We start from the raw sequence: 57,671 nt of genomic DNA, 5'->3' as shown, positions 1-57,671 counted from the left end.
GTATCGGGATCAAACCTCCAAAAGATATTTGGATTCATATTACAGGAACAGACTTGGTGCGTGATGGTGCGGGCGCCTTTCATGTGTTAGAAGATAATTTACGTTGTCCATCTGGAGTTTCTTATGTATTGGAAAATCGGGAAGTAATGAAACGAACCTTTCCCGAACTTTTTGAAAAATTAAACATTCGCCAAGTTTATGATTACCCTTACCACCTAAGATCTATGTTAGAAAACCTAACAGATGTTGTTGATCCAGTGATTGCTGTTTGGACTCCCGGTGTTTTTAACTCAGCGTATTACGAACATAGTTTTTTAGCACAAAAGATGGGTGTGTATCTAGTTGAAGGATCTGATCTCATTGTTGAAAATCACAAAGTATATATGAAAACAACCAAAGGTCTTCGAAAGGTAGATGTGATTTACCGTAGAATTGACGATACCTTTATGGACCAATCCACTTTCAGACCAGACTCTTTACTTGGTGTGAAAGGAATTTTTGAAGCATTCAAAAGAGGGAACGTAGCTCTCGCTAATGCTCCAGGAACGGGTGTTGCTGATGATAAAGTAATTTATTCTTACGTGCCTAAGATCATTAAATACTACTTAGGTGAAGAGCCGATCATTCCTAATGTTCCTACTTACCTTTGTTCTGAAGCAGCCGACTTAAAATTTGTTTTGGATAACATTCATAACTTAGTAGTAAAAGCGGCCAACGGAGCTGGTGGTTACGGAATGATCATCGGTCCAAAGGCAAGCAAACAAGAACAAGAAGATTTTAAGGAACTGATCAAAGCGGATCCAAGAAATTACATTGCTCAACCTGTTTTAAATCTTTCTACAGTGCCTACACTCATTGCAGATAAAATCGAATCAAGGCACGTTGATTTAAGACCGTTCATTTTGTACGGAAAAGATATTTATGTAATGCCAGGTGGGCTCACTCGCGTGGCACTCCGTAAAGGATCACTTGTGGTCAATTCATCCCAGGGAGGCGGTTCAAAAGACACCTGGGTTTTAGGATAGGGTGTTATATGTTAAGCCGAGTTGCCGAATCAGTTTTTTGGATGAATCGATACATCGAGAGGGCAGAAAATTACTCGAGGTTTATTGATGTCAATCACCAGTTATCTTTAGATTTGCACGAAGAGGTTCCCAACCAATGGTTGCCTCTCGTACATACAACAGGTGACATTGAGTTATTTGAAAAAAGATACTCTAGTCCTAGTCCGGTCAATGTCATACGGTTTATGACCTTTGATGAAGAGAATCCGAATTCCATTTTTCAATGTTTGTCTAGAGCAAGAGAGAATGCACGAACCATTCGTGAGAATATTTCTACTTCTATGTGGGAAGTGTTAAATGAGTTTTATCTCTTTGTAAAAGACTATCGTAAAGTGTATATGGAAAGTTCTGAAATTCATGGAGATACACTTTCCATGGGACTTTCCGACTTTCTCAGCACAGTACGAAAAAGTTGCCAAAGTTTTTATGGATGTTCTGACGCTACCATTTCTCATGATGAGGTTTGGAACTTTTCCTTGCTTGGAAGGTTCTTGGAACGCGCAGACAAAACCACAAGAATTCTAGATATGAAGTATTTCATTTTACTTCCGTCCGTTCATGATGTGGGTTCAACATTAGATTTGTTACAGTGGTTATCCCTTTTGAAATCGGCTTCTGCACATGAGATGTACAATCAAAAGTATAAACGTGTCGATCCAACGGATATTGCTGAGTTTTTGATTTTGAATGAAACTTTTCCTAGATCGATTTTTTTCTGCATCCAAGAGATGCAAGAGGCTCTAGATAAAATTTCTGGAATTAAAGAAGGTTTGCCAAGGAACTTAGCGCAAGATGCGACGACAGTTTATTTGAATCGTTTGAGATCAGAAAATATCAAATCCATTTTTGATAAAGGTCTACATGAATATTTAGATGATATTCAGATAGAACTCAATCATATAGGTTCCAAAATTGTGGAACGATTTTTTACAAACTAACTATGAGTATAAGAGTTGCCCTTTCCCATATCACAACCTACCAGTATGATAAGTCGATTAAACTGTCTCCTCATGTGATTCGGCTGAGACCGGCACCGCATACTAAAAATCATATAGTTTCATATTCACTCAATATACTACCGGAACAAAAATTTCTCAACTGGCAACAAGATCCATTTGGAAATTATCTAGCAAGGTTAGTATTTCCTGAAAAAACAAATATTTTGCAGGTAGCTGTTGATTTAGTCACCGATTTAAAGGTAATCAATCCCTTTGATTTTTTTGTAGAAGAGTATGCGGAGAACTTTCCTTTTACATATGATAAGGTACTAAAAAAGGAACTGGCTCCTTATCTTAAAGTTAAAAAACCTGGGAAGTTACTCGCACCGTACTTAAAAACAATCGATAAAACTCCAAGAAGAACGGTTGAGTTTTTAGTAGCATTAAATGCCAAAATATACTCTGACGTTGGTTATGTGATTCGAATGGAACCCGGAATCCAAACACCAGAGTTGACACTTTCTTCAAGAATGGGTTCTTGTCGTGATTCTGCTTATTTACTTGTCCAAATTTTGAGAAATATGGGTCTTGCTGCAAGATTTGTGTCTGGTTATTTGATCCAATTAAAAGCAGATGTAAAGTCACTCGATGGACCTTCTGGTGCGGAATCTGATTTTACTGATTTACATGCTTGGGCAGAAGTATATGTTCCCGGTGCGGGATGGGTAGGCCTTGATCCTACTTCGGGTTTATTTACTGGTGAAGGTCATATTCCTTTGGCAGCAACACCAGAACCGGAATCAGCAGGACCTATTTATGGTTTTGCGGAAAAAGCCAAAGCAGAGTTTTCCTTTCATATGGGCGTGGAACGAGTTTTAGAAACACCACGTGTCACCTTACCTTACCAAGGTGAAGATTGGGATCGGATCATTCGATTGGGTGATTCCATTGATAAACGAATTCGAAAAAATGATATCAGGCTTACGATTGGTGGTGAACCCACGTTTGTTTCCACTGAAAATAGGGAAGCACCAGAATGGAATTTTGATGCCTTAGGTTTTGAAAAGTACTCTAAATCAGAACAACTTATCAAACGTCTGGGAAAACATTTTGCTCCTGGTGGACTTTTGCAATATGGCCAAGGGAAATGGTATCCGGGGGAACCACTTCCTCGTTGGGCGATGATTTCATATTGGAGAAAAGATGGCGAACCTATTTGGAACCATCCCTATTTACTAGCTGACGATCGTTATACGGGATCTGCAACTACTGAAGATGCAAGAAGATTCATTAGTGTTCTTGGAAGTCGTTTAAACATTCCATCTAAATCAATTCACACAGCTTACGAAGATAATTTGTATTATCTATGGCAAGAAGCAAATTTACCAACCGAAACCGAACTTATGTTGGATGGTTTAAATACTTATGATAAAATGGAACGAGAACGAATTTTAAAAGTGATTGATTCTGGTTTACATCGAGAGGTTGGTTATACCATTCCATTGGACTATGATGTATCTTTGTCTGCTTGGATATCGGACGAATGGAGTTTTCGCAGAGGCAAACTATTTTTAATTCCTGGAGATTCTCCCATTGGACTCAGGCTACCCTTACATTCCTTAGGTGGAAAACAATATTATCCTTATCCGGAAGACCCAGCGGCACCAAAACCTTCCTTACCAAAGGCAAAAGAATTGGGTCAGTCTCCATTTTTGGCAACAAACTATAGTTATTCTATTGGAGAATTACACACTAGAACAGCTCTTTGTGTGGAACCTAGAAATGGAAACATTCGAGTTTTTTTACCACCAATCAAATCTTTGGAAGGTTGGCTCAGGCTTATTTATGCAATCGAACAAACAGCTTTAGAAACTGATATACCGATTGTTTTAGAAGGGTACGAGGCTCCTCATGATCCTAGGCTCAATCGTTTTAAAATCACACCAGATCCTGGAGTGATTGAGGTTAACTTCCATCCATCTTCTTCGTTTGGAGAAATTGTAGAAAAAACGCAAATTCTATATGAAGAAGCCACGCAACTGCGATTGACTGCAGAAAAATTTTTGATCGATGGTCGCCACTCTGGCACAGGTGGTGGAAATCATATCACACTTGGTGGTGCATCTGTTGGTGATAGTCCTTTTTTAAGAAAACCTTCACTTTTGCGAAGTTTGGTGGCCTATTGGCAAAATCATCCTGGTCTTTCTTATTTGTTTTCCGGAATGTTCATCGGTCCTACTTCTCAATCACCTAGAATTGATGAAGCGAGAAATGATTCATTACATGAATTAAAAATTGCTTTCCAACAAATTGATTCCAGTCGTCATACACCTCCTTGGATGTTGGATCGAGTGTTAAGAAATATCTTAATTGATATCACTGGAAATACTCACAGAACAGAAATTTCTATCGATAAACTTTTTGATCCCGGATCACCTACCGGACGTTTGGGGCTAATTGAAATGCGTGCTTTTGAAATGCCACCTCATTATCAAATGAGTGTCATCCAACAAGCGTTTATGATGGCTATCATTTGTAAATTTTGGGAAGATCCGTATTATGGAAATCCTATCAATTGGAATACAGAGTTACATGATCGATTTATGTTACCGTACTTTGTGTACCGTGATTTTAAAGAAGTAATTCAAGATTTACAAAATAGTGGTTTTGGATTTTTATCTAAAGACTTTGATCCTTTTTTTGAATTTAGATTCCCTCAATATGGAATTTGTTATTTGGATGGAATGGAAATTGAATTACGAATGGCACTTGAACCTTGGAACGTACTTGGTGAAGAGAACACGGCACAAGGAACTTCACGAGGTGTGGATTCCGCCACTGAACGAGTCCAAGTTAAAGTAAAAGGCTTTCATCCAGAGAGATACCGACTGAGTTGTAATGGGTACGAAGTTCCGCTACAACCTACTTCCGTTCAAAACGAATTTGTTGCGGGTGTCAGGTTTAAGGCTTGGTCTCCTGTTTTTACTTTACATCCACAAATACCTGCGCAACAATCTTTAGTGTTTGATGTTTACGATTCTTGGAATCATAGGGCACTTGGAGGTTGTACTTATCATGTTTCTCATCCTGGAGGATTGTCTTACCAAACCATCCCAATCAACGGGTATGAAGCAGAATCCAGAAGGATCTCTCGTTTTTGGACTCACGGACACAAGATTGGAAAAAGCCTTCCACCAATTCGATTGGAAAATAAAGCCTTCCCATCAACCTTGGATCTTAGGATGGTAACATTCAAGTAGATGATGACTCAAGACCCTTATCATTTAATCGGAAATTATAAAACGATACCTGGAGTTTATGATGAACTCTATGATGCAGAAGGCCAAATCCGAAATAAATATAAATTCTTAGTCAAATCATTTCAAGAGTTAGGACCTGCAGAACTTGTCAATCGCAGACGAGATACAGATCGTATTCTTAGAGAAAACGGAGTTACTTATAATTTATACCAATCGGACTCACCAGAAGCAAAGGAAAGACCTTGGGATTTGGATTTGTTTCCTTTGGTTATGGAAAGTGAAGAATGGCGTGTATTAGAAAGAGGGCTAAACCAACGCGCGGATTTACTCGATGCCCTTGTCAGAGATGTTTATTCCAAAAGACGCCTGTTATACGAGAAAAAAATTCCTTCAGAAATTCTTTTTAATGAAACATCGTTTTTGCGTGCTTGTGATGGAATGTATGATTCCAATCATTTCCTTACTAAAAACCCGGCTCTTTTATTTTTTGTTTGTGATTTAATTCGCGCTGCTGATGGCAATTTTTATGTTTTAAATGACCGAGTCCAAGCTCCTTCTGGTTCTGGATATTCATTAGAAAATCGAATTGTTTTATCTCGAATTTTTCCAAGTATGTACCGCGATGCTATGGTGCATCGTGTTGCAGTTTATTTTAGGTCTCTGCGTAAATCATTGACTCAACTAGCGGGTGTTACTGGGCGCGAGCCTGTGATTGTTCTTTTGACTCCAGGGCCTTCCAATGAAACCTATTTTGAACATGCTTACCTAGCTGGTTATTTGGGTTATACACTGGTTCAAGGTGAAGACTTAACTGTTAGAAAAAATAAAGTTTATATGAAAACCGTAGAAGGTTTACAACAGATCGATTTGATTTTGCGGCGTGTTGATGATGATTTTATGGATCCATTGGAATTAAGAGGGGATTCACTTTTGGGAGTTCCTGGACTTTTGGAATCAGTTCGTTCAGGACATGTAAAAATCGCCAATCCCATTGGAACTGGGTTTTTAGAAAATCGTGCCTTACTACCTTTTTATTCTGATTTATGCCGCTTTTATTTAGGAGAAGATTTAATCCTTCCTATGGCTCCTACCTATTGGATGGGAACAAAAGAACATTTCCAATTGGTATTACAAAATCCGGAAAAATATGTTTTTAAAACAGTGTCGCGGACAGATGAAGAAAAACCGGTTACCTTTATTGAACTGAGTGGAGATAGAAAGGATTCATTTTTACAAAAATTAAAATCTTTTCCCAATCGTTTTATTGCACAAGAAATGATTGCTTCTGCCACAGTGCCAGTGTTAGGTGAAAACGGGTTTCGACCTGGTCGAGCGATCATGAGAACCTTTGTATCTTCCTCCGGCTCTGGTTATCAAACTATGGCTGGTGGTTTAGTGAGAGTATCTCCTTCCTTGGATGATTTTTTTATTACGAGCCAAAGAGGAGCTTGGAGTAAAGACCTTTGGGTTCTCGCAACCGAAACACAAAAAGAAGAATCTTTACTTGTGCCAAAATCAGACCAAGTGATGATTTCCAGGAAAAGTTCCGGAGTCCCCAGTCGTGTGGCTGATAATTTATTCTGGTTGGCAAGGTATTTGGAACGATCAGAAAACCAAACAAGAGTCATACGAGAAGCTGTTTATAAAATTTTACAAGTAGAAGACGGTTACGAAAGAGAATCTTTAGAGAACTCATTAAAACTAGTAACACAGGTAACCAATAGTTATCCAGGATTTCTAGGAGATGACGCAGGAGAATTATTTTTAAACCCATTTCCTGAACTACAACGGTTGACTTCTGATCGTGGAGTTATTGGGAGTTTAGCATTTCATTTACGAAGTTTGGTGATGGCATCAAAATCTGTCAGGGATCGTTTGTCTGATGATATGAAAAAAATTCTCCTTCATTTAGAAGATCAGTCTCAACATGAAATTGATTCGTATGATCAGATCATCGATTTTTTACAGAAGATAGTGTTGAACTTATCATCTCTAACAGGTTTATCTTTTGAAAATATGAGTCGGGAAGCTGGTTGGTATTTCCTCAACCTGGGTCGCCGAATTGAAAGATCAATCAATATGATTTTGATGTTACAAGGTATGATTCGGTGGGATAGTTTTCGGGACAAAGCATCTTTTGAGACTTTTTTAAGAATTAACGATATTCGCTTAACGTACAATAGACGATATAGTGGGAAAATTGACCAAGAGTCTGTTTTGGATATTTTATTATTTGATACAACAAATCCAAGGTCTTTTGCTTATCAACTAGAACAAATCAATTCAGACATTAAATTTTTGCCAGGGAAAAATGAGAAGGTTGTGTATTCAGAAGATCGTGCTGCGTTACAACTTTATACTCATTTTAAAATGAAAGATATATCCATCTTCTTTGAATCGGAAAACCCGTTGGAATCTGTTTCTATTTGGTTAGAAGAATTACACAACCATTTGAAAAATTTATCTGATGCATTGGCATCAAGATACTTTAACTATACCGAAGAACAAACTAGGATCGGTGATGGCAATGGCTGATTTTAAAGTAATTCATAAAACTAAATACAGTTACGACGATACAGTTGCTTATTGCCATAATATGGCCCATATGTATCCTTTGACCTCGCCGCACCAAGATTGTTTTAGAACACATGTGACTGTAAATCCCAAACCGGTTGTTTCTTCTTTTCGCAGAGATTATTTTGGAAACCAGGTATTTCTTTTTTCAGTAGAGGATCCGCATCGTTTTTTAGAGGTTGTGGTTGAATCAACAGTGCGAACGCACCAATCCTCCGGAATCGATTTGTATAAATCGACTCCTTGGGAAAGTATCTATTCTCTCATCCATGAATCAACATTAGATGCAGATATCTTATCCATTGAATACATTCAACCTTCCTCTTTTATCGCAGCAAAACAAAGTTATTCGGAATTTGCTCGAATGTTTTTTACGGAAGGGAAACCAGTTTACGCTGCTGCATTGGAGATGACAACTTACATCTACCAAACATTTCAGTATGATCCAAAAGCTACAAGTATCAACACTCCCATTGATCAAGTTTTAAATGAAAGAAAAGGTGTGTGTCAGGATTTTTCACATTTGATGATTGCCGCCTTACGTTCCTTAAAGATTCCGACTCGTTATGTGAGTGGATACTTAGAAACTTTGCCTCCTCCTGGAACAGAAAAATTACAAGGAAGTGACGCTACACATGCATGGGTTTCTGTCTATTGTCCTACATTTGGATGGATGGATTTTGATCCTACCAATGGAAAAATCATTACCGAAGAATATATCATCACGGCAATTGGACGTGACTACGCGGACGTTTCCCCATTAAAAGGAATTTTGTTCGGTGGTGGAAAACATAAATTAAAAGTCGAAGTGGATGTAATCCGTGAATTAATTTGAATGTTCTTTTTTAATTCTCCGTATGCCTGTCTAATTTTTAAAAAATACATTTTATCAAGTTTCACTAGCCAGAAAAATCAACTTAGAGAGTCTGATATATAGTAAACTCTATGATTGAATCAATTGTTGCCTTTTCCATTCAAAATAAATTTAAAGTAATGGGGATTGCTTTAGTTTTTTGTTTGGTTGGCATTATAAATGCATTTCATTTACCTATCGATGCCGTACCTGATGTAACCAATGTTCAGGTAACTGCGGTAACATCTTCACCTGCTCTGACTCCATTTGAAGTGGAACAATTTATTACTTACCCTATTGAATTAAAGTTAAACGGAATCCCTGGTGCTACGGAAATTAGATCCATTTCTCGTGCTGGTGTCAGTTCTGTGTCTGTTATCTTTGAAGACGGAACAGATATTTGGTTCGCACGACAGATAGTCAATGAACGATTGAAGTTAGTAGATGCAGAAATTCCACCTGAGTATGGAAAACCGGAACTAGCTCCCGTTGCCACTGCGTTAGGTGATATTTATGAATTCATTTTAACTTCAGAAAATCATGACGAAACAGAATTGCGCAGTTTTATTGACTGGGATCTTTCCAAAAAAATTAAAAGTGTTCCTGGGGTCATCGAGGTAAATACTCTTGGCGGTTCTCTCAAACAATATCAAATATTAATCGACCCAAGGAGATTGCAGGTTCATAATCTTACAATTTCAGAAATCTTAGATAATTTAAAAACTGCAAACTTCAACACAGGTGGTGGTTATGTTCAAAAAGATTATGAACAACTTGTCATTCGAGGTGAAGGACAATTTGAAGGAATCGATGAAATCAAAAGAGTAGCAGTGCGAACAGCTGCTGATGGAATTCCGCTTTTGTTGGGTCAAATTGCTACTGTGAAGGAGGGGCCAGCATTACGTTTCGGAATTGCAACTAAAAATGGTAAAGAAGTGGTCGCTGCCACTGTCATTATGTTACTCGGCGAAAATTCTCGCGAAGTTGTAGGCGATGTAAAACAAAGAATCGAGGAAATTCGTGCTACACTTCCTCAAGGTATGAAAATCGAACCGTTTTATGACAGGTCTGAGTTTATCAATCGTGCCTTAAAAACAGTTTTTATTAATCTTACGGAAGGTGCTATACTAGTATTTTTTGCTTTGATATTAACTCTTGGGACTGCGAAAGGAGGGATCCTCGTAGCCCTAGCCATCCCAGTATCTATGTTAGTCGCTGTTATATTTATGAAATATATCGGAGTTGTTGGGAATTTAATGTCGTTAGGTGCATTGGATTTCGGATTACTTGTGGATGGTTCTATTGTAATGTTAGAATCAGTGTTAGCTGGTTTTTATATGGGTAGAAAGAAATTTAATCGCCCAATGAATGAAGATGAAATTAAAAGTATTACTGAAGGTATTATTTTAGAAAGATGCCAGAAGGTAGGTAAGGCAGCCGCATTCTCTGTCGCAATCATTATGTTGGTATATTTACCTCTAATGGTTTTAGAGGGAGTAGAAGGACGTATGTTTCGTCCGATGGCAATCACGGTTGCGTTAGCTCTCGCAAGTGCACTTGTATTCTCAATTACTGTATTTCCTGCAAGCCTTGCTATTTTTTACAAAAGACCTTTCATTCATAAAGCACATGCTTGGGAAAAAATTGAAGAATATTATGTTTTACTGCTAAACTGGGGAAACATAAGAAAAAAGAAAATTTTATCATTCTCATTACTTTTAGTCATCATTTCTTTTTTTCTAGGATCTTATTTGGGATCGGAATTTTTACCAAGAATTGATGAGGGGGAAATCGAAATTGATGCAAAACGTTTGCCTTCAACGGCAATTGATTATTCCAAAGATTTAAATAAAGACATAGAAAAAATTCTAAAACCTTTCCCCGAAATTTCTAGTGTTGTTTCTCGAGTGGGTCGTGGTGAATCTGCTGCAGAACCTTTAGGTACCGAAGAAACGTCTGTTATGGTGAAATTAGCACCAAAAAAATATTGGGTGAATGCAAACTCCAGAGAAGAGCTGATGGATGTTTTGAAAGCAAAATTAATTTCATCCATTCCATCCACTTATTTTAGCATGTCACAACCAATTGAGAATCGGGTGAATGCATTATTAACTGGCTCGAAAGCAGATGTCGTTCTTAAGATTTATGGGGATGACCTGCAAACATTAAAAACGCAAGCAGACAAAGTTGCAAGTGTTCTGAGTCAAATAGATGGAACTGGAGATTTACGCGTTCAACGATTGTTAGGTCTTCCGATGTTACAAATTAATACAAACTATGATAATATGGCTCGTTATGGAGTTACTGCATCGGAGATTTTGCGGACAGTAGAGATGATGAGAGTTGGGTCTACCGCAGGTAAAATATTTGAAGGTGCAAGAAGATATGATTTAGTATTAAGATTAGATTTACAAGCCAAAGATATCGATTCTGTTCGAAACATTCCTATCATGACATCTCGCGGAACAACTGTTCCACTCGCCCAAGTAGCCGATATCGATATTCTTGATTCTGCTTCTGCAATTTACCGAGAAGGATTAAAAAGAAGAATTTTTGTCGAAGTGAACATTCGGGGAAGAGACCTCGTTGGTTATATCAATGAAGCCAAAAAGAAAACGGAATCCATTCAGAATGCTTTACCTGAAGGATATGAAATTGAATGGGGAGGTCAGTTTGATAACTTTGTTCGTGCAAGAGATCGATTGGTTCTTGTTGTTCCTGTCGCACTTGCAATTATATTTTTTATGTTAATCGCAGCATTCGAAAGTGTGTATTATGCAGTTGGAGTTTTTTCCGTAGTTCCTCTCGCCGCTGCAGGTGGTATACTTGGATTATTAATTCGTGGGTTACCGTTTAGTATTCCAGCTGCCGTAGGTTTTATTGCAGTGAGTGGGATTGCTGTTTTGAATGGAGTAGTTTATGCATCGACTTTAAAAGATGAAATTAATGCAGGAGTTGATATAGATAAAGCAGTTGTTTTTGCTGGAATTTTATCCTTACGACCTGTTCTCACTACAGAGTTTATTGCAGCGATTGGATTTTTGCCTATGGCTTTATCAACAATGGCTGGAGCGGAAGTTCAGAGACCACTGGCAACAGTTGTCATCTTTGGTGTGTTAGTTGCCACTGCGCTTTCTAGGCTAGTGTTACCATTTGTTATGGAATTTCTGTTAAAAATGGATGAAAAAAGAAAATCGGTGAAGGAACAAAATCGGATCAATCGAAGTACCAAACTCATTCAGATTGATATTGGAGAGGATGATGAACCAGAGCCACCGTTAGCAAAACCAAAAAGTCAAAAGCGAAAGTAGATATTAATCGTTCCACTCGTACGAAGTATGAACTTTTGGTTTAAAAAAAATGGTTTTTGGACGGAGAGGTTGCCTTTTTAGCGAAACTGTGATAAGAGGTAACCATTGGGCGGCGGGTCTAGTTCCCCACCCAAAAATAGGGCGGGGAGATCATATTCCCACCCTTTACCCCAACTTCCCCTTCCACTCCTCTTCCTTAAACCCCAGCAAAAACCAACCATCCCCCACAACAAAGGGCCTCTTAACCAAGTTTCCATTGGCAGCTAGTTCTTTATAAATTTGTTCTTCCGAAAGAGTTCCCAATTTTTCCTTCCAATTGCCTTCACGGTAATCTTTTCCTGACGTATTAAAAAGTTTTTTAATATCACCTAAGTATTGTTTGGCTTTTTTTAATTCGCTAACGGAAGGAGCGGTTTCGCGGATGGGAATTTGTTGGAATTCCACTTTTTTTGATTTTAGAAATTTCAGGGCATTGCGGCAGGTACTACAACCAGAATATTCGTAAACTTTGGGATTGGAACGACTCATAGAACTGATTTTCTTACTTACGATTTTTGCGGAAACTTTTTATTGGAACTATGTTGGTTCAAAACAATATCCCCTTGGCTCCACTCACATCATTCCAATTGGGTGGCGAGGCAAAATACTTTATCTCTGTCAAAACTAAGGAAGATCTAACCAAGGCCCTAACATTTTGTAAAAAAGAAAACCAACCTTTTTTTGTTTTGGGTGGTGGATCCAATACTATATTTCGCGATTCTGGTTTCCCAGGTGTTGTTCTTCAAATGTTAATCCCTGGAATTCGTTGTATGGATACAAATGACGAACATACAATTTTCCAAGTAGGTGCTGGTGTTCCTTGGGATCAATTTGTTGAATATGCAGTAAAACAAGGATTAGCTGGCATTGAGTGTCTTTCTGGAATTCCAGGTTCTGTGGGTGCCTCCCCCATCCAAAATATTGGAGCTTATGGCCAGGAAGTAAAAGATTCCATTTTAAAAGTAGAATGTATGAATCCAGCGGGAGAGATAATTACACTGACTAACGAAAATTGTAAGTTTAAATATCGTAACAGTGAATTCAAATCGGGAATCTATAAAGATTGGATTGTGGTTTCAGTCACTTTCCAATTGTCCAAACTAAAATCTCCTTGTTTACGTTACCCAGAAGTAAAAAAGGTATGGGAAAACTTTCATTCGAACGACAGTATCACTTCGGAGCAAGAGACACCTAACTTGGAATTACGAGTGAGAGAAATGGAAACACTCAGGAATTTGGTGATCCAACTTCGAAAGAAAAAATCAATGGTGTTGGATGTAGCTGATCCCAATACCCGATCGGCAGGTTCTTTTTTTACAAACCCCATCTTATCGGATGGAGAAACCGATCAGTTTATAGAAACTGCTAAAAAACATGGATTTGTTAACCCACCAGTTTATCCCGAGTCGCAAGGATTCAAAAAACTTTCTGCTGCCTGGCTCATTGAAAACTCAGGAATCCAAAAAGGAACCAAATATCCTGGAGGAGTTGGGATCTCAGAGAACCATTGTTTGGGTCTAATCAATATAGGCGGAACGACTACGGCGCTTTTAGAAATGGCAGAATCAGTCAGACAAACTGTATTTGAGAAATTTTTTGTTCGATTGGAAATGGAACCGGTCGTACGGCCATAAAAAAGATTTGGTAATTGTCGATATAACAAAGAGAATGGGGATGGAATGAACTCGAAACTTAAAAAATACCTGATTCTGTCAGGACTTGGTGTTTCCTTATTATTGGTTTTAGCTCTGATTGGTTTTTTCGTTATTGATGAGATCAAAGGTGGAGCTGTTGGTGATGGTCAAAATAAATATGAACTCATCATTGATTCAGGAGAACCATCATCGAGTGTAGTGCGAGAGTTAGCTGCCGCAGGAATGATCAAATCTTCCGTATACTTTAACTATTTGATGAAGTTTACACGAGCGGGAAACAAAATCAAACAAGGTGTATACGATATCAACGATGGAATGAGTTCTCGCAAAATTCTAGACGTCATCATTTCAGGAAAAGTAAAACTGGTTAATTTTACCGTTCCTGAAGGATATAACAATCGCCAGATCGGTGATTTGTTAGTTTCCAAAAAACTTGCCATCTCACGAGAAGAGTTTCTAAAAGTAACCCAAAGTCCTGCACTTCTTACAAAATATAATATCCCTGCAAAAACGTTAGAAGGTTATTTATTTCCGGAAACATATTCTGTCCCGCTGAACTATCCTTTAGAAAGAATTACGGAAATGATGATCAAAAGATTCTATAAAAAATTAGAATCCATTCCAGAAGCAAAAGATATCAAACCAGCTGACCTTCATTTTCGTGTGGTTTTGGCTTCAATCGTAGAAAGAGAAGCTGTTAGAAAAGAAGAGAGACCGATGATGGCAGGTGTGTTCTTAACTAGGATTGAAAAAAATATCAATTTGGAATCTTGCGCTACCATCCAATACTTATTCGATAAACCTAAAAAAAGATTATTTGAATCCGATCTTAAAATAGTATCACCTTATAATACTTATATTAACGGTGGATGGCCTCCTGGACCAATTTCTAATCCAGGTTTACCTGCATTAGAAGCTTCATTTAAACCAATGAAATCTGATAAATTATTCTTTTTGTTAAAACCAGATGGTTCCCATTATTTTTCTGCCACATTCAAAGAACATTTGGATGCAAAAAAGAAATTCATCGATGTTTTGTATCAATAACAAATGCAATAGCAAAAATAGATCATTGGAAATTAAACTTTTTTAAAATCAACTATCTATGGATGAAAACATTGTCGAATTGAATATTGCAATCGGAGGAATTTCCAAAGAACTTTTGGATGTACAAAAAGCCCTAGAAGCCTACCGAGAAAAACAAAAGCGTAAAGAAGCAATCGATGAAGAAGCCATTACCTTTGTCACTAAAGCAGAACTTGTCATAGAAAAAGCCGAAAAGGGAGAACTCCAGTTGACTCCTGACCAAATCCGTAGAATAAAAAGTAACCTAGTAAAGATATTAGGCCGCTTACATAAATAACCTCTTTCACCAAACCTTCATAAAACCTTCACCAGCTTGTCATCCCTCTGTAACAAATAAAGAACATAGTTTCAATTGCTAGAGGGAGAATTTTTGCGAATCCCTTTCCGGGAAGACCCGCTAGCGAAATAAATTCGATTTTTTCGAAAGAGGATTAAAATGAAAAAAATTATCAATAAAAGCCTGGTTTTGGTTATCATCGCCATGCTGGGTTTCACTACAGTGAATTGTCCGGGCAAAAAAAATGACAACACACTTCTCTTTGCTGGTTTGGCACTTTTGTTAAACCAACCAGAATATACAGTGGTGTTGACGGGAACGTTAAAAACTTCTGGTGGGCTTCCCATTAAAGACGGAAAAGTAACTCTCGCTGATTCTAGCGGGATTCTTTCGAGTGGTCAATCAAATCTATCTGACTTTACTACTTGTCAAACAAACTCGTATGCAACTGCTGGTGCAGCAGGTGCCCTTGATGGAGAGTTCGTTCTTAGCTTTCGCCTTACTTCGTTAACGGGAACTCTAACACTTTCTGCAGTCGAAGCAGTAGGTGCAGACAATACTACTTCCTGTTCTACTGTGACTGCGTTAGCAGGTACTGCCTTCACGAACTCTTTAGGTGATGGAACTCTTTCGGTGAATATCGACTTGAATGACCGAACCAACGTTGCCGCATTCCCAATCACTGCAGCTGGTTACAGCGTAACAGTAAAGAGTGTGAACGTTTTTGTTAAGGGTGAGTATCCAATTGTTAGTCCTACTGTAGGTGAAAATGTTTGCGACGGAAAACGTCTTTCTGGTGGTCCTGTAATTAAATCTGGTTCTATTTCTGGTTCAGAAACTTGGTCAGGTGGTATTTTACTTCAAGGAACCGTTTTTGTTGAATCGGGAGCTACGATCACAGTAACTCCAGGAACAGCCATTTTTGGACAAAGAGGATCTTCGATTTTCTTCAAACAAGGAGCGAAATTGGTTTCTAATGGAACAGCTGCAGATCCAATTTGTTGGTCATCAGCAAGTGCTCTTGGATCCCGTTTTCCTGGCGATTGGGGTGGTATTGTTATGATTGGAACTAGTGGAGCTTCACGGGCATCCAACACAGAAGGAACCACACCACAAGGATACGGTGGGGCAATCGGCTCAGACGTAGAAAATTTGAATATGTCGTATAACATTATAGAATTTGCCGGAAACGAGGTGGCACCGGGAGATGAGTTGAATAACATGTCGATTTATGCTTCTAAATCTGTGCTAAGCCATGTGCAAGTTCATAGAGGTCTCGATGATGGTTTTGAAGCATGGGGTGGATCTGGAACATGGTCAAACCTATTAGCAACTGGCGGATTGGATGATGACTTCGACTTAGATGAAGCATTTACCGGAACGATGACAAATCTAATCGGCCACAAGTATCCTTCCTCCTGCGGTGGTTCCTTCTCAACAGATCCTCATGGCTTTGAGATGGATGGAACTGATGCGACAAGCGGTGCTGGTGGATCTTGTGCGTCAGGATCTTTGAATAGATGTACAAATCCTGCCATCACAAACGTTACTTTAATTGGGGCAAATATCCCTTCTGGTCAAGGGATGAGACTCCGTGAAGGATTCGCTGGAACAATCAACAGAGCAATTGTCTACGGTTTTGCTGATCCAGCTGCAGTTAGTACTTCTACAACGGGAACTTTTCCTGCAGTAACTGGTACAATTTCAAATCTAGCATATGAAACAGGAAAGACTACTGCGATCACTCCTACTGGTTCTACTACGATTAGTGCAACTCCAATAACTTCCGATGGATCAACTTCCAATTGTGGTTTCGGTGATTCAAAACCAGATTATAAAACAATCGGAACACTTTCTGGAACTTACATCGGTGGTGCAACTACTGATTGGTTTAAAGACTGGACTGTTTATAGAGCAAGATAGTTAATTTAAAACTTTACCTAGTGGCCTAAGGCAAGGTCACTAGGTTTTATTATGCGTAATCTTCTACTTATATTCTCCCTCTTAAGTTTCTCATTTTGTAGCCAAGAAGATTGGCGCGAACAAATGGAAGCCAAAAATCAAAAAGTTATCTTACAAGTTGAACAGGATCATAAACAATTTGATTCCTATCGTTTAAATCCAAAAGACTGGTCTGTTTCTTCAAAAACAAAAGAACTCGCTATTGAGAACTTTTTGAAAGAAATTTCTAAAACTAAAAAAGCAGAAACTTTCTATGTTAGTTGGGAAGAAAAATTGACCGTAATTTTTCCGAACACCAAAGGATCTGGAACTTTACTTGATACAACTCCTCTTGTCGAATACAGAAAAGTATTAGAACGCCGCGAAGAATTTGCCCTTATTGAACTTAGTAACCTTCTAGCAGAAAAAACTTTTATTATCGAAAGTATTGATTGGGAAAAACCAAGATTATATGGGAATTTAAAAGGATATAAACCTAGAAATTTAAAACTTAAGATCGCGGGGAAATCAGTAACTATCCAACAGATTAAAATGGTCTTTCAAACGAATTCAGGTTATAAAGTTGGTGTTTTAAGTCCTTAGTTTTGTAATCATTTTGTAACAACTAGTTCACGTAAACGTAACTCAATTCAAATCCCTTTTCATTTACGTATCAGTAAATTCTATAAGCTTGGCTCTGAAGGAATTTATGAACTTAATTAAGAAGATAATCATTCTCCCTGTACTGATTCTATTTACTTCTATTGAACTCTTTAGTCAAAGTAATGGATCAATCAGAGGAACTATCATTGATTCAGAAAACGGAGAACCGGTATTCGGTGCTACCATTGTTGTAAGATCGGAAAAAAAATTCGCTAAAACTGATTTTGACGGAAAGTATAATTTAGAACTTCCTCCTGGAACTTACCAAGTGGAATATCAAATGTATGGATATGGTCCACAAAATAGAACGATCGTTGTAGGTTCTGGAAAACCGAGTCAAATGAATGTAACATTTGGTGCGCAAGTGTTACAGACAGTAGAAGTTAAAGATCGAGCTATCAATGAATCGGATGCTTCCTTACTACAACTTCAGAAAAAATCGGCTACAGTTTCAGATGCGATCGGTGCTGAATCAATTAAAAAATCTCCAGACTCATCTGCTGGTGATGTAATCAAAAGGGTCACAGGGATTACTTTGATTGGTGGTAAGTATGTGTTTGTTCGTGGTTTGGGTGAAAGATATTCTTCCACTTATTTAAACGATGCATATATACCTTCTACAGAACCTGATAAAAGGGTAGTACCATTAGATTTGTTTCCTGCAAATTTAATCAAAAACATTCGTGTCATCAAAACTTTCGTTCCAGAAGAGTCGGCGGAGTTCTCCGGCGGACTTGTTAAAATTGAAACAAAAGAATATCCAGATGAATTTACGATGAAAGTTGGATTCGGTGTTGGTTATAACGGAAATACAACGAGAAAAAAATGGCAAACGTTTGATGGAGGAGATTTTTTTGGAAGACCAACTGCAAATCAAGAACTCCCTTCCGCAGTCAAAGCGGTTCCTGATTTTCTACCTTTTGAGCCAGGTAGTCGTTTTGGCGGAATCAATCCTACGCTCATCAATATTGGTGCTACTTCCTTTCCTTCACAGTGGACACCGGACACTACAAAAGCACCGTATGATAAAAACTTCAATTTAACTGTTGGAAATACTTTTAAATTAACGGAATCGGGTCAGAGGTTAGGTGTAATATTCGGAACTACACATTCTGTTGATTATCGGTTTAGACGCCAAAAAGATGTAAGGTACATTCCAGGGAACCCGGTTTCTCTATCTGTTAAAGATTTAACGACTGTTTCACCGTTGCAGACACAAGATGCGGATATCTATGTCGAAGATCGTTTGTTCGGAAACAATCTAAACTTTGCTTATGAACCAATGAGTGGCCAACAATTCTTCTTAAAGAATTTTTATTCTGTTTCATCAGAAAAATCAGTTAGAGAATCTGTTGGAACTAATAATATTGATAATTTTCAATTCTTTTCTCAAACCAATGACTTCATCAGCAGACAGTTGTTTAACTCCAGTTTTGGTGGAAAACATGCGGTCAACTTAGGTTCTTTGAGTAGACCACATACTCTTGATTGGCAAGTAAATTACGGGGAAGCTAAAAGGGATGAACCGAATTTGACGCAACAAGTTTGGCGAAGGTCTTCAACAAGTCCAGTAACAACGATTCCTACTAGATTAGGAAATAACCCTGACGGTTCTAGATTCTACTCTACTTCGAATGATACTGTTCGCAGTTTTAGCGTAGCCTATGAAGTTCCTTTTGACCAATGGAACGGACTTAAGTCTTCAGTTAAGTTTGGTGGTTCCGCCTTGGATCGTTTCAAATCATTTACCTTTAGAGAATTTGGGTCTAAGTCGAATATAGGAACAACAACTAATGATTTATATCCAGTGCCTGGAGAAATTGTTTATAATCCATTAGAATTTTTAAGAACCAATAGTACAGGTCTTGCTAATAGAACTTTTTCAGAAAGACAAGTTGAGCCGAATGCGTATGATGCTTACCAAAAGTTGCATTCATACTTCACTCAATTTGATGTTCCATTATTTCCGAAGTTTCGGTTTATCGGGGGAGCTCGTTATGAGGATTCCTACCAAAAAGTAAAAACATTCGTTCTAAAAGAACAATTCGATGTAAGACGACCAGGTTATGGATGTGATACTGGCTCAGAAGGAGAACGAATTCTATTAGTAAAGAATAATATTTGTTCTGCTGACAACAATGGTGTTGGTGAAATTAGAACAAAAGATATACTTCCTAGTGTAAATTTCGTTTATGAGTTCCTTCAAGATCAAAATTTACGATTCGGTTATACTCAAACGTTAACTCGACCGGATTTTCGTGAGATGTCTCCTTTTGCTTTCACTCCATACTTCGGTGGAGATCGAATTAGAGGAAATCCAAATCTTCAAAGAACATACATTCATAACTTTGACTTTCGATATGAATATTTTATGGGTGGAGCAAACTACATAGGTGCGGGTGTATTTCACAAAGACCTCTCCAATCCTATTGAGTTGATAGGGCAACCGGTTGCTGGTCAGATTTCTCCCTTCTTCACTTATGCTAATGCTAGCCGAGCAACCATCCGAGGAGTGGAGTTAGATTTTAGAAGAGAATTCTTTGATCGATTTAGATTTGAAACCAACGTGTTCTTTATCAAATCACTTGTAAATGTTGTATCTTGGGAACAGTATACAATTTCTAAGGCTGGATTGTTAGATCCTATCGATAGAAGTTTTTCTTACGATCCGACAAACATTCGAAGACCGTTACAAGGACAGTCTGACTTCGTAGCAAACTTGAAGTTTGATGTGTATTTGAATAAATTAAAAACTACAACAATTGGTTTATACTACAACTACTTTGGCGATAGGATCTTTGTTGTTGGGGCTAATGGAACTCCAGATGCTTATGAACGAGGCGTTGGATTAACAGACATTGTTTTCTCTCACAAAATGGATGATAAACTGGATTTTAAATTTGCGGCAAAAAACGTAACAGACCAAAGATTTAAAATTTATGTGAAGGATGAATTACTCAATGAAGAAAAACTTTTCCGTTCTTATCGTGAAGGGGTTTCCTTCTCTATGTCAATGGGTTATAAGTTCTAAAATATCACTACCCCGCAAAAGCGGGGTTTCTTTTCTTAATGAGTTGTTGCAACCCGGTTCTTCCAAATTTGGAGTATTTTCTTTCTTTTTGATTGAAAACATTCCGTAGAATAAAATCGAACTCCGTTCTTCAAAAATTTCTTTCTTGTTTTTTTAAAACCAATCATACAAAATTCTGAAATGAAAAAAAGAATGAACGTGAGTTGTATGCCCAGGAACTTCAATATACTGAAAAATATCTTTCTCCTTTTTTTATGCCTTCTATTCCCTCTTTCCTCATATCTTTCTGCAGAATCCAATATCATTTTAGATATTAATAAAATTGCCGAATCTACAGAACGGATTTCGATAAAAATTCCAACTGATCATTACCACCTAACGAAAACATCCATTTCTTATACAACTGCGATGTCTGATGGTACGCCCGCACCAAAACTAGTGTATCACAAATCTGGCGAATATTTCCTTACATACAACGATGGTGGTTCCAATGGGAGAATTGTAATTTTAGATTCTAATTTCAAAGTTCTAAAAGATTTTGTGAGTTTAAAAAACTTTCGTATTGAAGATACCATCGCCGATTCCAATGGACTAACTGTTTTATTATCTGCCTTTGAAATTGAAAAAAAAGGTAATTACGAAACTAAGAATTTTCATACGGCTTATATCAATCAATACTCTACTTCCGGAAAATTAAACTTTAGTTATAAGATTGTAGGTACCAAAGAATACAAAAATGTTGGTGACCAGGGTATCGATACGACATTTGGAACTTTAACCCTCGCCAAAACAGCTGACAATAATTATGCGACTTATTTTTCTACTTATCGCAAATCGAATGATGGAGTCACTCATCAAAGTGAATATTTGGCATTTTTTGACAATAACGGTAGACGAGTTTTGAAATCAGATGGCAAAACACCTGAAGGTTTTACATGGAATGTGAGTCATAGTTTTCGACCTAGATTTATCAATGATGGCAATCAACTCGTGTTGGTAACCGTTGGGGACGCGTATCCAAGAGGTTTAGTGGTGAATAGTTTTCCTTCTCGTAAACGTGAGTTACCGATTGTTGTGCCTAAAGCCGGACCAAATGAAATTTACCAATACGTTCCGATTTCCACTGGTGATCTATACTCAAAAGATGGCACAACTTGGATCACATTTGATTCGAATTTAGATCGTTCTTCGTATGATATTGGTTTACTAATTAAAACTGAAGCTGGGCTTTCTAAACCAATTTATTTAACCAATACAACCAAACAAAGAGAAAGAATTCCAAGGATAGTTCCCTTAGGAAAGGATTATTTGTTTGTTATGTGGATGACTGATGATGGTGCAGAAAAAGACAAATGGTTTCCCAAAATTTCAAATATGAATTTGGAAGCATGTTTGATCAAAAAAGATGGAACTATAGTCTCTAAACCACAAGTCTTTGGTTCTGGTAAAGGTTTATCTTTTCGAGCGGCTGCTCGTTTTTTTCATTTGCCGGATGGAAGGTTTGGTTGGGTCAACGATCTGACCGGATTGGCAGACCAATTAGAAATTATTTTAGTATCGCCTTTCCAAAAGGAAACGAGTGTTGTTTCAACAAATGACAGTCCAACACCACAACCTACAAAAGTAAAAATTGATCCCAGTCTTGGCAAACCAATGGTAGCTGCTATCTATGAAGGAAGGGAAGAAGAAGCGATTTCCCTTTTGAACCAAGGAGCTGATCCAAATACAATCAATGAAGGTTGGTCGGCATTGTTATATGCAGCTTACTTCGGGCGCACTGATTCTGTGAAGGCACTCATTTCTCATCAAGCAAATATAGAATTTACTGTGGATGGTTGGAATGCTCTCCGGTTATCCGAAGTTAGGGGACATACTCAGATTGTTACTTTATTGCAACCGTTAACAAAATCACTTTCTAGATCGGTATCTCTTTCGAAATCACCTAATCCAAAGAATCCATTAACGTCAATGACAAAGACTAGAAACCTTCGATCCGAAATTGAACCAACAAATGTAGATCAGAATCTAAATTTAAAAAACTTGGGAACACCAATGAATTGATCTTCCGATAAAAAATCTGTTTTCCATAGGCGAAGTTCTAATTTCAAATAAGTCTTCGCTTATGGAATATGAAAAATAGAAATCATTTCCCTTCAGGATTTACTATAATCGGCAATCCATCTTTTCCATTTGGTACAAAGATCAATTTATTATTTGGATTTTCCATAGCTTTCAATTGGATGTATTTTTGAGTTAAAGATTCTGAAATCATCCTTTGTGCTTTTGCTTGGGCTTCCGCTTCAATGAGAACCGCTTTCGCTTTACCATCAGCTGAGATTTGTTGGATCTCTGCATCACGTTTGGCGATATTGATTTCGAACTTCATTTGTTCCTGTTCTTGTTGTTTCGTAAGTTTGCTTTCAATCGCTTTCAAAATGGAAGGACTGTATTCTACATCATCAATGATCACATCATCAATTTCAACGTGTTTGTCCTTTAACTTTTCGCTCAAAGATTTTTTGATCTGGGCAGAAACGTTAGGTGTTTCTTTCGAGATAGAAACCATATTATAAGCGGACAGAATGTTCCGAATTGCTGTTCGAAATTGAGGTTTGACTACCTTTTCATAATATCCTCGGCCAATTTCCATTTCCAACTCATAAATTTCGTTTTGGATCGGTCGGATGATGATTGCCGCACTAACTGTAATTGTTAAATCATCGCGGGTGAGTACTTCTACTTTTTCTTGGTAACTGCTCCATTGGACGGAGTAGACATAAACACTGTTCCAAGGCATATACGTTTGCACTCTAGATTCTAAAGGTTTTTGGCTGAGACCCGTACTATACGGCCGCCACATCAGACCCACCTCTCCTGGACTGATGATGGAGAGGCACGATGTAAAAAAAATGCTCACACCCAAAATGGAAAGGAACTGGAAACTGGTTGGAAAAATGGATCGACGTTTCATAGTTAAACCATTAGACTAAAACCGATGTTAGAATTTTTATCCAGTCGATTTTTATTCCCAAGATTTTCCGTTGTCATTTTTTTATTAATGATTGGATCCACCTTTTTCTGTATGGAAGATGAAACAGTAATCAAAGCTCCTATGAGTAGGGAGTACCGCCTGTTCCAGGCAGTCGAAAAGGGAAACTTAGAATTAGTAAAAACAATTTTGGCGGAAGGTGTGTCCGTCAATGCCAAGGACTCCTTAGGCAATTCCTCTTTAATCAAAGCGACAGATGATGAAGAACTGGAAATGGCAAAGTTTCTAATCGAAAAAGGTGCCAACGTAAACCTCCGCAATACCACCGGCGAAACAGCTCTCTACCGCGCCGTTTACCGTGGAAACTTGGACTTGGTCAAACTTTTGGTGAAGGCTGGTGCGGAAACCAAGGTCAAAACTGTGGGTGGGGTAAGTCTTATGGAACTGGCCGAAGAACGAGGAGAAGAGGGGATATTGAAGTATCTTTCTTCGATTAAATAGGAAGTTAAAATACAATTGCGAATATCATTTGTTATGCGCAAGTCCCTAAAATTTGAAAAAAATACAAATGAAAAACAAAATATCCTTTATAGTCATTCTACTCCTCCCATTAGCTTTAAACTCGGAAAAATTAATATTCGGGGAGAACTCCATAAGTTCAAACGAAATGATCTTACAATTGGAAAATTCAAAAGCTTTATATTTTCTAAATGGTGAAGGAGATGGTTGCGATGGTTTTACAGCTAGTTTTACATATTCAGAAAATATTTATAATTTCTTTAATGTTAACTCAAATTGTAAAAACAAAAAATTAAAAGATTTCAAATGTTTTACTAAAATTGATGAAGAATCGATCAAATATCAAGAATATTTACTTTGTGATAACAAACTAGTTTTATACAATAAAAGTAAAAAGGTAAATGAAGGATTAATTAGAAACTTCAAAGGAATTCAAGTTATTACTCAAGGTCTACAAAATGCTACAGTTACTTCTAATCTAAAAATGAGAGAAAAACCTTCGAAAGATTCAAAGTCTTTTGAATGCTTTTTTAGTCACTTGGATGATGAAAGTATAAGTAATAAGGAAATTTCGTTCATACCTAAAAATTATACAATTACAGTTATTGCTAAAACAAAAAATGAAGATTATATCGGTGATAAGAAAAATTTCTGGTATTTGATTTTTCCTATCTCTGATTCTTATAATGGGTGTTTATTAAAAAATTCTGACCAAAAAGAAGGTTGGATTTTTGGAGAATACATCAAATTGGATAACTAGGGACCAGCGCATAACAGCGTCTACTCACTGCGCTTCGGCACTACGGCCTCGCTTGGGCTACGCCACATTTCCCTTCTGGCATTCGCTCGCATACGCAAGCTACATGCCAGTCCCTAACGTCCCGCTGGGACTCAGGATCGGGAAACGTCGAGTAGACTAATTCGTTAAGCGAAATACTTCAAAAATATTATTAAACCTTTAAAGAAAAATTTATGAAAGAATACACTACCACTATAAAATGCTTATACAATAATAGAACAGCAAGAGAATGGCTTACTATATTTATTCTCTTAATAAGTGTCTCAATTATCTATTCAAGTTTTGACGAAAAAAACTTCAAAGGGACTGAATTTTATATAATTCTTCTATATTCAATAGTTTGTACGATATATATAATTTACAATTTTTATAAAATTATTTATCAATTAACCTCACTAGAAGAATATAATGAAGAAATTCCATATTGGGATTTCTTTTGGACTTTTGGAAAATTCCAATCCAACCTCTCATTGATTTTACTTATACCTATTTCATTCGTTATAATTATTGAAATTCTAAATAATCCACCAAAAATAGAATTTCGAATAAGCCTTCTGAAATATCTAAGAATTCCTATTGTATTCAATTTAGCTGAATTCTTTATATTTACTTATTCAATTTTTAGCATTATATTTATTGGAACACGAAACTTCAAAAACGTTTTTTCTAAATTAGGCTCATTACTTAGTTCAAAAAAAATAATTATATTTTTGTTAATATTCTTAATACTTACAACTCTCTTCCTTTTCAGTATTTCACTTCAATTCTCTAATATTACTATTAATCTATTCATTAAATCAGTAAGCATTCTATTATGCATTCTATCATATATAACTTTCTTAGTTACAATAAGATATTGGCAAAAGAAGCTATATGAAAACAAAATCAAACTTGCTAAATGAAGCACTGCATATAACAGCGACTAACCGCTTCACTTCGGGACTTACGCCCTCGCTCGGTCCACGACAAATAGGCTTTTGTCACTCCTTTTGCTTAAGCAAGCGTCGTTCCAGTCCTTAACGTCCCGTTTCCGGGACTCAGGGCCTGCCTACGTAGGTTAGCCTGTTATACGAAAGTTCGAAAACTTTTACTCAAGACGAAGCAACGATTAATTTGTAATTTTTCGTCTTGATATTTATTAATGTAACCATTATCATGTAATTGTAACCACAATTTTGGAGCAAGATGATGATCTACGTCGGAGTGAGAGACCTAAAGGCTAAACTTAGCGAGTATCTCGATAAAGCAAGACTTGGGAACGAAGTAATCGTTACTGATCATGGAAAACCTATTGCTAGACTAATAAAAGAACCAAGCAAACAAAAGACTACTATTGAAAAAATGTATCTTTTAGCTGAGAAAGGTATAATACAACTTCCAAGTAAGGATAAGCAAAGTAAATCGCCTACTCCACTTAAGACAAAGTCAAAAATGAAAGCATCCGAAATCTTACTCAACGATCGTTAATGTTCTATTATTTAGATTCGAGCGTTCTTATAAAAAAATACTTTGATGAATATGCCTCTGACACTGTATTAAATATATGGAATGAAAATAGATATCTAGCCATATCACAAGTTGGATACTCTGAAATCCTCGGGACTATTAATAAAAAACAAAAAATTGATAAGTTCTCTGACAAAGTAAAAGAAGTCATAATAAAACAATTCAAGTCAGATTGGGATCAGCTAGTTAAAATTAATGTTGATCATTCAATAAATTCGGAACTGGACAGAATTCACTCAAAATACCTACTCCGTGGTTTCGATGCTATTCACCTCGTCTCTGCAATTCTTCTATTTAAAGAATTAGAAGAAGAAACATTCTTCCTTAGTGCGGATAATAACTTAGCAACAGCAGCAAAAAAAGATGGTTTAAATATCGGTATTTATACCTGGAAATAAGTGCGAACCTTCGTATAACATCGCGGAAACGCTGCGCTTCGGCACTCACGGCCAGCCTAAGTCGGTTTGCCTAGTTCGTTATGCGAAAGAACTAAAAATCATAGAAATTAATTATGAAAAAAAGGTTAAAATCTATAATGCTCTTTATTTATATATTAATTGTAACAAATTTATATTCTGAATCTAAACCAACAATCTATGTATACAAATCTGAAAAAATACTTAAAGTGTTACAGGATGGAAAAACCATACTTCAAATCCCAATTTCCTTAGGATTTGAACCAAAAGGTCAAAAATTGGAAGAAGGAGATGGTAAAACTCCAGAAGGAATCTACACTATCGATTATCGAATCAATGAATGGGAATATTATAAAGCATTGCATATTTCTTATCCAAATAGAAATCAAGTAGAAGCAGCTAAAAAATTAAATAAAAACCCTGGCAGCGGAATACTCATTCATGGAATGAAATACTATTGGAATTGGTTTGGACACCTGCATTCCTACTTAAATTGGACTCATGGATGTATTGCAGTCAACAATGAGGAAATGGATATGCTATTTAAAATTATTCCAAACGGATCCAAAATAATCATTGAACCTTAGTTTTATAAATAACTTTATTTATAAAAAAATTTTTAATCAGAGTATAAAAAAACTGTTTCAGGTAAGTCCATAAGTGAACCGTTAAACATTGAAAATGAAGAAGCTGGATGTTTTTTAAATTCTGAAGAAAAATATTAACGAGAAAACTCCAAACATGAAATACCATAAATATATGATTCCTATTTTATTTTTATTGATTCATTGCGGGAATAAAGAAGAAAAAAATCCAATCATTACAACTAGACCTTCGCATATTCCAATTTATGCAAAACAATTTAAAAATGGAGAATGGTTCTTAAAAGATTCAAATGCTGGTTATTTAGCTCATTGGCTTAATGATGGGACACCTATCTTAGAAGCTTTTTTAGTAAACAATCTCACGGAAAGAATCATTATCAGTTATCCGATACTTTCTAATTTAAAAACTTTTTATAGATTTAAATTATTAAAAAAAGGCTACATTCCAGAAAATATTGATGATTTAATCAATTTAGAAGACAAAGAAAACTATCGGAAACGGGTCACTAAGGTATATTTTAATATGTATCTTTATCGTGGTTTTGAAGCGAATGATCTTTTATACCCGAGAGAGTTTTTTAATACTGTTATGTGGAATTCTGGTCCAAATATAGCTTTCAAAGATAATAGAATTTATTCATTTACTTGTAACACAATCAAATCCTATTCACCTGACGTTTCTGCAGAAAATTGTGGAACTAAGTTTCATTATAATAACAATTCTACGATTGAAAAAACATCTTTTCCCATTAAATGTAATCATAGTTGCTCCGATCAAATTGATATCATTCAAAAAGGAATTTATCAAATTAATGAGGATAGACATGCAAATATTTATCAGGATAAAAATCTCGATTCACGCATTCTAAAAACCATTGATCGTAATGGTACAATTAAAGTTCTAGAAAATCGAATTAATATGACTGAAATTAATTACGATAACATTCTTTGGGTGAAAGTTAGAAGTGGAAAGATTGATGGATACTTGTTAAAATCCAGTATTAGCAATCGTAAACTTTGAATGCTTTAAAATTAAGGCGTAAAAAATATGAATACAAAAGAGGGAAAGCTTGGTCGCTAGAGTTAACGATAGAAGGAAGCAACCAAATAGCCCTCATTACAAATATTTCAAATTTATAAAAAATTGGCAATGATTTGTTCAACATCAAGCGGAGTGATTCCCTCTTTTTCGCTAAAAATTGTATTTGCTTCTTGTTTTGATTCTGTTCTTTTTCCCCTGGCTTCTGCATGTAGTTGGAAAAGTTCATAAAGACTTGGTTTCATAAGTGATGTCATTGCTTTACTCATAAGGGAAATCGAGGACAAGTTATTAATCACATTATTATTATAACCGATCCTATCCGTGATGGAAATATCCGTCCAAATTACTTTCTTATCTTCAAGATCAATAATGAGAGGAATACAAATTTTTGTGTTCGAAGTAATGTCAAATTTATTCTCAACTGTTTTGGGATCATAAATTTCACCACTATTTGGGTGTTGTCTGATCATATAACCAGCAAAACATTCAGGTAAATCAACAAATGGCTGTTGTGTGTATGAATTAATTGACATGATAATATAACGAGATCCGAAATTAAGAAATTGATTGATATCGATGTCTATAAACTCGGAAGCTCCGTCGGGAGCAGAGGTTATATCTCCGCTATGGTAACCTCCCAATTCTTTTAAATTGAAATATGCTATAGTTGTTTTGAATATATAATTTGTATCGAGAGCAATGGCACTCAAATCAATATCGGTTCTTTGTTTTCCATCTTTCCACCAAATAAAAAACCTCACCGTATTTCCATCTGGTAGATCTAGTTTACTACCTCTGGAAATTGTTTTTAAAGATTTTGACGACGATCTTAATGCAAAAGGTACAATATATTTTTCTAAACTTTTATCAATATAAACATTTCCTAAAGGTTCCTTGTTTTTGAACTTTTGAACCAAAGTGTTCTTACAAATTGAAACTACTTTGAGACGAGTGACTTCATCAATTTGGTTTAGATTATATTTTATTGCTTGTACTTTACTAACATTTCCTTTAGGAAAAAAAATACGCAAGTCTTGTGTTTGATTACGGTATTTAAAATGAGTTAAAACTTGTAATAATACAGAATTAGATACTTTGTCAGCTATTTGTTCAAATGTTTGTATGATTGGGTTCGCATCTTTGGATATACGAATCAATTTATCCAATTTTCTGGCAAATTCCCCAGGCCGATTTTTTAATAATGTGATTAAAGGCTCTAAATTTTTTTCATTCAAAAACTTCTCAAGTTTTCGATTGAATGTCTCAAATGGTTTGTCATTCCTAATAACGTCGAATGCGTCATAACACTTTGGATATTTATTTTTAAATTCAAATGGATGAATTTTTTCTCCAATTCGTTTCCATTGTTCACGGTAACGCAACATATCTTCTGTTAACGAAGTACAATTCTCTAGTAAGGATAATATGAGCCGACGGTCTCTTTTTTTAATATTTTTAAATTTTGTATTTTCTGAAAGACTTACGTCTCCATCTGATAAAACCGTTATATAACGAAGTATGTCAGTTGCCGTTTTAAAATTTTCTCTCATAAAGGAGTCGGCAATATTAGTATATTTAGTTAAAGAGGCTCCAATAAATGCAATATTTTCCTTTAGGGGGATATCCTTTGGAAGATACTTGATAGTAGAATCTTGAAAATGTTTTACAAACCATTCAATATCTTCTTTGTCTATTTCTGAAACAGGAATATTTGAACCAACAAGTCTAGTAAAGATAAGATTGAAATCTTGATCGTTGCCTAACTCGATAATTTTTAAGTTAATATTATCTTTTAAAGTAGGTCTTTGTTCTTTTAAATATTGAGGTAAGATTCTAATTCCTAACCAATCGCCAAAATAATGAAGCCAAGCATTTAGATATAATTCTGATTCTTTAGCCTCCATTACCTGTCTGGGGAAATTCGGGTACATGGGTCTAAAACTAACATGATCTCCTAGTAATTGTTTTAAATTACCTATAATCTCACGATAGAACTCTTCAATTTCATCGACTGAGTAAGTTTTTAATATCTCGATGATTTCTGCAGAGAATGTATAACCTAAATTTTCAACGTTTTTTAATAAGGTAGAAATATAAACATCTTCAAGTTGGTTGTTTTTCCTTTGAATGATGATCTTTTTTTTTCGTCTTAAGTATATATTATTCAAAATATTTTTTACTCTACTGATTCATCTCTACCAAGGTTTCAAATAAAATCTTTGTTCCCAGTTCCAAATTATCGATCGTCATATTTTCGTTCTTTCCATGCATCCCATCAATGTCTTCTGCTTTGAGAACTGCTGGAATCAAACCATAGGATTTAATTCCCAATCGTCTTAAGTAAGAATTGTCCGTTTTTCCAGGAGAAAGAAACGGAGTCACCGTACTATTTGGAAATTTGTTTACAGAAACGGCTGCCAATGTGCTGAAAAGACTAGTATTGATAGGAGATACATCGGTAGGATTGATATCTGTAAATGTCACTTCCGCTTTATACTTTTCCGCAATTGTTTTTACCTTATTGGCAAAGTCTTGGATGTCCACACCAGGTAATGTTCGGATATCAAGTCTTCCGGAAGCCTCTCCTGCAATGACATTTTCCCCACCTTCCCCTTCTGTCGTACGAAATCCCGTTATGGATTTAGTATTGGTTGTCATGGCAGTTAGGTGGCGATTGCTTCGAATCGTTCCGTGTAATAATGGTTTGATTAAAGGGTTTCTAGCATTTTTAAGAAAAAATGAATTGGGAAAAGAACTGATAGTTCCCAATTGATAAAAGAAAACATCCGTTTCTTCTGTGATACGAATATCAGATTCAAGTTCTCTCACTTCATTAAAAAATTGAATTAAGGATAGAGCCGGATATTGGTTGGGAGGAGTAGATCCATGCCCGCTCGTTCCTGTGATTTTGGCCCGTAACCAAATGTTTCCTTTTTCCGCATATTGGATGTTAAAGATTGTGGCTCCTGGAATGACAATGTCTCTCGTGGCAACACCACCTTCATTGATCGCGTATTCGTAACCTTCAAGTAAATGTTTTTGGGTAGTGGTCATATATCTACCACCTAACACGGAACCCGATTCTTCATCAGCGAGTCCTAAATACATGATTTTCCTTGTTCTTGGAATTCCGGAACGTTTGATTTCTAAAAAGGCAAGTAACTCCATAACCGCCATTCCTTTCATGTCAATCGCACCACGCCCCCAAACTCTGCCTTCACTTACTGTTCCAGATAGAGGGTTTACTTTCCATTCTTTCGAATCAAATTCTACTGTATCTAAATGGTTTGCGAGGATGATCCCTGGTTCTGGATTCGGTACGGTTGCTTGCAATTCTGCAATTAAGTTGGGTCTAGTTGGATGTTTAGGATCAAAAACCAATCGCGAAGGAATTCCTTCTTTTGTGAGGACTGCTTGTATGTATTTGGCTACCTGGATTTCATTACCACGAACCGAAGGAATTTTTAATAGATCCGATAAAAGTTTTACAGCCTCGGCTTTACGATTTTCCCAATTTACTTTGGGATAGTTTTTTTTTAGTTCTGCATATTTTACTTTTTGCCCAAAAGAACAATGTATAGCGAATACCGCTATCACTAGAATCGAAATCCATAACTTCTTAAACTTCATAGACCTTTCTCCCACAATCAGTGAGAAAAAGAGAATCATGGATTTCAAAACTTAAAAGTAAAAACTATTTCAATTTTTTCTTAGAACCAACCTGACGATGGCTGCTTTTCCTTTATGGAATGGACTTTCATTCAGTTCAGTTTCAAGAGCTTCTTCATATTCAACATTCATTTCCGAAAAATCCATTCGTAAGTCTTTTAAATGACAAAGCATGTCAGGATCTTTAGGTCCACCCGATGTATATTGTAGTTGGTCTGGTGAAAACGCTTCCAATAACAAAATCCCACCTGGTTTTAAGGTGCGGACACAATTCCTATGAACCGTTGTGCGTATGGATTTATGAAAATGTGAAAAAATAAGGGCAACCATATCCATTTGTTCTGGAGCATAAGGATAACCGAGTACATCCGAAATTTCATAATGAATAGAAACATTCTTTTCGTTCGCAAGGGCGATTGCTTTTTCTTTTCCTGACTCAGATTGGTCAAAGGCAAATACCTCCCAACCGAGGCCGGCAGCAAATACAGCGTTCCTTCCTTCACCTTCGCAAGGAAATAAAATCCTTCCCTTTTTTAAATTAGGAAGTCGTGAACGTAAAAATTCATTTGGCTCTTTGCCATAAACGTATTCTTCATTCGCATAACGTTCGTTCCAGAAGTTTTTGGTATACATACGACTCCTCTGTTCATTTTGAATCAGTGATTCTATTTTATACCAAAGTTCCTAGACTAGAAATCCTTTTTCAATAGAAACGAATTAAATCTTCGGCTGATTCTCGTGGAGTATGGAAACGGTTTAGGTTGGAATCCGGTTTTGGATACCCAATACTCAAACCCAGAATCACTTTTTCTTCTGCGGGAAGACCTAACGAATTTTTGACCACATCAGGAAAGGAGCTGAGGGCAGCTTGTGCACAAGTTCCTAAACCTTCTTCCCTTGCCAAAAGTAACACCGATTGAAGAAAACATCCCAAATCAATTCCCACATAATAATTTAGATCAAATTTGGATGTAATGAAGACAGCTGTAGGAGCTCCAAAAAATTCAAAATTGCGAAGCATAAACTGATTCCTTGCATCTTTGTCCTTTCTTTCGATCCCAGCCATTTCATAAATTTTCATTCCCAAATCAAACATTCGTTTTTTCGCATCACTCGGGTAAGATTCTGGCCACTTGGTTTCTGGTCTGGGTGCGGATTCGTAAGCAGCTTTTACTAGTTCCGCAGAAAGTTGGTTTCGTTTTTCACCGCTCACGATATGGATTTTCCAAGGTTGTGAATTTTTCCAACTGGGAGTTCTTAAGGCTTTATGAAAGATCCTTTGTAAAATTTCATCTGGAATTGGTTTAGAAAGATATTCTCGGATGCTATGTCTAGTTTCTAGAGCTTCCGATACTGAGGTGGCAATTTCATGGATGGATATCATTTCCGAGTTCATTTGGATTTTCTCCTGAAATATATACATACCAGTCGGTATGTATTGGGCAAGCACTTTTCATACAGACCGGTTGGTATAATGTTTGCTTTGTTTCCGTAGAATGAGAATTTGTATGGATATGAAAAAGGAACCAACCCGCGTCCGCCTCTTACAAGTCAGCCGGAATCTTTTTTTAAAACAAGGTTACTCTGAGACTGGCCTCAATCAAATTGTGCAGGAAGCCGAAACTGTTAAGGCCAGTTTGTACCAACATTTTGATTCCAAAGAAATGTTGGGTAAAGAAGTGATTCGGATTTACGCCGACGAAAATCTAACCCTACTCAAATCTTTGATGAAACGAAATCCAAAACCACTGGATTTTGTAAAGGCTTGGGTTCGCATACTTTCCAGGGAAGCCAGGCTCTCCCAACTATTTGGATGTGGGATGGCAAATTTCCGCGCACAAATTGCCCCTCATGAAGTAGAAATCCAGAAGGAAATTGAAGAAATCGCCAATCGGACAATCGATTGTTTGGCGGATTACCTGGAAGAGGCGGCTAGGAACGGTCATTTAATTTCCAAAGTGGATTGCCGACTCCTCGCCAAACATTTATTTTTTGTTTATGAAGGGGTCCTGCAAGGATATCGTTTGCTTGCTGATAAAAGGTCATTGGATGAATTATACCGAATTGCGGAAAGTTTGATCCCATCTCCTAAATGAAAATCACCCAACTCTTAATCCTGATCTTATGTTTGATTTGGTTTCGTCCCACATTTGCTGACGGAGACTTAGAGGTAATCTTTCAAATTGTAAAATCCAATTCAGGAAAACCAGTTACCAATGCTGTAGTCATTTCTAAAAAAGGAAAAACAAGTGCCGTCTCTAATGGGGAAGGAATCGCCAAACTTCGATTTCCCGAACCCGGATACTACGAAGTCAAAATTTCTACGGCCGATAGAACAGAATCTGTATTTCGTGAAGTTCGGTTCAAAGGCCAAGTCATCCTTGTCACTATTTCGGAAGGAAACCTAGCAGGCATTGTTGTCAGTGGAGAACGAGACAAAACTCCCCTTTCTCGGTACGGCCTTGTCCAAGACGAAATCAAACGCCTACCAGGAGTTTCTGGTGATTCATTAAAAGCACTCCAAACCATTCCTGGAGTTGTGATCGGTGCCCCAGTGGGAATTTTACCTTCTGTGTTTACAAACATTGGTTCCAATTTATTGACTGGAAATCCTTATTCCAATAGTGAAAGGGGAGACTTGTCACTTCGTGGCGGTGGCACCAGACAAAACCAATATTATTTTGACGGATTTCCTTTGCCCTATCCTTTCCATTTAGGAAACCAATCGTCAGTATTAAATAACAATTTAATCAAATCCTTTGATGTGTTTACTGGCGCATTCCCGGCTAAGTATGGTTATGCGACTGGTGGAATCATTGCCATTGAAGGAACAGACCGCGTGGATGAAAACAAAACTGTCATCAATACCAATTTGTTTTTGTCAGATATCTACAACCAATCCAAAATCCTGCCCGGTCTTGCGATGATTAGTTCGGGTAGAAAAAACTATCCCAACGTAGTCCTTTTACAGGCATATCCACAAGGGATTCCTGAAGATGCAAAGTATGCAGAATACAATGACTACCAATGGAAACTGATTTGGGATATAAACGCCGAACATAGATTCACCGTCCAAACGTTTGGAACCCGTGATAGGCAGGCCTATACGAAAGCTCAAGCCGATTTAGAAAGGGGGGGCGATGACCCGCGTCCGCCGACTGGACTCGATAGGATGTTTCGCACAGATGCCGTTCGTTATGTTTGGAAAGGGAAAACGTTTCGAAATACAATCTCTTATTCACGCACAACTTTTAATGAATTTTTTGAACTCAAATTTACTAACCCTCTGACTGCGGAAAATATTTTTGGATTACAAAACAGAACCACAGATACCATCACTTATGTTCAAAATGCCTTTGAATGGGAACTTTGGGAGGAACATCTCAAACTAGAAGCCGGGGTGCAAGGCCGCTTTCGTGAGACCACTTTAAAGGGAGAAAACATTTCTTCTTACAATCGTTTATTTTATAATATCTTTAATGACCTTTTGAATTCCAATGCGGCATTCCGATCTGTGATTGATGGAGACCGAATCCGTTATAGAGAAAAATCTGCTTATGCAGAACTGCCATTTAAATATGGTGGCTTTCGCCTAACACCTGGTGCACGAGTTGACAATTATTCAGGAAGTAATGAAACCAATTTAGCTCCGAGGATTACGGGCGGGTATCTTTTTGAATCCACAAAAACAGGGATCATGGTTGGGCATGGAATCCATTACAATGCACCCGTTTCCGTGGAAGCTTTGTCCGCCAAGTCAGGAAATCCGAATCTTTTTATGGAAAGGGCCGAACACAATTCGATAGGTGTGAGCCAAGAGTTTGCAAACAACTGGCAAATCAAAATCGAAGGTTTTCGTAACATCTTTCAAAATATCATTGTTCCTGATTCTTATATTGTGGATCCGTATGCTCTCAACAATGACATGCGGGTCTTTGTAAATGAAACTGCCAAAGTTTTTGCAAATCCAGTCACTCCCAAAAATCTAAATTACTCGAATGCTGGTTATGGACATTCAGAAGGTGTGGAAATTTTTATTAAAAAAACAAAAGACCCGAGAGAACAATCGGGACTTTTTGGTTGGATCTCCTACACAAATTCCATCACCAAACGGATCAACAACCAATCCAGGTTGAATAGTGATGAATCTCGTAACAGAACCTTACTCAATAATTCGAGAACACTTCTTGCCCAAACCAAAATGGGAACCAACTATATCAATTACTACGATGATAATAATTTGGAGATCATTTATAATAATGACAAAGAACAACTCTACGATTTAGATAGAACTCATATTTTAAATATTGTATTTGGATATAAATTCAATCCCGAGTGGATGGTGGGAGGAAGGTTTCGGTATTTTTCAGGAACTCCTTACACTCCCATTACAAGTGCTACACGGGCAAACCAAGCGGCCACCTTCGGTTTGAATTTATATTTCCCAAACTATTCCAGTAATTATAATAGTGATCGATTTTTGCCTTTCCACCAATTTGATTTGCGAATAGACCGAATTGAAAATTACTCATGGGGTTATATCAATACCTATATAGAATTTGTGAATTTTTACGGTCGCAGGAACCAAGCCGGTTTTGAATTTGATAACACAAAAAATTTCCAAAGAAACCAAAATCCTGCCCCCACTTATGATACAGTGAATTCTCCCTATATTGTTTCCCAAACACCTAATGGAAAAATGGCGATCATTCCTTTAGTCAATATTGGTATTGAGGTAAGATTTTGAAAAGAATCATCATTGGTTTGTTTTTGGTTCTTTTTCTCTTCTCATGTTTTGAGAGTGGGGGAGAGAAACAAAAAGAAGAGGAAAAAAAACAAACTCTCTACCTTACCACTTTGTATTTGATTCGGGAGTCGGGTAATTGTATCAAAACAGATACAAACCTCAGCGCCAACAATCAATTTTGTAGTCGCCGTCCATTAGGAATTTGTTCCGTAAACCAACTCATTCTCACTCAAAGTGAATTGAATGTAATTTTGAACGATATGCGAACCATTCAAAATAGAACAGCCGACTGCCAAGAATCCATCCTCCAGTCAGGGATTCTCAGCTTAAAAGCAACTACTGCCACTGAGACCGAAAATCTAAAATCTCGGTATCGTTTCCGTGTTACAGAAACCTGTGAGTTAGAAGGATTCCAAACATCTGCTGGAACAAGGTTTGCTAACTTTACTGAGATCCAATGGTTAGAGTCAACTCGCGGGAGAATCGCAAAAGCAGCAAAAACCATCTCAGCCAATACTTTTTTACCCCAAGCCAATCGCGACCGTGCTAACAGCTGTTTGAATTTAGAGTTTAAGGATTGGGAAAAAGACCTAGCGCAAGGAAATATTGAAAATAAAATCCTTGTCGAAATCGTTCATCCGTAAATTCAAAATCCGCTTTCCTTAACCTTGCCATCCCACATTTTGTCTTTAATCCAAAGGAAATTGAATTTTATGACTTTGAATCGATACAGCCGCACTCTTACCCAAGACGAATCCCTTCCCGCTTCCCAAGCCATGATCATTGGATCGGGAGTTCCTTATGAAGATCTGAACAAACCATTCATAGGAATTGGAAGTACTGGATTTGATGGAAATCCGTGTAACATGCACTTAACCACTCTTTCTGCCTTACAAAAGAAAAGTGTACTAGATACAAAAGAAATGGTTGGTTTACTATTTAACACCATCGGTGTGAGCGACGGAATCACCAATGGAAATGATGGGATGCGATTTTCCTTACCATCTCGAGAAATCATTGCCGATTCCATTGAAACCATTGCTGGTGCTCATTATTATGACGGTCTTCTTTTTACCGCTGGTTGTGATAAAAATATGCCAGGTGCCATCATGGCAATGGCTAGACTCAATCGCCCATCTATCATGGTGTATGGTGGAACGATCAATGGTGGAAATTACAAAGGTGAAAAATTAAATATTGTATCTGCCTTCGAAGCTTACGGAAAAAAAATAAACGGCAAAATCACTGAAGATGATTTTAAAGAAGTGATTAAAAATTCCTGCCCAGGCCCTGGAGCTTGTGGTGGAATGTATACGGCCAACACAATGGCAACGGCCATCGAAGTGATGGGAATGAGTTTGCCTTATAGTTCTTCTTCCCCTGCACGCAGTGAAGAAAAAAAGAAAGAATGTATGAATATTGGAAAGTATATGTACAATCTTTTAGAAAAAGACATCAAACCTTCTGATATCATCACTCCTAAATCCATTCTGAATGCACTTCGTGTAGTGACGATTCTTGGTGGTTCCACAAATGCAGCCTTACATATGATTGCGATTGCAAGGACTATGGGCATCCCACTTGACTTAGAACAAATTCAGAAAGTAACCGATACAACCCCACTCCTTGCGGATATGAAACCAAGTGGAAAGTATCTTATGGAAGACCTTCATGCCATCGGGGGAACACCTGCTATCATGAAATTCATGTTACGCGAAGGTTTGATTGACGGATCTTGTTTGACCGTCACTGGAAAAACCATTGCAGAAAACTTGGAAGGCCTTCCTGATCTTCCGAGTGACCAAGACTTACTCAGGCCCGTTAGTAACCCCATTAAAAAAGAAGGTCATATCCAAGTTCTCTACGGCAATATCGCCAAAAAAGGAGCTGTGGCAAAAATCACTGGCCACGAAGGGGAAATGTTCGAAGGAAAAGCCATTTGTTTTGATTCTGAAGTGGAAGCCAATACAGGCATTCGTGATGGAAAAGTCAAACCAGGCCATGTGGTTGTGATTCGTTATGTAGGCCCTAAAGGTGGCCCAGGAATGCCGGAAATGTTAAAACCAACTTCTGCCATCATTGGTGCAGGCCTCGGGGATAACGTGGCTCTCATTACGGATGGAAGGTTCTCTGGAGGAAGCCATGGTTTTGTTGTGGGTCATATCACGCCAGAAGCAATGGAAGGCGGAGAGTTGGCATTTGTAAAAGATGGGGACAAGATCCTCATCGATGCTCGCACGAACAAACTCGAATTACAAATTTCACCTGAGGAATTAGAAAAAAGAAGAGCGGCCTGGAAAAAACCTCCATACCGCATTACCACTGGATATCTTTGGAAATACATCCAGATGGTAAAAGATGCCAGTACTGGTTGCCTAACAGACCGTTAGGCGTTCCATCGAAGGCCTCCTTGGCTAAGTAGGCCCTTCTTCTTTCCCGTCCGCATGTCTGGCAAATCTTCCTTTGCCAACATGGACTGGATCGTAAGAATCCCAAGGCCAACCACCAAACTGTGTTTTGCGATAGTCATCAAATGCTTGTTGGATTTCCTCTTGTTTGTTCATCACAAAAGGACCATACTGAACCACTGGTTCGGCAATGGGTTTCCCTTCTAAAATCAAAATTCGGGCCGCTTCCGATCCGTTTTTGAGTTCTACCGAAACATCAGATTTTACATTGTACATATGTTTTCCCGGAACCAGAACTTCATCCAAAACGAGTCCTTCTCCACGGAAGTAATATAGATTTTTATTATTACCAGGAGAACTTCCAGGGATCACAAAACTGGCTTCAGGATCTAAATCCAAAATATAAATTCCCACTTCGTTTTTAGGATCACCTGCCCAAGAATCTGGGGGAGGATCGAGTGGTTTTTCGCCAAACAAAGATCCTGCGACGGTTTTAATTTTGATTTTTTTCCCAGATGCATCCGAGACAACTTTCACGGGAATGTCTTCGTTCCAAAACATTTTGAAATGTGGATCTACAAATTTATTTTTTGCAGGAAGGTTTAACCAAATCTGAAAGAGCTCTAAGGTATTCTCACCAGATTCATCCACCAAAGGAAACATTTCTGAATGTTGGATTCCAGCACCCGCAGTCATCCATTGTACATCCCCGTCTCCATACCTACCAGCGGCCCCTTGAGAGTCCGCATGGTCGATAAGACCTCTTTGGACAACAGTTACTGTTTCAAAGCCGCGATGAGGGTGGCCAGGAAACCCGGGAATAGTTTCTCCGTGATACATTCTCCATCCATCTTTGCCGGCAAAGTCTTGGCCGATTTGCCTGCCTTGTAAGGAAGCATCCGGACCAAACTTTCCATTGCCTTTTGGATAAAAATCCTCATGGTGAACACAAAACAAAAATGGATCCGAGGTGGGCCATTGGAAGTCAAGTTTTTGGGCGTATAATATCGATTTGTGGGTCATCTAAGAGTCCTATTTTCGCAATTTACATTGCTACTAATAAGACAGTAGATAAGAATCAAAAGTTTTTAACAATAGAAACATTCACTCCAAAAGCTCCATATTGTTTTGCACTGAGTGAAGAATTGAGATCTGGAACCGAACTGAGTTCCACCGGAGTTTTTCCTGTTCCCGCACTATAACCTGTCACCTCAGAAATACTAAAGGAAGAAATTTGGTAGAATCCACCGTACTTCACTCCCAGTGTTTCAAAAATTCTCCAAACAAGTCCTAACTCTAATGACATTGTGGCGCCGGTAAGGCCTTTTGCGAATCCTTCTTTGGATTGGAACATGGTTAATTCTGATCTGGTAACGGGCGAACTAAATGTAACTTGGTTACTTGCATTTAAAGAACCTGTAGACGAAGTTTCAATCCCGTAAGAGGCAAGTTTCAATTGTCCGGAAAAAATGGTAAAACCACCAATCATGTAGAAGTTTAACCAATCAGTGATGGAAGTGACAAACCCATAGTCCATTCCATAATTTTTAGTTCTGAATTCTACTGTTCCTGTTGATAATGCTAAACCTTGTGTGACCGTTTGGTCTCCCGTTCTTAAAAAAGGAAATTTTAATTGGAAGGATTGAAATGGACCTTTAGAAGATAACTCGGAATAGTTGAAACTGAGTTCTGTTGAACTGGATGTAGTTAAATAATTTAATGGGCCAAGTCCAATTTTAAATCCAATTTCATTGATTCCAGAATGAACACGATCGTTTAAATAAAGTCCGTTTGTACTAAAACTAGTTCTAGTGTCGTTGTATTGTTCACCTCTAGCATATACAAATCCTACAAAAAAATCATCAGAGAATTGGTGAGAGTATTTGATTCGAGGAGATATAGTGGACGTTGGTTTGGATTCAGAACTTTCCGTGATGATCCCTGGAGGGTTGAGGTTGTTGGAAGAGTTACTGTTGACAAAACTCGAAGCCACACGAGCTGAATTTAAGATACTGGATACTGATTGAGGACCACCTTCCGATGGAGTTTGAGCAAATTCACCAGCAAACTCGATGACTTTTAATCCGGTTCCTAAAAAAGAAGAGGATTTTGAAGGTTCGTCAGTATTTGTTTTTGGAGGATTGGAATTATTTTGTGCAAAGACAGGAGATACCAATAGTGCTAAAAGTAGAATCAAATTTTTGCTTAATCTTTTCATCTTGATCAATAAATATTTTATAAATATATAATCCAGAAAAAAATCTTTGGAGGTCTGCTTTTCATTCAAAAATTAGAATGATCTTAAATATTTTTTGTGTATTGTACTAATTGAAAAAAGAAAGTGGAACCTAAATTTAATTCTGTTTCTATCCAAATACTACTGTCATGTCTCTCTAAAAATTCTCTACAGAGAATGAGACCAAGTCCTGTCCCTGTTTCTTGGTTTGTGCCGGGTGTGGACGATTTTCGATCCAAACGAAAGAGATTTTGAATTTGTTCTTCTTTCATACCCACACCTTCGTCTTTTACGAAGAAGATCTTTTTTTTTGGATTAAGTTTTAATTTAGAATTTATGTTTTGAACTGAGTCGGGTGAACCAATCCCGATTGTAACTTCTTTCCCTCCGTTACTGTATTTGATTGCGTTCGAAACCAAATTACGAATAACAGTTTCGATCATAAAGGAATCCGCTACAATTTCCAAATCTTTTGGGATTTTATTATGAATCGATACCTTCTTTTTATTAGCGGAAAGAGTTAATAACCCGATCACTCTTTGTACTAAATCATAAAATAGGATGGGGACTGGTTTGAATTGAATGGCATCTGTTTGGGAACGAGCCCAGCCCAAAAGATTTTCGAGTAAGGAATAAACTAAGTCAGAGGAATCTTCCAACATTTTTAGATAGGAGTTTCTTTCTGCATTACTGAAGGAAGAATCTTTTTCACTGAGGATCTTTATGAATTCTTTTTGGGTTCCGAGTGGGCCTCGTAAATCATGTGCGATGATAGAAAAAAATTTGTCTTTAGTGGAGTTTAGTTCGGCTAATCGAATAGCAGATTGTTTTAAATTATTTTCAGAAAGTTTTCTTTCTGTGATGTTTCGAGCGATGGCACAGTTGTATTGTTTTCCACCATACTCAACCAAATTAACAGTCACTTCAATTGGAAAGGATGTTCCATCTTTTCTTTGATTTACCGTTTCAATGGAAAAGGTTTTACGTTCTAATATTTCTTGCCAATGTGTTTTCCACATTTCAGGAGTAAACAAAGGGTCTACTTGAAACATTTTCATTGATAACAATTCTTCTTTTGAGTAACCGTAATTTTTGCAAGCTGCATCATTCACAAAAACGTAATTTCCTTCCTCATCTGTCCAAAAGATAGCTTCAGATATTGTATCAATAGAAAACTGAGTAAATTGTAATGCATAAATCAAATCGGAATGGTTAGAGGTCGTATCATTCAAACTTTGTTTTAAGATTTGGTTTTCTTCTTCCAATCGTTTGATATCTGCTAGTAAAACTTCGTATGTCTTAGGTATTGTCGACATGGATTATTGGTATTATCCAATCTACGAAATAAATTGCCAAGAATTAAGTGATTGTCTTCGTTTATTTCTTAAGGAATGAATCCGGCTTGACTGAAATTAAATTGATCGGTAAACCTAGACTCCCAAAACCGATATGACCTGTCTTTTTTGTCAGAAAGGATCTTCACAGTTTTCTAGGTCAGAACCGGCCAGGGACGAAACATGGACTCCTTCCTTTCCTACGGATGACATTGTAGGACATTCCCTCAGTAATTTTTGTGAAATTTATGAATGTCGAGATTGTTATAGCCTTTGGTGGATCAAAACACGAGGGGCGGGGGATCCAAGATCCACCTATCCAGAGTTTTACGAACAAGTTGCTGAACGAATTGATGACCAGCGTTCAGAACTGATTCGAAATCCCTCCGTGGTCGGAATCCTAACTCATAAAGATTCAAAGTTTCCTTACTCTTTTTTTGAAGAGATTTTGGAACTAGTTGTTTTGTCAGAGAAGGAAAAACTCAAAGAACTTTTTCTCAAACGAGATCCCAATGTTCCCACTTCAGTGAAACATTGGTTAAGTCGTTGGTTTCCCAAAGAGTATCCAAAGGAATTTGAAGAGATTCAAAAAAAGGGGTTTCCTGCTTTTTCGAAAGAACTTGTCAGTTTGGAAGAATCGGAATCTGTTTTAGTTGCTGAATTTATTTCTAAAGACCAGTTTGTTTTTCTCTCCAGTAACTCAGAAGAAAATTGGAAGTTACAAACTTACGATTTAACCAAAAAACAAATTCTTTGGTCCAAAAAAGTTAAGAGACCATTTTTGGAAGGTTTGCAAATTCCAATTTTATTTTACCAATCGGGTTACCTTTGCTATTACCAAGGATTTCAGAAAGGTTCTGAATATTATTCCAAACTCAATCGACCAGAATTTCTCAGTATTTACGATTTAGGTGGAAAAGAAATTTTGACAGTGGCCCTTCGATTCCAATGTTATGAAATTCTTTCTACAGAAGAAAGAGGTGTATCAGAATGTCGAATTTCGCATAACTTTAATTTTTCGATCATTTCAGACAAATTGTATCTTCCCTTTGAATCCAAAATTCATGTATATGATTTAAACACGGGTAATCAAATAAAATCCCTCTCTCTACCTGGTTGGGAAGTTTTTTCAGGTAGGGCCTTTGAAACTGAATCCGGCCAATTGTTATTTTATACATTGAAAGGCATTGTGGGAATGAATGCAGAAGACCAAGTAACCTTCCACTATTCTTCCAAGTTTCATCCTGTGTTTATCGATTCTAGTTTTCGTCTGTTTTATTATTACTCAATAGTTGAATCTGCGGATTCCGGAAAAAAAATAGAGTTCAAAAAAAATTATGACTCTGGTGTGAGTTTGATCCAGCAGTTGTCTTCCAAACCGGTTGAATTTCCCGGTGGGATTTATTTGCCTTTTTCATTGGATGGATCCTATCTTTTAGATTCCAAATTGCAAATCATTAAAGAGTTTCCTTTTAGTACGACAGACACAATTGGACCCCATGCCTTCGGATTGGAAAAAAATCCAGTCCTCGTAACAGAAGACCGCATCATCATCACCAATAACTACACGGCTATATATATGATTGATTTTTCAGGCAAACTGATTTTTGAAAAACAAATTGAATCGGAAGTCTTATCCCTTTTTACTTTTGATAGAAAACATGTTGTAGTCATTCTTTCTAAACAAGATGATTATAGTGAAAATAACCAAATGGAACTTTTATTATTCTCCCCGTCGGGAACTAGCATAACAGAAAAAATTTTACCATCTTTTCCTGGTTTGGCGGTAAGTTTTGATGGGATTTCTGTATTTGCCAAAGCCAATCAAATCTTCTCCATTGATTTGTTTGAGGAAAAACAAAAGTGATGAAGGAAAATTTTGAGATTCAATTTGCTGAAAGAATGAAAAGAGTAAAAAACCAATGGATTCCGTTCATTCGCATTTTGGTAATCTTTCTTTTTTTAGGAAGCGGAGAAGTGTTTGGGCAGGAAACAACAATTGATTTAAAAAATTTAGAAACATCTCCGATTTATCTCGCCAACTCTATGTTAGTATTAGAAGATACAAACAATCAATTGGACTTTGAAACCATTCAGTCCCCGGAATACGCAACCAAATTTCTCAAACTTCCATCTTCCAAGGAAGCATTCAATTTTTCTTATTCAAAATCTACTTATTGGCTTCGAATCCAAGTACAAAATCCAAATCCAATTTCCAAAGATACTGTGATTGTAGTTGCTTATCCCCGATTAAAAACAATGGATTTATACTTTCAAAGTACAAAAGAATCCAAACAAATCAATTCTGGTTATACGGTTCCCCTTTCACTTCGTCCTTACAAAAGTCGATTTTTTGTTTTTCCAATCCAATTTTCTGGAAATGCAACCGCTACTTTATATTTAAAAGTAAATTCACCCAATGCCATCAACATACCCATCCAACTTTGGGACAAAGTTGCGTACGATAGACACGAGATTGATGACCACGTGATCCAAGCCTTATACTTTGGAATTGTATTGGCCATGGCTATCTTCAATTTATTTGTATTTTTTATCCTAAAAGATTCCAATTATCTTTTATATGTTTTATTGGTTCTTTCAACTGCATTGACCATTGCTTCGCATAATGGAATTGCTTCGGAATATCTATGGCAAAATTCACCATGGATGGATCAGTATTCGATCAATATTCTAATCTCCGTTGTATTGATTTTGTTTTTGGTATTTATGCGGAATTTATTAAATACCAAAAAATTAGTACCAAAACTAGATTTTGTTAGTAAAGCGTTGATTTTCATTCAAATCATTTTACCTATTTTATATATTTTGTCTTTTGATTCCTTTATTAAAATTATGGTGGTCAGTCATTCTTTTACTGCTTTTTGGATTTTATTCAATGCCATCATTTGTTCGTTTCAAAAAGAAAGAATTGCCTATTTTTTCCTACTTGCATTTGCATTTTTATTTTCTGCATTGATTGTTTCTACCTTACGAGCCTTAGGATTCATTCCTACCAATTCATTTACCATTGACGGCCCACAGTTTGGATCTGCCGCCGAAATGTTGTTACTTGCTTTTGCCCTAGCTGATCGTTATAATACCATCATCAAAGAAAAGGAAACCGCAGAAGCTCTTGTAAAATCAAATTTAGAAAAATCCAATTTAGAATTGGAAGAAAAGGTCAAAGAAAGAACTTATATTTTAAACAAAACTTTAAGTGCTATGAGAAGGGATCTCTTTGTTGCCAAAAAAATCCAAGAGAATTCTTTAATCACCGATCCAAAATTATTCCATCAATTACATCTTGTTTATCGTTATCTTCCTGTATCGGAAGTAGGAGGAGATTTTTTTGATGTTTGTCAATTGAATGAAAGCAAGTTTAGAATTCTAATCGCTGATGCAACGGGTCACGGAGTCCATGCGGCGATGATTACTATGGCGATCAAAGGTTTGTATAATAATATTAAAAATTTTGAATTATCTCCATCTAAGGTTATGGAAATTTTTAACGAAGAATTTATGGATAACTTTGTATCACTTAATAGTCTTTTAACCGCATTGATTGTGGATATTGACATTGATACAAAAACAATTCAGTTTGCATCAGCTGGGCATCCCGCGGCCGTCCTTTTGAAAAAAAACCAAATCCAACTATTAGAAAAAACCGGAAGGATGATAGGCCTCAAAAAACAAACCCATTACGGCCAATCGGAACTAAGTTGGGAACCGGGAGATCGGCTCTTTTTATTTACTGACGGAGTTTTTGAAGCCTTTAACTCTAAGGAGGAAGAGTTCGGAGAGGAAAAAGCCTACGCACTTTTTCAATCCACAAGGAATCTCGGTTTGGATGCGGCCGAAGACCATCTCTTAAAAACACTACAAATCTTTCTGAATGGTCAGGATCGCCAGGACGATTTAACCATCCTAGGGATTGATTTGTAAATTTTTTTCAAAATTAGTTTAATATTAAATAAATACAATATCAAATCACTTCACGTTGGTGTCTATTTTGTATCAATTAGATTTGGAGAACCTTATGAAATCATTATTTTCAGAAGCGAAATTAGGAAACTTGACCTTAAAAAATAAAGTGGTAATGGCCCCTATGACCCGTGCCCGTTCCCTTGGAAATGTCCCAGGTGATATTGTTGCCACTTACTACGAACAAAGAGCCGAAGCCGGACTCATAGTCACAGAAGGAACATCTCCATCACCGAATGGTCTTGGTTATGCGAGAATCCCTGGAATATTTTCTGAAGAACAAACTGCAGCTTGGAAAAAAGTAACAGACAAAGTCCATGCGAAGGGAAGTAAAATTTTTGTCCAATTGATGCATACAGGTCGCATTGGTCATGAACTCAATTTACCAAAAGGTGCAAAAGTGGTTGGGCCATCTGCAATCCTTGCGAAAGGCCAACTGTGGACTGATGCCGATGGAATGAAAGATCATTCCATTCCCCATGAATTATCCAAACAAGAATTACAATCTACCAAAGAAGAATTTGTTAATGCAGCAAAAAATGCAATCAAAGCCGGATTTGACGGTATTGAATTACATGCTGCTAACGGATATTTGTTGGAGCAGTTTTTACACCCATCTTCAAACCAACGTACCGATGAATATGGTGGATCGATTGAAAATCGAATTCGATTTGTTGTCGAAGTGGCAACTGCTGTAAGCGAAGCCATTGGAAAAGATAAAACAGCAATTCGTTTATCACCTTACGGTGCTTATAATGATCTTTTACCGTTCCCAGAAACTCATGAAGAATATTCATTGTTAGCTGAAAAACTAAATCAATTAGGAATTGTATACATCCATTTAGTTGACCATTCTTCCATGGGTGCTCCAACGGTAGAACCAGAAACGGTTGCAAACATTCGAAAATCCTTCAAGGGAACATTGATTCTAAGTGGTGGTTATGACGCAGAACGCGCAGAAAAAGATCTTTCCTCTGGCCATGCTGACCTAGTTGCTTTTGGCAAACCATTTCTTGCCAATCCTGACTTAGTCACAAGATTCCAAAAGAATATCAGCTTAGCTTCATTTGACCAAACCACTCTGTATACACCCGGTGAAAAAGGGTATACGGATTACGCTCTGGCAAACTAACAATGATTAACACTTATTTATCATGAGTGAGTGTTAAATTTTTTTGGCGCCTCAATTTAAACTAAAACCAAAATCTTTTGGTTAAATGACCGGGCTACTCCAGGGTCCGCGTTCGCTCCCGTCACCTGCCATCTAACGATCGCAGGTGACCAAGCCTTCCGTATCCCTGGCGCGAGCTCAAGAGCACCTAACTTGGCATACATCCCAGTCTTTTCCACCCATATCCAATCTTTTGGTCATTTGCTAAATTCAATGTGCAAATTCAGATAGGAAATCTATCTCGAGAAAATTCTTTCCTTGTTCTATCTGTTATATTGGATTTTACTTCTACTATGTCAAACACACTCATCCAACAAGAAACAAGCAAAGTCCATAAAGAAGTCATCGATGCTAATGAAAAATATGCATCGGAATTTGGGAAAAAAGGCGAACTTGCCCTACCTCCTGCGAGAAGTTTTACCATCCTCACTTGTATGGATGCTAGACTGGATCCGGCCAAATACGCAGGCCTCGCGGAAGGTGATGCCCATGTGATTCGTAATGCCGGTGGTCGCGCAAGTGATGATGCCATTCGTTCCTTAGTCATTTCTTATAAATTATTAGGCACCAAAGAATTTTTTGTGATCCACCACTCCGACTGCGGTATGGAATTATTCACAGATCCAATCATTCGTAACCTCCTTTCCAAAAGTTTAAAAACGGCAACGATTGATTCCAATGGTTGGCGAAACGTAGAAGAATCAGGTGGCTCGGACGAAGCGAAGTACATTCCATTTCTAACTTTTGATCATTTGGAACAAAGTGTCATCGATGATGTCAAAAGAATCCGTAACCATCCTTTGATTCCCAAAGACATCCCTGTCTATGGATACTATTATGATGTTAAAACGGGTAAACTGGTAGAAGTCAAAGAAGCAACCAAGATCGGAAGGGCTTCTTAAGACCAAAGCCGAGCAGGAAAAAGCAATAATATGAACTTTCCCAAAATAAATTCAATGGTTTTGGGATTGGGATTTTAGAAATAAGAGGATTGTGATAGAAGGGAGTCAATGGGTGGCGGGTCTAGTTCCCCACCCTCGAATCGGGCGGGGATACTCATATCCCATCCTGTACGCGCGGGCGAAGGGGCTCGCCCTCTCCGCTGTTCGGCCATCGTGTCCTCACAACGCTCCGAGTCACGGCGCCGCTCGGCGAAAGCCATCGTGGCTTTCTTTCTGATTTGTTCGTTCCCTATGGGTCACTCACAAACCAGCTCGCGTCACTGTTCGATCCCTTCGGATTGATTCTTATATGATGATTGGATTTTGAAAAAAAAGAGTCTGTCTTTTGCGGGCGAAGGGGCTCGAACCCTCGCCAGAAGCTTGGAAGGCTGCTGTGCTACCGTTACACCACACCCGCGACAGTAAATACATAGTTTTGGTTGTGGGTAAGGGGTCAATGATTTTTGGTTCCAGAAAGTGTGGGAGGGAGAAAATGAGACTATGGCTCTGCCCCAAGCACTCGAAAATTACCGAAAACAATATCGTAAAATCAAATTATTCCAAGATGTAGCATCTGTTCTCCATTGGGATTCCGAAGTGATGATGCCGGAAGAGGGTCGTGAATACCGATCGGCCCAAATTGCCGCTGTGGCAGAACTCACCCACGATTGGATGACCGACCCATCTTTTTTAAAACAAATCCAATCCGCAAAAGAATCGATAGGCGAACTTCCTGAATCAGAACGATCACTTTGGAATCGAGAGTTGGAAGTTCTGATGGAAGAAAAGGAGAAGGCTGACAAATTACCTTCAGAGTTTGTATCCGAATTTGCAAAAGTAACCAACCTCGCACATGCGGAATGGGCAGAGGCAAAAAAAGCAAAAAATTTCCAAGCCTTTGCAAAACGATTAGAAGAACTTGTGCAATTATCTAAAAAACAAGCAGATTACTTTGGTTATACGACAGAACCTTATGATGCACTGCTCGATAGTTATGAAAAAGGTGCCAAAGCAAACCAAATACAATCTTTGTTTTCAGATTTAAAGAAGTCTTTGGTTCCCATTGTCGCCACGGCACCCAAATTCAAAAATCCATTTCCCGGGCCAATCTCCATAGACAAACAAACTAAATTTTGTAATCGTTTGCCATCACTCCTCGGGCTTACAACAAAAGAATCGAGATTGGATACAAGTAACCATCCATTTTCAACAAGTCTGGGAAAGGGTGATAAACGAATCACAACTAGATATTCAGAAACAGATCCACTTTCTTCCATCTTTGGTGTGTTACATGAAACAGGCCATTCTCTTTATGAATCTGGATTGTCAGCTATGTCAAATTGGCCCACACCCATTACAGAATTTTTAAGTTTAGGAATCCATGAATCTCAAAGTCGATTGTGGGAAAATCAGGTGGGCCGTTCCTTACCATTTTGGGAATTTGTTTATCCTATTTTGTTATCTGATTTTGGACTGACAGACAAGGAACTTCCTTTCAAAGAATTATATCAATACATCAACAGTACTGAAAAAACTAAGGTAAGAGTGGAAGCTGACCAGGTTACTTACAACCTTCATATTATCTTACGATTTGAAATCGAAAGGGACCTCATCAATGGAAAAATTCAGGTAAAGGACTTACCGGAAATTTGGAATACGAAGATGAAAGAAAGTTTTGGACTTACCATTGATAATGATGCAGAAGGTGTTTTACAAGACATTCACTGGTCCATGGGAGCTTTTGGATATTTTCCAACCTATACCTTGGGCAATATTTTCAGTTCACAATTTTTTAAAAAATTTACAGATGAATTTCCCGATTCGCATAACAAATTTTCTACGAAAGGTGATTTTTCAGACCTACTGGGTTGGCTTCGTAAAAACATTCATTCAAAAGGAAAAATCTACGATGTAGATACCTTAATGAACCAAACTACTGGTGAATCGGCCGATTCAAAATATTTGATTTCCTATTTGAACGGAAAAATCAAAGAAGTAACATAGTCATAAATTATAAAGTATTCAAAGGAATTTTATGTCAGGATCAGAACAAGTATTAGAAAAACTAAGCCAACTATCATATTTTGATAACCTAGCTTTGTATTATTTATGTATCGAAACTCCTCCACAAACACTTGCCTTGGCATTCATGCAAATGGATGAAAAAATTGCAGGTTCCATGCTTGGAGTTTTGGATATACAAAAAAGAAAGTATGTACACGAACTCATGGCCCTTCAAAAAGATAGTCCGGAAGAAGCCAAAAAAGCCGCCGCAGAAGGTTTGTTACTCATCGCAGACGGCTTAATTTCTAGAAATTTAATTAGTAAACAAGGTCACTATTTCTTTGGAACAAAGAGATAAAAAGATCCTAATCCTAAACAAATCCAACCTACTAAAAAACTCACTCCTCCAATAGGAGTGATGGCTCCTAAAATTCGAATCCCTGTGATTGCTAAGGCATACAAACTAAAAGAAAAAATCAGAATTCCTAATAGAAATGCCCAAGTTGCTACTCTTAAGAATGTTTTACTTTTATTTGGTGAATCCGATTGGAGTGATTCTTGTAACAATAAAAATGAAATGAGTGCAGCCAGTGTATGATAAAAATGGTAACGATTTCCCGTTTCAAAAATCACCATAAGCTCTGGAGCTATTATTTTTTTAAGTCCGTGTGCACCGAAGGCACCGATGGCAACAGCTAAAAAACCGAAAAGGCAAATGACTAAGATTAAAACCGCGGAGGATTGCTTCTTGACAAGATTCATAAACGATACTTCCTATTGCCTATGACTTCAGATACATCCGGAAAGAATACTAAATTTGTTAGAGTTTGGCGACAACTCAATGTGGAAGATGTAAAAAAACAATTACTCTATATCGATGATCTCTACGGAACTTGCGGAAATTGTAAAAAATTAGGACTCAATTATCTAAAAGATAAAAAATGCCCTGATTGCGGAGTCACTTTTAAATATTTAGCAACTAAACTAAGTAAGGTGGCAGATATTGGAAAGATTCTAAGTCGAATCGACAAAGAAGGATTGGAATTAACTTTAATTGAGAGAGAAGATTTTGAAAGATCCAGTGCTGCCGACGCCGCAAGGGATCTCTTCAAATCATAAATCAGAATTTTAGAAACGGTTAGTAAATTAGAATCATTAAAATTTAAACGACCAACCAAATTGCGCAGTTTTGTTATGTGCTGCTGTATCTTCCCAGGCATCAAAAGCTCGAACGGCCCTTGAGACTGCAAGGGCAGCAAAGACACCCACTGCATTTGGTGATTCCCAAACATTTCCCGGGCCTTTTGTATTTAGCATATTGTCCCAAATATTTTTTTTAGGCAATTTGTCTTGGGCATACATATAGGCTCCACCTGCCAAAATCAAATCACATAAAAGATAAATACCCATACTCACAAATGTATCTCGATTCGAAAAGAGGGGAGAGTTCCAAGAGTTATAACCAACAGAAGCCATTGGTGTGATCAAATTCAAACCTTGCGAGATGGCATGATATTTTTCGGACAATGGAACGGCAGATTCATGCGGAGGTTTTTGGAGTAATTCTTGTTCTATGATCTCTTTCCACATTCTTTCTTGACCACGTCTAGGAGATTCAATTCGAATGATAGAATCTGGAGAAGTTTTTCCAACCTTTCCTACATAAATATCAAAATCATAAGGGTTTTTCCAACGATTTCTATATCTGTAAACAAACCCTTGTGTTTTTTCATGTGCATAAAAATCAGGATCTAATTTGTTTAAAAGTGCCACCAAACGAAGATTAACATCTTCTGGGCCACCCAAAACTTCTACTGTTTCCCCTGCAAAAAGAGAACTAAAACCAGCAGTTGAAAACAATAGGAGAAAACTAAAATAAACAATAAAGGATTTGAATCCTTTTAAAATGAAATTCATGACTGGACTCCAGGAAGTTGAAGGTAAGCGTTGATTAAACCTAACGAGTTATATGTGGCATGACAAGCCATAGCGATCCAGATATTTCCTGTTTTGATATAAATATATCCAAAAAACATACCCACACCACAAATAATAAATGGAATGGCAATGGATGTTCCTTCGCCGTAATGCAACCATCCAAAAAGGAGAGAAACGATGAACAAACCTTCTTGAGCAAGACCCTTATCGATAAAGGCCTTTAATAAAAAGCCTCTAAAGAAAATTTCTTCCAAAATTCCTGTGATGATTCCTACAACATAAATTCCCCATGCAAGTAGGTATGCATTTCCATGAATGGCTTCATATAGTTTTTTAGCAAAAACTCCTGACTCTACTGGAACAGAAAGCCTCTCCAATGCTAGTCCAAATAAGACCACTACAATAAAACATAAAAACCCGTTGGCAATCCCGCGAAGTAAAATAGGTACGGATAGTTCATCTTGTAGGTTTGTGACAGGAATTTGTAATACTTTTTTATAAAGCAAATAACCTAATCCCACATAACATAAAAACCATGGAATGGAATGCCCGAGTAGGTAATGGGGTTTTTCAGAAAATACCTTATCGTAAAATTGTGAGAGTAATAAACTCGGATTTTCAGTAATTTCTTTTTGAAATTGTTCCTTGATTGGTGTCACAATTTTTTCGTATTCGGTAAGCATCGTGGAGAAGTCCATTTTACCTTCCCAATACTCTTCATAGAGGGGGAGAAGTTGGTCTTCGGGGATTCGATCACCAAGCACCGAATTGTTGACGAAGGCTAAAAAAATAACGGAATAGAAGAAGGAACAAACATATACGAGACCTAAAGAATAGGCTGTAAGCCGAAAGATCTCAAAAAAACGATTCTGCATCTGCCTTACAGTTCCTCAATTTCCGCAAGAATCGTCATCGTTTTTTTCGAAAATGGCCGATATTCAAAATAGAAGATTATGTCTAAAACCGTAGATTTTCCAAAATGGGCCCTGTTTCTAAGCACACTCTGTGTTTTTTCCTCTCTTGCCGCAAATCCCATCACTCTCGCAAATTTGGAATATTCCAACCCTTCCTTAAAAAATCTTCGTTCGGAAATCAAAGAAAACTTAAGGATTTCCAAATCTGGTGTGAAACGAGAAGAACTCATCCCTTTGAAATACTATCAATACAAGGTAAAAAAAGAAGATAATTTTTTCAAAATCATGGCACGCACAGGAATGGATTTGGAAACACTTTCCTCTGTGAATGAATTAAGTTCTCCTCATGATTTATCACCTGGTATGGTTTTAGAAATTCCCAATATGCGCGGAACCTTTCATCCTGAAGAAGGAAACAGTGATGAAAAAACCAAATTAAAGTTAGCCGAAAAATATGATGTTGATTCCAACAAATTACAATTTGATCCAGAAAGAGGAAAATGGTTTTTACCCGGGATTTCAATGGGGAAATCTGAAAAATCTTTTTTTTATGGATTTGGATTTCAGTTTCCACTTACGGAAGCACGTATCTCTTCAGGTTTTGGAAAACGACTAGATCCATTTACAAAAAAAGAAACATTTCATGGTGGGATCGATTTGGCCGCCGAACAAGGATCAGATGTATTTGCCTCTATGGATGGTGAAGTTGTTTTCAAAGGCAAACAAGGTGGTTATGGAAATTTAATCATCTTAAAACATAGTTTGGGTTATGAAACTCGTTATGGACATCTTTTTGATTTTAGTATAAACGTTGGTCAGAAAGTAAAAAAGGGACAAAAAATTGGGGAAGTAGGACAAACAGGTAGAGCGACCGGTTCACATTTGCATTTTGAAATTAGAAGAAATTCAAAACGTGAAAGACCTATTTTTCGATCTCACTAAAAAAAGATTTTACGTTACTCATTGATTCTTGTAATTCTGGGAATCAATGGACTTTGAAATTTCCCAAGAAGTGGAAACACTTCGCAAAAACATCCAAAACTTCATCACAAATGAAATCATTCCTCTGGAAAAACATTATGACTATGAAAAAGGTCGAATGCCAGAAGACATCAACCAACAAGCGCGCGCTAAAGTAAAGGCCGCAGGTTTTTGGACACCTCATCTTCCTAAATCAGAAGGTGGATTGGGTTTAGATTTAATAGGCACTTGTATTATTTTTAGTGAACTGGGTCGTTCACCGATAGCTCCTTATATATTTAATTGTGATGCTCCCGATGAAGGGAATATGCATTTGCTTTCTTTGGCCGCCACGGAAAAACAAAAAAAACTCATCCTCCATCCACTCATCAAAGGTGAATTACGAACTGGTTTTGCTATGACAGAACCGGCGCCTGGTGCCGGCTCCGATCCCACCACCTTACAAACCAATGCTGAAAAACAAGGGGATAAATACATCCTCAATGGTCGCAAATGGTACTGCACAGGAGCCAATGGGTCTAAGTATTTGATTGTGATGGCAAAGGTGAATGGAAGTTTCCGCAAAACCACAATGTTCCTTGTCCCAACCGATGCGAAAGGATACACTATGGTTCGGGAAATTGAACTGATGGGTTCCCATGGGCCGGGTGGACACTGCGAACTTAATTTTGAAAACGTAGAAGTTCCCGAAGATATGATCCTTGGCCGTATTGGAGAGGGTTTCCGATTATCCCAAGAGAGGCTTGGTCCTGCTCGTTTGACTCATTGTATGCGTTGGACGGGAATGGCCAGAAGGGCTCTTTCGATTGCACGAAGTTATGCGAAAGAAAGACAAGTCTTTAGTTCAAGAATTGCCGACCACCAAGGAATCCAATGGATGTTTGCGGAACGTGCCACAGAAATTGAAATGGCTTTCCTTCTCACATTAAAAGCGGCTTGGTTGTTAAAAACCGGAAAGGATGCTCGCCAAGAAACTTCTATGGCAAAATGGAAAGTCAGCGAATCTCTCTGTAACACGATTGATATGGCAATTCAAATTTGTGGGGGTAAAGGTTATTCCAGAGATCTTCCGTTAGAATTGTTTTACAGGGATGCAAGGGCGGCAAGGATTGCAGACGGCCCCTCGGAAGTTCACAAAATGGTGATTGGTAGAAATTACGTTTCTGAGAAGTGGGACTTTTAGAAATCCATGGAGATCAAAGAACTACAGGAAAAAGTAGAACTCCACTTATCGACGGTTTGGAAAGATGAAGTTAAAGTCTCGCAAATCCATCACCTCAGTGGAGGGGCTTGCCAAGATAATTATTCATTGGACTTGGTTTCCAAATCCGGTAAACAATCGTTAGTTCTAAGAACTGACAAAGGTGCCAGTTTACTTTCTTCTTTGTCCAAACGAGATGAATTCAAAGTAGCAGAACTTGTCTACAAAGCCGGTGTCAAAACTCCCACTCCTGTATTTCTGGAAGAAACTCCCGAGGTCATTGGTTCCCCTTTTTTTCTTATGGAAAAAATTGGAGGCAAAGCCACTGGCCGTTACATTACCAAAGATAAAGAACTAGATTCCTATCGTAAAACAAAGATGGTAACTGATCTGGCAGAAAACTTAGCCAAACTCCATACAGTCAAACCTGCATCTGTTTCCGATGAAGAACTAAAACAAAAACTAAAAATTGTTACAAAAGACAATTATGCATCCATTGCTATTTCTGATCTAAGACAATCGTTAGACGAACTTCCGGAAGCACATCCGGCCATTGAATTATGTTTACATTGGTTGGAATCCAATGCTCCTTCAATTGATGAAATTGTTTTGGTTCATGGAGATTTTCGTACGGGAAATTTTATGATGAATGCCGAAGGACTCCAAGGAATATTAGATTATGAATTTGCTCACTTTGGTGATCGTCATGAAGATATTGCTTGGTTGTGTATGCGTGATTGGAGGTTTGGTCGCCTAAACAAAGAAGTCGGTGGTTTTGGTGATCGCAAAGATTTTTATGCAGCTTACCAAAAAACTTCCGGTATTCCAGTCGATCCTTTCAAAGTAACTTTTTGGGAAATTATGGGCAATGTTCGTTGGGCCATTGGAAGTGCCCAACAAACAGAAAGACATCTTTCCGGCAAAGACAAAGGCATTGAACTTGCAGCCATTGGTCGCAGAACGGCAGAGATGGAATGGGAAGCGATGCGACTCATCGAGGAAATTAACAATGCAATATAGACCAGAAACAAAGGAACTCATTTCCGCCATTCAAGACTTTTTAATGAAAGACCTGCTTCCTAAGTTGGAAGGAGATGATTTGTTATCATACAAAACATTAGTTTCTTGGAATATGTTGGGAGTGATTGCCAGAGAAACCGAATCTTCTGAATTCGAAGGGGATTGGAATCGTATTTTAGAACTAAATTTAAAAATTTCTAAATTAGAAGGCGACTTTGATAAAATCAAATTCTCAAGTTTAAGTCGCAAAGAAAAATACAAGCTCCTGTTAGATTGGAATCAAGAATTTGCCAAAGAAATTCGAAACCAATCTCAGAACAATCCAGGTTTCGATATAAAGCCGGGAAGTATGGTTTGGAATTTTGCAAAAAACCAATTAAAAGAAACACTGAGCGTTTCCAACCCGAGGTTTCAAACATAAATGTCTCTATTGTATCTGGTGCGCCACGGACAGGCAGATCGTCTGGGAAAAAACTACGACCAACTCACAGAACATGGTTGGAAACAAGCCAGGTTACTCGGCGAATATTTCAAAAACCAAAGAATCGAATTTGATTC

Annotated in this window: 47 protein-coding genes and 1 tRNA gene (2 of these 48 only partly in view); 35 read left to right on the top strand and 13 right to left on the bottom strand. The window is 37.5% G+C overall.

All coding sequences use genetic code 11. From position 1 onward, the window contains the following. The 6 genes from EHQ24_RS10820 to EHQ24_RS10795 all read left to right on the top strand — a co-directional run. A protein-coding gene (locus tag EHQ24_RS10820) for a circularly permuted type 2 ATP-grasp protein (protein ID WP_100743749.1) crosses the window boundary here: on the top strand, positions 1–1,025 show its 3' portion. 400 nt of this gene lie to the left of the window's left edge; the window shows 1,025 of its 1,425 coding nt (coding positions 401–1,425); its start codon lies beyond the left edge, outside the window; it ends in the stop codon at positions 1,023–1,025. 8 nt (positions 1,026–1,033) lie between these two features. After that, entirely contained in the window at positions 1,034–2,002 is a 969-nt protein-coding gene (locus EHQ24_RS10815; RefSeq protein WP_100743750.1) for an alpha-E domain-containing protein, read from the top strand. A gap of 2 nt (positions 2,003–2,004) precedes the next feature. After that, positions 2,005–5,262, top strand: coding sequence for a transglutaminase family protein (locus tag EHQ24_RS10810; RefSeq protein ID WP_135601645.1), 3,258 nt, complete (start codon positions 2,005–2,007; stop codon positions 5,260–5,262). After that, positions 5,263–7,797, top strand: a complete 2,535-nt coding sequence (locus tag EHQ24_RS10805) for a circularly permuted type 2 ATP-grasp protein (RefSeq protein WP_135601644.1) — start codon at positions 5,263–5,265, stop codon at positions 7,795–7,797. Further along, positions 7,790–8,671, top strand: coding sequence for a transglutaminase family protein (locus EHQ24_RS10800; RefSeq protein ID WP_135602442.1), 882 nt, complete (start codon positions 7,790–7,792; stop codon positions 8,669–8,671). The genes EHQ24_RS10805 and EHQ24_RS10800 overlap by 8 nt, the downstream gene beginning before the upstream one ends. A 110-nt stretch (positions 8,672–8,781) precedes the next feature. Beyond that, on the top strand, positions 8,782–12,000 hold the full coding sequence (locus tag EHQ24_RS10795; protein ID WP_135601643.1) for an efflux RND transporter permease subunit: 3,219 nt from the start codon (positions 8,782–8,784) through the stop codon (positions 11,998–12,000). A 165-nt stretch (positions 12,001–12,165) separates the two neighbouring features. Here the strand turns inward: EHQ24_RS10795 and EHQ24_RS10790 are convergent, their stop codons facing one another. Then, a complete protein-coding gene (locus tag EHQ24_RS10790) occupies positions 12,166–12,528 on the bottom strand; it encodes a Spx/MgsR family RNA polymerase-binding regulatory protein (protein ID WP_135601642.1) in 363 nt (120 codons plus the stop codon). A gap of 50 nt (positions 12,529–12,578) precedes the next feature. Here EHQ24_RS10790 and EHQ24_RS10785 point away from each other — a divergent pair, with 50 nt between their 5' ends. From EHQ24_RS10785 to EHQ24_RS10755, 7 genes are all read left to right on the top strand, one after another. Continuing rightward, positions 12,579–13,673, top strand: coding sequence for a UDP-N-acetylmuramate dehydrogenase (locus tag EHQ24_RS10785; protein ID WP_135601641.1), 1,095 nt, complete (start codon positions 12,579–12,581; stop codon positions 13,671–13,673). Between the two features lie 45 nt (positions 13,674–13,718). Beyond that, entirely contained in the window at positions 13,719–14,741 is a 1,023-nt protein-coding gene (gene mltG, locus EHQ24_RS10780; protein WP_135601640.1) for an endolytic transglycosylase MltG, read from the top strand. Positions 14,742–14,799: 58 nt separating this feature from the next. Continuing rightward, on the top strand, positions 14,800–15,057 hold the full coding sequence (locus EHQ24_RS10775; protein ID WP_135601639.1) for a hypothetical protein: 258 nt from the start codon (positions 14,800–14,802) through the stop codon (positions 15,055–15,057). 159 nt (positions 15,058–15,216) lie between these two features. Beyond that, complete coding sequence (locus tag EHQ24_RS10770) at positions 15,217–16,980, top strand: hypothetical protein (RefSeq protein WP_135601638.1); 1,764 nt, start codon at positions 15,217–15,219, stop codon at positions 16,978–16,980. A gap of 51 nt (positions 16,981–17,031) precedes the next feature. After that, entirely contained in the window at positions 17,032–17,601 is a 570-nt protein-coding gene (locus EHQ24_RS10765) for a hypothetical protein (RefSeq protein WP_135601637.1), read from the top strand. A 106-nt stretch (positions 17,602–17,707) separates the two neighbouring features. Then, positions 17,708–20,692: a TonB-dependent receptor domain-containing protein gene (locus EHQ24_RS10760; protein ID WP_135601636.1), complete on the top strand. Its 2,985-nt coding sequence runs from the start codon at positions 17,708–17,710 to the stop codon at positions 20,690–20,692. Positions 20,693–20,899: 207 nt separating this feature from the next. After that, a complete protein-coding gene (locus EHQ24_RS10755; RefSeq protein ID WP_244310384.1) occupies positions 20,900–22,753 on the top strand; it encodes an ankyrin repeat domain-containing protein in 1,854 nt (617 codons plus the stop codon). An 82-nt stretch (positions 22,754–22,835) separates the two neighbouring features. Here EHQ24_RS10755 and EHQ24_RS10750 read toward each other — a convergent pair whose 3' ends face one another. Then, positions 22,836–23,663 (bottom strand): prohibitin family protein, encoded by an 828-nt coding sequence (locus EHQ24_RS10750; RefSeq protein ID WP_135601634.1) that lies wholly within the window; start codon positions 23,661–23,663, stop codon positions 22,836–22,838. Positions 23,664–23,687: 24 nt separating this feature from the next. Here EHQ24_RS10750 and EHQ24_RS10745 point away from each other — a divergent pair, with 24 nt between their 5' ends. The 6 genes from EHQ24_RS10745 (at position 23,688) to EHQ24_RS10720 (ending at position 28,547) form a co-directional block, all read left to right on the top strand. Further along, the gene (locus tag EHQ24_RS10745) at positions 23,688–24,182 is read left to right on the top strand and encodes an ankyrin repeat domain-containing protein (RefSeq protein WP_244310383.1); all 495 of its coding nucleotides are present in this window, start codon (positions 23,688–23,690) and stop codon (positions 24,180–24,182) included. Positions 24,183–24,249: 67 nt separating this feature from the next. Beyond that, positions 24,250–24,960: an SH3 domain-containing protein gene (locus EHQ24_RS10740; RefSeq protein ID WP_135601633.1), complete on the top strand. Its 711-nt coding sequence runs from the start codon at positions 24,250–24,252 to the stop codon at positions 24,958–24,960. Between the two features lie 1,224 nt (positions 24,961–26,184). Next, on the top strand, positions 26,185–26,466 hold the full coding sequence (locus EHQ24_RS10735) for a type II toxin-antitoxin system Phd/YefM family antitoxin (RefSeq protein WP_244310382.1): 282 nt from the start codon (positions 26,185–26,187) through the stop codon (positions 26,464–26,466). Next, complete coding sequence (locus EHQ24_RS10730; protein WP_135601632.1) at positions 26,466–26,903, top strand: type II toxin-antitoxin system VapC family toxin; 438 nt, start codon at positions 26,466–26,468, stop codon at positions 26,901–26,903. Before EHQ24_RS10735 ends, EHQ24_RS10730 begins: the two co-directional genes overlap by 1 nt. 113 nt (positions 26,904–27,016) lie before the next feature. Beyond that, a complete protein-coding gene (locus tag EHQ24_RS10725) occupies positions 27,017–27,508 on the top strand; it encodes a L,D-transpeptidase family protein (RefSeq protein ID WP_208725750.1) in 492 nt (163 codons plus the stop codon). 154 nt (positions 27,509–27,662) lie between these two features. Further along, the gene (locus EHQ24_RS10720) at positions 27,663–28,547 is read left to right on the top strand and encodes a hypothetical protein (RefSeq protein ID WP_135601631.1); all 885 of its coding nucleotides are present in this window, start codon (positions 27,663–27,665) and stop codon (positions 28,545–28,547) included. A 113-nt stretch (positions 28,548–28,660) separates the two neighbouring features. Here the strand turns inward: EHQ24_RS10720 and EHQ24_RS10715 are convergent, their stop codons facing one another. The 4 genes from EHQ24_RS10715 to EHQ24_RS10700 form a co-directional block, all read right to left on the bottom strand. After that, on the bottom strand, positions 28,661–30,736 hold the full coding sequence (locus tag EHQ24_RS10715; RefSeq protein ID WP_135601630.1) for a TerD family protein: 2,076 nt from the start codon (positions 30,734–30,736) through the stop codon (positions 28,661–28,663). A gap of 13 nt (positions 30,737–30,749) precedes the next feature. Further along, positions 30,750–32,198 (bottom strand): M20/M25/M40 family metallo-hydrolase, encoded by a 1,449-nt coding sequence (locus EHQ24_RS10710; RefSeq protein WP_135601629.1) that lies wholly within the window; start codon positions 32,196–32,198, stop codon positions 30,750–30,752. A gap of 69 nt (positions 32,199–32,267) precedes the next feature. Beyond that, entirely contained in the window at positions 32,268–32,870 is a 603-nt protein-coding gene (locus EHQ24_RS10705; RefSeq protein ID WP_135588166.1) for a class I SAM-dependent methyltransferase, read from the bottom strand. Between the two features lie 70 nt (positions 32,871–32,940). Next, entirely contained in the window at positions 32,941–33,633 is a 693-nt protein-coding gene (locus EHQ24_RS10700; protein ID WP_135601628.1) for a nitroreductase, read from the bottom strand. A 118-nt stretch (positions 33,634–33,751) separates the two neighbouring features. On the opposite strand from EHQ24_RS10700, the gene EHQ24_RS10695 reads away from it, so the two are divergent. From EHQ24_RS10695 to ilvD, 4 genes are all read left to right on the top strand, one after another. After that, positions 33,752–34,333, top strand: a complete 582-nt coding sequence (locus EHQ24_RS10695) for a TetR/AcrR family transcriptional regulator (RefSeq protein WP_135601627.1) — start codon at positions 33,752–33,754, stop codon at positions 34,331–34,333. Then, positions 34,330–36,984: a TonB-dependent receptor plug domain-containing protein gene (locus tag EHQ24_RS10690; RefSeq protein WP_135601626.1), complete on the top strand. Its 2,655-nt coding sequence runs from the start codon at positions 34,330–34,332 to the stop codon at positions 36,982–36,984. Before EHQ24_RS10695 ends, EHQ24_RS10690 begins: the two co-directional genes overlap by 4 nt. Next, on the top strand, positions 36,981–37,628 hold the full coding sequence (locus EHQ24_RS10685) for a hypothetical protein (protein ID WP_135601625.1): 648 nt from the start codon (positions 36,981–36,983) through the stop codon (positions 37,626–37,628). Before EHQ24_RS10690 ends, EHQ24_RS10685 begins: the two co-directional genes overlap by 4 nt. Positions 37,629–37,697: 69 nt before the next feature. Then, positions 37,698–39,374 (top strand): dihydroxy-acid dehydratase, encoded by a 1,677-nt coding sequence (gene ilvD, locus EHQ24_RS10680; RefSeq protein WP_135601624.1) that lies wholly within the window; start codon positions 37,698–37,700, stop codon positions 39,372–39,374. Between the two features lie 24 nt (positions 39,375–39,398). Here the strand turns inward: ilvD and EHQ24_RS10675 are convergent, their stop codons facing one another. The 3 genes from EHQ24_RS10675 to EHQ24_RS10665 all read right to left on the bottom strand — a co-directional run bounded on the left by EHQ24_RS10675 (position 39,399) and on the right by EHQ24_RS10665 (position 42,944). Beyond that, the gene (locus EHQ24_RS10675) at positions 39,399–40,415 is read right to left on the bottom strand and encodes a pirin family protein (protein WP_135601623.1); all 1,017 of its coding nucleotides are present in this window, start codon (positions 40,413–40,415) and stop codon (positions 39,399–39,401) included. Between the two features lie 55 nt (positions 40,416–40,470). Further along, positions 40,471–41,589 (bottom strand): hypothetical protein, encoded by a 1,119-nt coding sequence (locus EHQ24_RS10670; protein WP_244310381.1) that lies wholly within the window; start codon positions 41,587–41,589, stop codon positions 40,471–40,473. Positions 41,590–41,693: 104 nt separating this feature from the next. Continuing rightward, entirely contained in the window at positions 41,694–42,944 is a 1,251-nt protein-coding gene (locus EHQ24_RS10665) for a PAS domain-containing sensor histidine kinase (RefSeq protein WP_135601621.1), read from the bottom strand. A gap of 133 nt (positions 42,945–43,077) precedes the next feature. Between EHQ24_RS10665 and EHQ24_RS10660 the strand changes: the two genes are divergently transcribed. From EHQ24_RS10660 to EHQ24_RS10645, 4 genes are all read left to right on the top strand, one after another. After that, a complete protein-coding gene (locus EHQ24_RS10660; protein WP_135601620.1) occupies positions 43,078–44,829 on the top strand; it encodes a hypothetical protein in 1,752 nt (583 codons plus the stop codon). 35 nt (positions 44,830–44,864) lie between these two features. Beyond that, positions 44,865–46,904, top strand: coding sequence for a 7TM diverse intracellular signaling domain-containing protein (locus tag EHQ24_RS10655; RefSeq protein WP_135601619.1), 2,040 nt, complete (start codon positions 44,865–44,867; stop codon positions 46,902–46,904). A 94-nt stretch (positions 46,905–46,998) separates the two neighbouring features. Further along, the gene (locus EHQ24_RS10650; RefSeq protein WP_135601618.1) at positions 46,999–48,075 is read left to right on the top strand and encodes an alkene reductase; all 1,077 of its coding nucleotides are present in this window, start codon (positions 46,999–47,001) and stop codon (positions 48,073–48,075) included. Positions 48,076–48,407: 332 nt separating this feature from the next. Then, positions 48,408–49,016: a beta-class carbonic anhydrase gene (locus tag EHQ24_RS10645; protein ID WP_135601617.1), complete on the top strand. Its 609-nt coding sequence runs from the start codon at positions 48,408–48,410 to the stop codon at positions 49,014–49,016. Between the two features lie 386 nt (positions 49,017–49,402). On the opposite strand, the gene EHQ24_RS10640 is transcribed toward EHQ24_RS10645, so the two are convergent. Continuing rightward, positions 49,403–49,473, bottom strand: a tRNA-Gly gene (locus EHQ24_RS10640). 83 nt (positions 49,474–49,556) lie between these two features. Here EHQ24_RS10640 and EHQ24_RS10635 point away from each other — a divergent pair. Together EHQ24_RS10635 and EHQ24_RS10630 are read left to right on the top strand one after the other, a co-directional pair. Further along, a complete protein-coding gene (locus EHQ24_RS10635; protein WP_135601616.1) occupies positions 49,557–51,059 on the top strand; it encodes a carboxypeptidase M32 in 1,503 nt (500 codons plus the stop codon). A 31-nt stretch (positions 51,060–51,090) separates the two neighbouring features. Then, positions 51,091–51,417 (top strand): hypothetical protein, encoded by a 327-nt coding sequence (locus EHQ24_RS10630; RefSeq protein ID WP_135601615.1) that lies wholly within the window; start codon positions 51,091–51,093, stop codon positions 51,415–51,417. On the opposite strand, the gene EHQ24_RS10625 is transcribed toward EHQ24_RS10630, so the two are convergent. Further along, a complete protein-coding gene (locus EHQ24_RS10625) occupies positions 51,393–51,821 on the bottom strand; it encodes a DUF423 domain-containing protein (RefSeq protein WP_135601614.1) in 429 nt (142 codons plus the stop codon). The two genes, EHQ24_RS10630 and EHQ24_RS10625, sit on opposite strands and share 25 nt — an antisense overlap. A gap of 21 nt (positions 51,822–51,842) precedes the next feature. Here EHQ24_RS10625 and EHQ24_RS10620 point away from each other — a divergent pair, with 21 nt between their 5' ends. After that, a complete protein-coding gene (locus EHQ24_RS10620; RefSeq protein WP_135601613.1) occupies positions 51,843–52,178 on the top strand; it encodes a hypothetical protein in 336 nt (111 codons plus the stop codon). A gap of 36 nt (positions 52,179–52,214) precedes the next feature. Here EHQ24_RS10620 and EHQ24_RS10615 read toward each other — a convergent pair whose 3' ends face one another. After that, the gene (locus EHQ24_RS10615; RefSeq protein WP_135601612.1) at positions 52,215–52,976 is read right to left on the bottom strand and encodes a hypothetical protein; all 762 of its coding nucleotides are present in this window, start codon (positions 52,974–52,976) and stop codon (positions 52,215–52,217) included. Next, a complete protein-coding gene (locus tag EHQ24_RS10610) occupies positions 52,973–53,872 on the bottom strand; it encodes a CPBP family intramembrane glutamic endopeptidase (protein ID WP_135601611.1) in 900 nt (299 codons plus the stop codon). Before EHQ24_RS10610 ends, EHQ24_RS10615 begins: the two co-directional genes overlap by 4 nt. A gap of 78 nt (positions 53,873–53,950) precedes the next feature. On the opposite strand from EHQ24_RS10610, the gene EHQ24_RS10605 reads away from it, so the two are divergent. The 5 genes in view from EHQ24_RS10605 to EHQ24_RS10585 are tightly spaced (at most 46 nt apart) and all read left to right on the top strand, a layout consistent with a single transcriptional unit that may run on beyond the window. Continuing rightward, the gene (locus EHQ24_RS10605; RefSeq protein ID WP_135601610.1) at positions 53,951–54,853 is read left to right on the top strand and encodes a LysM peptidoglycan-binding domain-containing M23 family metallopeptidase; all 903 of its coding nucleotides are present in this window, start codon (positions 53,951–53,953) and stop codon (positions 54,851–54,853) included. A 46-nt stretch (positions 54,854–54,899) separates the two neighbouring features. After that, on the top strand, positions 54,900–56,075 hold the full coding sequence (locus EHQ24_RS10600; protein WP_135601609.1) for an acyl-CoA dehydrogenase family protein: 1,176 nt from the start codon (positions 54,900–54,902) through the stop codon (positions 56,073–56,075). A 6-nt stretch (positions 56,076–56,081) separates the two neighbouring features. Next, complete coding sequence (locus EHQ24_RS10595) at positions 56,082–57,113, top strand: phosphotransferase family protein (RefSeq protein WP_135601608.1); 1,032 nt, start codon at positions 56,082–56,084, stop codon at positions 57,111–57,113. Then, a complete protein-coding gene (locus EHQ24_RS10590) occupies positions 57,103–57,534 on the top strand; it encodes a hypothetical protein (protein WP_135601607.1) in 432 nt (143 codons plus the stop codon). Before EHQ24_RS10595 ends, EHQ24_RS10590 begins: the two co-directional genes overlap by 11 nt. Further along, a protein-coding gene (locus tag EHQ24_RS10585; protein ID WP_135601606.1) for a histidine phosphatase family protein crosses the window boundary here: on the top strand, positions 57,535–57,671 show its 5' end (the start). It continues 577 nt past the right edge of the window; 137 of the gene's 714 nt are visible here — the first part of the coding sequence; the start codon lies at positions 57,535–57,537; the stop codon falls past the right edge of the window. It abuts the gene before it with no gap.

Origin of the sequence: Leptospira noumeaensis (genome assembly GCF_004770765.1) — a bacterium.
GTDB lineage: Bacteria > Spirochaetota > Leptospiria > Leptospirales > Leptospiraceae > Leptospira_A > Leptospira_A noumeaensis.
Note: the sequence above shows the minus strand (reverse complement) of the source record. Positions and strands in the feature narration are given on the sequence as shown.

Bases quoted from the DNA above. Each gene is read 5' to 3' on its own strand.
- EHQ24_RS10815 (WP_100743750.1), top strand. From the start codon at position 1,034: ATGTTAAGCCGAGTTGCCGAATCAGTTTTTTGGATGAATCGATACATC.
- EHQ24_RS10810 (WP_135601645.1), top strand. From the start codon at position 2,005: ATGAGTATAAGAGTTGCCCTTTCCCATATCACAACCTACCAGTATGAT.
- EHQ24_RS10805 (WP_135601644.1), top strand. From the start codon at position 5,263: ATGATGACTCAAGACCCTTATCATTTAATCGGAAATTATAAAACGATA.
- EHQ24_RS10800 (WP_135602442.1), top strand. From the start codon at position 7,790: ATGGCTGATTTTAAAGTAATTCATAAAACTAAATACAGTTACGACGAT.
- EHQ24_RS10795 (WP_135601643.1), top strand. From the start codon at position 8,782: ATGATTGAATCAATTGTTGCCTTTTCCATTCAAAATAAATTTAAAGTA.
- EHQ24_RS10790 (WP_135601642.1), bottom strand. From the start codon at position 12,528: ATGAGTCGTTCCAATCCCAAAGTTTACGAATATTCTGGTTGTAGTACC.
- EHQ24_RS10785 (WP_135601641.1), top strand. From the start codon at position 12,579: ATGTTGGTTCAAAACAATATCCCCTTGGCTCCACTCACATCATTCCAA.
- mltG (WP_135601640.1), top strand. From the start codon at position 13,719: ATGAACTCGAAACTTAAAAAATACCTGATTCTGTCAGGACTTGGTGTT.
- EHQ24_RS10775 (WP_135601639.1), top strand. From the start codon at position 14,800: ATGGATGAAAACATTGTCGAATTGAATATTGCAATCGGAGGAATTTCC.
- EHQ24_RS10770 (WP_135601638.1), top strand. From the start codon at position 15,217: ATGAAAAAAATTATCAATAAAAGCCTGGTTTTGGTTATCATCGCCATG.
- EHQ24_RS10765 (WP_135601637.1), top strand. From the start codon at position 17,032: ATGCGTAATCTTCTACTTATATTCTCCCTCTTAAGTTTCTCATTTTGT.
- EHQ24_RS10760 (WP_135601636.1), top strand. From the start codon at position 17,708: ATGAACTTAATTAAGAAGATAATCATTCTCCCTGTACTGATTCTATTT.
- EHQ24_RS10755 (WP_244310384.1), top strand. From the start codon at position 20,900: ATGCCCAGGAACTTCAATATACTGAAAAATATCTTTCTCCTTTTTTTA.
- EHQ24_RS10750 (WP_135601634.1), bottom strand. From the start codon at position 23,663: ATGAAACGTCGATCCATTTTTCCAACCAGTTTCCAGTTCCTTTCCATT.
- EHQ24_RS10745 (WP_244310383.1), top strand. From the start codon at position 23,688: ATGTTAGAATTTTTATCCAGTCGATTTTTATTCCCAAGATTTTCCGTT.
- EHQ24_RS10740 (WP_135601633.1), top strand. From the start codon at position 24,250: ATGAAAAACAAAATATCCTTTATAGTCATTCTACTCCTCCCATTAGCT.
- EHQ24_RS10735 (WP_244310382.1), top strand. From the start codon at position 26,185: ATGATGATCTACGTCGGAGTGAGAGACCTAAAGGCTAAACTTAGCGAG.
- EHQ24_RS10730 (WP_135601632.1), top strand. From the start codon at position 26,466: ATGTTCTATTATTTAGATTCGAGCGTTCTTATAAAAAAATACTTTGAT.
- EHQ24_RS10725 (WP_208725750.1), top strand. From the start codon at position 27,017: ATGAAAAAAAGGTTAAAATCTATAATGCTCTTTATTTATATATTAATT.
- EHQ24_RS10720 (WP_135601631.1), top strand. From the start codon at position 27,663: ATGAAATACCATAAATATATGATTCCTATTTTATTTTTATTGATTCAT.
- EHQ24_RS10710 (WP_135601629.1), bottom strand. From the start codon at position 32,198: ATGAAGTTTAAGAAGTTATGGATTTCGATTCTAGTGATAGCGGTATTC.
- EHQ24_RS10705 (WP_135588166.1), bottom strand. From the start codon at position 32,870: ATGTATACCAAAAACTTCTGGAACGAACGTTATGCGAATGAAGAATAC.
- EHQ24_RS10700 (WP_135601628.1), bottom strand. From the start codon at position 33,633: ATGAACTCGGAAATGATATCCATCCATGAAATTGCCACCTCAGTATCG.
- EHQ24_RS10695 (WP_135601627.1), top strand. From the start codon at position 33,752: ATGAAAAAGGAACCAACCCGCGTCCGCCTCTTACAAGTCAGCCGGAAT.
- EHQ24_RS10690 (WP_135601626.1), top strand. From the start codon at position 34,330: ATGAAAATCACCCAACTCTTAATCCTGATCTTATGTTTGATTTGGTTT.
- ilvD (WP_135601624.1), top strand. From the start codon at position 37,698: ATGACTTTGAATCGATACAGCCGCACTCTTACCCAAGACGAATCCCTT.
- EHQ24_RS10675 (WP_135601623.1), bottom strand. From the start codon at position 40,415: ATGACCCACAAATCGATATTATACGCCCAAAAACTTGACTTCCAATGG.
- EHQ24_RS10665 (WP_135601621.1), bottom strand. From the start codon at position 42,944: ATGTCGACAATACCTAAGACATACGAAGTTTTACTAGCAGATATCAAA.
- EHQ24_RS10660 (WP_135601620.1), top strand. From the start codon at position 43,078: ATGACCTGTCTTTTTTGTCAGAAAGGATCTTCACAGTTTTCTAGGTCA.
- EHQ24_RS10655 (WP_135601619.1), top strand. From the start codon at position 44,865: ATGAAAAGAGTAAAAAACCAATGGATTCCGTTCATTCGCATTTTGGTA.
- EHQ24_RS10650 (WP_135601618.1), top strand. From the start codon at position 46,999: ATGAAATCATTATTTTCAGAAGCGAAATTAGGAAACTTGACCTTAAAA.
- EHQ24_RS10645 (WP_135601617.1), top strand. From the start codon at position 48,408: ATGTCAAACACACTCATCCAACAAGAAACAAGCAAAGTCCATAAAGAA.
- EHQ24_RS10635 (WP_135601616.1), top strand. From the start codon at position 49,557: ATGGCTCTGCCCCAAGCACTCGAAAATTACCGAAAACAATATCGTAAA.
- EHQ24_RS10630 (WP_135601615.1), top strand. From the start codon at position 51,091: ATGTCAGGATCAGAACAAGTATTAGAAAAACTAAGCCAACTATCATAT.
- EHQ24_RS10625 (WP_135601614.1), bottom strand. From the start codon at position 51,821: ATGAATCTTGTCAAGAAGCAATCCTCCGCGGTTTTAATCTTAGTCATT.
- EHQ24_RS10620 (WP_135601613.1), top strand. From the start codon at position 51,843: ATGACTTCAGATACATCCGGAAAGAATACTAAATTTGTTAGAGTTTGG.
- EHQ24_RS10615 (WP_135601612.1), bottom strand. From the start codon at position 52,976: ATGAATTTCATTTTAAAAGGATTCAAATCCTTTATTGTTTATTTTAGT.
- EHQ24_RS10610 (WP_135601611.1), bottom strand. From the start codon at position 53,872: ATGCAGAATCGTTTTTTTGAGATCTTTCGGCTTACAGCCTATTCTTTA.
- EHQ24_RS10605 (WP_135601610.1), top strand. From the start codon at position 53,951: ATGTCTAAAACCGTAGATTTTCCAAAATGGGCCCTGTTTCTAAGCACA.
- EHQ24_RS10600 (WP_135601609.1), top strand. From the start codon at position 54,900: ATGGACTTTGAAATTTCCCAAGAAGTGGAAACACTTCGCAAAAACATC.
- EHQ24_RS10595 (WP_135601608.1), top strand. From the start codon at position 56,082: ATGGAGATCAAAGAACTACAGGAAAAAGTAGAACTCCACTTATCGACG.
- EHQ24_RS10590 (WP_135601607.1), top strand. From the start codon at position 57,103: ATGCAATATAGACCAGAAACAAAGGAACTCATTTCCGCCATTCAAGAC.